At 39.8% G+C, this 57,671-nt stretch carries 58 protein-coding genes, 4 tRNA genes and 2 rRNA genes (1 of these 64 running past the window's edge); 33 read left to right on the forward strand and 31 right to left on the reverse strand.

Annotated features, from left to right (window positions below; all coding sequences use genetic code 11):
- The 8 genes from CAPGI0001_RS03955 to CAPGI0001_RS03990 all read right to left on the reverse strand — a co-directional run bounded on the left by CAPGI0001_RS03955 (position 1) and on the right by CAPGI0001_RS03990 (position 8,388).
- Positions 1–2,832 (reverse strand): 23S ribosomal RNA (locus CAPGI0001_RS03955).
- 182 nt (positions 2,833–3,014) lie between these two features.
- Positions 3,015–3,088, reverse strand: a tRNA-Ala gene (locus tag CAPGI0001_RS03960).
- A gap of 124 nt (positions 3,089–3,212) precedes the next feature.
- Positions 3,213–3,286: transfer RNA gene (locus tag CAPGI0001_RS03965), tRNA-Ile, on the reverse strand.
- 74 nt (positions 3,287–3,360) lie between these two features.
- Positions 3,361–4,874, reverse strand: a 16S ribosomal RNA gene (locus tag CAPGI0001_RS03970).
- Together the 16S and 23S rRNA genes with 2 tRNA genes alongside form the textbook arrangement of a ribosomal RNA operon.
- Before the next feature lie 406 nt (positions 4,875–5,280).
- Positions 5,281–5,898, reverse strand: a complete 618-nt coding sequence (locus CAPGI0001_RS03975; RefSeq protein ID WP_002666987.1) for a ribonuclease H1 domain-containing protein — start codon at positions 5,896–5,898, stop codon at positions 5,281–5,283.
- Positions 5,899–5,900: 2 nt separating this feature from the next.
- On the reverse strand, positions 5,901–6,563 hold the full coding sequence (locus CAPGI0001_RS03980) for a TrmH family RNA methyltransferase (RefSeq protein ID WP_002667004.1): 663 nt from the start codon (positions 6,561–6,563) through the stop codon (positions 5,901–5,903).
- A 24-nt stretch (positions 6,564–6,587) separates the two neighbouring features.
- On the reverse strand, positions 6,588–7,748 hold the full coding sequence (locus tag CAPGI0001_RS03985) for a heparan-alpha-glucosaminide N-acetyltransferase domain-containing protein (protein ID WP_040359592.1): 1,161 nt from the start codon (positions 7,746–7,748) through the stop codon (positions 6,588–6,590).
- A 1-nt stretch (position 7,749) separates the two neighbouring features.
- A complete protein-coding gene (locus tag CAPGI0001_RS03990; RefSeq protein WP_002666983.1) occupies positions 7,750–8,388 on the reverse strand; it encodes an MBL fold metallo-hydrolase in 639 nt (212 codons plus the stop codon).
- Between the two features lie 122 nt (positions 8,389–8,510).
- On the opposite strand from CAPGI0001_RS03990, the gene darH reads away from it, so the two are divergent.
- The 3 genes from darH to lpxK all read left to right on the forward strand — a co-directional run bounded on the left by darH (position 8,511) and on the right by lpxK (position 12,742).
- Complete coding sequence (gene darH, locus CAPGI0001_RS03995) at positions 8,511–9,515, forward strand: BtrH-related acyltransferase DarH (protein WP_002667056.1); 1,005 nt, start codon at positions 8,511–8,513, stop codon at positions 9,513–9,515.
- 178 nt (positions 9,516–9,693) lie between these two features.
- The gene (locus CAPGI0001_RS04000) at positions 9,694–11,718 is read left to right on the forward strand and encodes a recombinase (RefSeq protein WP_002667026.1); all 2,025 of its coding nucleotides are present in this window, start codon (positions 9,694–9,696) and stop codon (positions 11,716–11,718) included.
- A 61-nt stretch (positions 11,719–11,779) separates the two neighbouring features.
- Complete coding sequence (gene lpxK / locus CAPGI0001_RS04005; protein WP_002666957.1) at positions 11,780–12,742, forward strand: tetraacyldisaccharide 4'-kinase; 963 nt, start codon at positions 11,780–11,782, stop codon at positions 12,740–12,742.
- A 224-nt stretch (positions 12,743–12,966) separates the two neighbouring features.
- Here the strand turns inward: lpxK and CAPGI0001_RS04010 are convergent, their stop codons facing one another.
- Positions 12,967–14,211 carry an ABC transporter permease gene (locus tag CAPGI0001_RS04010; protein WP_002667000.1) on the reverse strand — a complete coding sequence of 415 codons (1,245 nt, stop codon included), beginning with the start codon at positions 14,209–14,211 and terminating at the stop codon, positions 12,967–12,969.
- 156 nt (positions 14,212–14,367) lie between these two features.
- Positions 14,368–15,612, reverse strand: a complete 1,245-nt coding sequence (locus CAPGI0001_RS04015) for an ABC transporter permease (RefSeq protein ID WP_002667045.1) — start codon at positions 15,610–15,612, stop codon at positions 14,368–14,370.
- A 233-nt stretch (positions 15,613–15,845) separates the two neighbouring features.
- Between CAPGI0001_RS04015 and CAPGI0001_RS04020 the strand changes: the two genes are divergently transcribed.
- From CAPGI0001_RS04020 to CAPGI0001_RS04130, 23 genes are all read left to right on the forward strand, one after another.
- Positions 15,846–16,829: an HlyD family secretion protein gene (locus CAPGI0001_RS04020; RefSeq protein WP_002667002.1), complete on the forward strand. Its 984-nt coding sequence runs from the start codon at positions 15,846–15,848 to the stop codon at positions 16,827–16,829.
- 30 nt (positions 16,830–16,859) lie between these two features.
- On the forward strand, positions 16,860–17,243 hold the full coding sequence (locus tag CAPGI0001_RS04025) for a VOC family protein (protein ID WP_002666980.1): 384 nt from the start codon (positions 16,860–16,862) through the stop codon (positions 17,241–17,243).
- Positions 17,244–17,277: 34 nt separating this feature from the next.
- A complete protein-coding gene (locus CAPGI0001_RS04030) occupies positions 17,278–17,739 on the forward strand; it encodes a GNAT family N-acetyltransferase (RefSeq protein WP_002666930.1) in 462 nt (153 codons plus the stop codon).
- A 17-nt stretch (positions 17,740–17,756) separates the two neighbouring features.
- Complete coding sequence (locus CAPGI0001_RS04035; protein ID WP_002667058.1) at positions 17,757–18,584, forward strand: hypothetical protein; 828 nt, start codon at positions 17,757–17,759, stop codon at positions 18,582–18,584.
- Positions 18,585–18,610: 26 nt separating this feature from the next.
- Complete coding sequence (locus CAPGI0001_RS04040) at positions 18,611–19,108, forward strand: hypothetical protein (protein ID WP_002667043.1); 498 nt, start codon at positions 18,611–18,613, stop codon at positions 19,106–19,108.
- Between the two features lie 223 nt (positions 19,109–19,331).
- Complete coding sequence (locus tag CAPGI0001_RS04045) at positions 19,332–19,982, forward strand: hypothetical protein (RefSeq protein WP_002666929.1); 651 nt, start codon at positions 19,332–19,334, stop codon at positions 19,980–19,982.
- 25 nt (positions 19,983–20,007) lie between these two features.
- Positions 20,008–20,769: a hypothetical protein gene (locus CAPGI0001_RS04050; protein ID WP_002667006.1), complete on the forward strand. Its 762-nt coding sequence runs from the start codon at positions 20,008–20,010 to the stop codon at positions 20,767–20,769.
- A gap of 30 nt (positions 20,770–20,799) precedes the next feature.
- Positions 20,800–21,867, forward strand: coding sequence for an ankyrin repeat domain-containing protein (locus tag CAPGI0001_RS04055; RefSeq protein ID WP_002666948.1), 1,068 nt, complete (start codon positions 20,800–20,802; stop codon positions 21,865–21,867).
- Positions 21,868–21,997: 130 nt separating this feature from the next.
- Positions 21,998–22,732 carry a dehydrogenase gene (locus tag CAPGI0001_RS04060; RefSeq protein ID WP_248601294.1) on the forward strand — a complete coding sequence of 245 codons (735 nt, stop codon included), beginning with the start codon at positions 21,998–22,000 and terminating at the stop codon, positions 22,730–22,732.
- A 108-nt stretch (positions 22,733–22,840) separates the two neighbouring features.
- Entirely contained in the window at positions 22,841–23,194 is a 354-nt protein-coding gene (locus CAPGI0001_RS04065; protein WP_040359609.1) for an MmcQ/YjbR family DNA-binding protein, read from the forward strand.
- Positions 23,195–23,203: 9 nt separating this feature from the next.
- Positions 23,204–23,698, forward strand: coding sequence for a hypothetical protein (locus CAPGI0001_RS04070; RefSeq protein ID WP_002667033.1), 495 nt, complete (start codon positions 23,204–23,206; stop codon positions 23,696–23,698).
- Between the two features lie 13 nt (positions 23,699–23,711).
- Entirely contained in the window at positions 23,712–24,341 is a 630-nt protein-coding gene (locus CAPGI0001_RS04075) for a hypothetical protein (RefSeq protein WP_040359612.1), read from the forward strand.
- Positions 24,338–24,757: a VOC family protein gene (locus tag CAPGI0001_RS04080; RefSeq protein WP_002666968.1), complete on the forward strand. Its 420-nt coding sequence runs from the start codon at positions 24,338–24,340 to the stop codon at positions 24,755–24,757. The genes CAPGI0001_RS04075 and CAPGI0001_RS04080 overlap by 4 nt, the downstream gene beginning before the upstream one ends.
- A gap of 6 nt (positions 24,758–24,763) precedes the next feature.
- Positions 24,764–25,213, forward strand: coding sequence for an NTF2 fold immunity protein (locus CAPGI0001_RS04085; RefSeq protein ID WP_002667048.1), 450 nt, complete (start codon positions 24,764–24,766; stop codon positions 25,211–25,213).
- A gap of 11 nt (positions 25,214–25,224) precedes the next feature.
- Positions 25,225–25,719: a toxin-antitoxin system YwqK family antitoxin gene (locus CAPGI0001_RS04090; RefSeq protein ID WP_155813435.1), complete on the forward strand. Its 495-nt coding sequence runs from the start codon at positions 25,225–25,227 to the stop codon at positions 25,717–25,719.
- A 21-nt stretch (positions 25,720–25,740) separates the two neighbouring features.
- Entirely contained in the window at positions 25,741–26,223 is a 483-nt protein-coding gene (locus tag CAPGI0001_RS04095; RefSeq protein ID WP_002667027.1) for a hypothetical protein, read from the forward strand.
- Positions 26,224–26,254: 31 nt separating this feature from the next.
- Entirely contained in the window at positions 26,255–26,626 is a 372-nt protein-coding gene (locus CAPGI0001_RS04100; protein WP_002666978.1) for an SMI1/KNR4 family protein, read from the forward strand.
- 21 nt (positions 26,627–26,647) lie between these two features.
- On the forward strand, positions 26,648–27,799 hold the full coding sequence (locus CAPGI0001_RS04105) for an ABC transporter permease (RefSeq protein WP_002666972.1): 1,152 nt from the start codon (positions 26,648–26,650) through the stop codon (positions 27,797–27,799).
- Entirely contained in the window at positions 27,786–28,979 is a 1,194-nt protein-coding gene (locus CAPGI0001_RS04110; RefSeq protein WP_002667029.1) for an ABC transporter permease, read from the forward strand. Before CAPGI0001_RS04105 ends, CAPGI0001_RS04110 begins: the two co-directional genes overlap by 14 nt.
- Positions 28,980–29,113: 134 nt before the next feature.
- A tRNA-Gly gene (locus CAPGI0001_RS04115) sits at positions 29,114–29,186 on the forward strand.
- A 24-nt stretch (positions 29,187–29,210) separates the two neighbouring features.
- A tRNA-Leu gene (locus CAPGI0001_RS04120) sits at positions 29,211–29,296 on the forward strand.
- 204 nt (positions 29,297–29,500) lie between these two features.
- On the forward strand, positions 29,501–29,743 hold the full coding sequence (locus CAPGI0001_RS04125; protein ID WP_002666971.1) for a hypothetical protein: 243 nt from the start codon (positions 29,501–29,503) through the stop codon (positions 29,741–29,743).
- Positions 29,727–30,029: a type II toxin-antitoxin system RelE/ParE family toxin gene (locus CAPGI0001_RS04130; RefSeq protein ID WP_002667050.1), complete on the forward strand. Its 303-nt coding sequence runs from the start codon at positions 29,727–29,729 to the stop codon at positions 30,027–30,029. The genes CAPGI0001_RS04125 and CAPGI0001_RS04130 overlap by 17 nt, the downstream gene beginning before the upstream one ends.
- Before the next feature lie 53 nt (positions 30,030–30,082).
- On the opposite strand, the gene CAPGI0001_RS04135 is transcribed toward CAPGI0001_RS04130, so the two are convergent.
- Both CAPGI0001_RS04135 and CAPGI0001_RS04140 read right to left on the reverse strand, forming a co-directional pair.
- Positions 30,083–30,526, reverse strand: coding sequence for a hypothetical protein (locus tag CAPGI0001_RS04135; protein WP_155813436.1), 444 nt, complete (start codon positions 30,524–30,526; stop codon positions 30,083–30,085).
- Positions 30,527–30,575: 49 nt separating this feature from the next.
- Positions 30,576–31,634 (reverse strand): hypothetical protein, encoded by a 1,059-nt coding sequence (locus tag CAPGI0001_RS04140; RefSeq protein WP_002666961.1) that lies wholly within the window; start codon positions 31,632–31,634, stop codon positions 30,576–30,578.
- A gap of 81 nt (positions 31,635–31,715) precedes the next feature.
- On the opposite strand from CAPGI0001_RS04140, the gene dinB reads away from it, so the two are divergent.
- Positions 31,716–32,819, forward strand: coding sequence for a DNA polymerase IV (gene dinB / locus CAPGI0001_RS04145; protein ID WP_002666969.1), 1,104 nt, complete (start codon positions 31,716–31,718; stop codon positions 32,817–32,819).
- A gap of 69 nt (positions 32,820–32,888) precedes the next feature.
- The gene (locus CAPGI0001_RS04150) at positions 32,889–34,442 is read left to right on the forward strand and encodes a glycine--tRNA ligase (RefSeq protein ID WP_002666942.1); all 1,554 of its coding nucleotides are present in this window, start codon (positions 32,889–32,891) and stop codon (positions 34,440–34,442) included.
- On the opposite strand, the gene CAPGI0001_RS04155 is transcribed toward CAPGI0001_RS04150, so the two are convergent.
- From CAPGI0001_RS04155 to CAPGI0001_RS04225, 16 genes are all read right to left on the reverse strand, one after another.
- Positions 34,417–36,156 (reverse strand): 1-deoxy-D-xylulose-5-phosphate synthase, encoded by a 1,740-nt coding sequence (locus tag CAPGI0001_RS04155; protein WP_002667051.1) that lies wholly within the window; start codon positions 36,154–36,156, stop codon positions 34,417–34,419. The genes CAPGI0001_RS04150 and CAPGI0001_RS04155 overlap by 26 nt on opposite strands.
- Before the next feature lie 7 nt (positions 36,157–36,163).
- Complete coding sequence (ruvX, locus tag CAPGI0001_RS04160) at positions 36,164–36,571, reverse strand: Holliday junction resolvase RuvX (RefSeq protein ID WP_002666995.1); 408 nt, start codon at positions 36,569–36,571, stop codon at positions 36,164–36,166.
- Positions 36,572–36,603: 32 nt separating this feature from the next.
- The gene (locus CAPGI0001_RS12900; protein WP_002666977.1) at positions 36,604–36,774 is read right to left on the reverse strand and encodes a hypothetical protein; all 171 of its coding nucleotides are present in this window, start codon (positions 36,772–36,774) and stop codon (positions 36,604–36,606) included.
- Between the two features lie 26 nt (positions 36,775–36,800).
- Positions 36,801–38,252: a hypothetical protein gene (locus CAPGI0001_RS04165; RefSeq protein ID WP_002667041.1), complete on the reverse strand. Its 1,452-nt coding sequence runs from the start codon at positions 38,250–38,252 to the stop codon at positions 36,801–36,803.
- Positions 38,245–39,726, reverse strand: a complete 1,482-nt coding sequence (locus CAPGI0001_RS04170; protein WP_002667023.1) for a hypothetical protein — start codon at positions 39,724–39,726, stop codon at positions 38,245–38,247. The genes CAPGI0001_RS04165 and CAPGI0001_RS04170 overlap by 8 nt, the downstream gene beginning before the upstream one ends.
- Before the next feature lie 5 nt (positions 39,727–39,731).
- The gene (locus CAPGI0001_RS04175; protein WP_002666932.1) at positions 39,732–42,902 is read right to left on the reverse strand and encodes an AAA domain-containing protein; all 3,171 of its coding nucleotides are present in this window, start codon (positions 42,900–42,902) and stop codon (positions 39,732–39,734) included.
- 334 nt (positions 42,903–43,236) lie between these two features.
- Positions 43,237–43,587: a YkvA family protein gene (locus CAPGI0001_RS04180; protein WP_002666944.1), complete on the reverse strand. Its 351-nt coding sequence runs from the start codon at positions 43,585–43,587 to the stop codon at positions 43,237–43,239.
- A 79-nt stretch (positions 43,588–43,666) separates the two neighbouring features.
- Positions 43,667–44,662 (reverse strand): helix-turn-helix transcriptional regulator, encoded by a 996-nt coding sequence (locus CAPGI0001_RS04185; RefSeq protein WP_002667054.1) that lies wholly within the window; start codon positions 44,660–44,662, stop codon positions 43,667–43,669.
- A gap of 12 nt (positions 44,663–44,674) precedes the next feature.
- Positions 44,675–45,325, reverse strand: coding sequence for a 4'-phosphopantetheinyl transferase family protein (locus tag CAPGI0001_RS04190; RefSeq protein WP_002667038.1), 651 nt, complete (start codon positions 45,323–45,325; stop codon positions 44,675–44,677).
- Complete coding sequence (gene folK / locus CAPGI0001_RS04195; RefSeq protein WP_002666954.1) at positions 45,326–46,435, reverse strand: 2-amino-4-hydroxy-6-hydroxymethyldihydropteridine diphosphokinase; 1,110 nt, start codon at positions 46,433–46,435, stop codon at positions 45,326–45,328.
- A 134-nt stretch (positions 46,436–46,569) separates the two neighbouring features.
- Complete coding sequence (locus CAPGI0001_RS04200; RefSeq protein ID WP_002666979.1) at positions 46,570–47,892, reverse strand: DUF58 domain-containing protein; 1,323 nt, start codon at positions 47,890–47,892, stop codon at positions 46,570–46,572.
- Complete coding sequence (locus tag CAPGI0001_RS04205) at positions 47,889–48,875, reverse strand: AAA family ATPase (RefSeq protein ID WP_002667019.1); 987 nt, start codon at positions 48,873–48,875, stop codon at positions 47,889–47,891. Before CAPGI0001_RS04205 ends, CAPGI0001_RS04200 begins: the two co-directional genes overlap by 4 nt.
- A 9-nt stretch (positions 48,876–48,884) precedes the next feature.
- Positions 48,885–50,093, reverse strand: coding sequence for a hypothetical protein (locus CAPGI0001_RS04210; RefSeq protein WP_002666974.1), 1,209 nt, complete (start codon positions 50,091–50,093; stop codon positions 48,885–48,887).
- On the reverse strand, positions 50,094–50,882 hold the full coding sequence (locus CAPGI0001_RS04215; protein WP_002667053.1) for a DUF4129 domain-containing protein: 789 nt from the start codon (positions 50,880–50,882) through the stop codon (positions 50,094–50,096).
- A complete protein-coding gene (locus tag CAPGI0001_RS04220) occupies positions 50,869–51,747 on the reverse strand; it encodes a hypothetical protein (protein WP_002667036.1) in 879 nt (292 codons plus the stop codon). Before CAPGI0001_RS04220 ends, CAPGI0001_RS04215 begins: the two co-directional genes overlap by 14 nt.
- Positions 51,744–52,715, reverse strand: a complete 972-nt coding sequence (locus CAPGI0001_RS04225; RefSeq protein ID WP_002667024.1) for a stage II sporulation protein M — start codon at positions 52,713–52,715, stop codon at positions 51,744–51,746. Before CAPGI0001_RS04225 ends, CAPGI0001_RS04220 begins: the two co-directional genes overlap by 4 nt.
- Positions 52,716–52,739: 24 nt before the next feature.
- Between CAPGI0001_RS04225 and CAPGI0001_RS04230 the strand changes: the two genes are divergently transcribed.
- Together CAPGI0001_RS04230 and azu are read left to right on the forward strand one after the other, a co-directional pair.
- On the forward strand, positions 52,740–53,480 hold the full coding sequence (locus CAPGI0001_RS04230) for an RDD family protein (RefSeq protein WP_002666982.1): 741 nt from the start codon (positions 52,740–52,742) through the stop codon (positions 53,478–53,480).
- Between the two features lie 180 nt (positions 53,481–53,660).
- Positions 53,661–54,176 (forward strand): azurin, encoded by a 516-nt coding sequence (gene azu / locus CAPGI0001_RS04235; protein ID WP_232781107.1) that lies wholly within the window; start codon positions 53,661–53,663, stop codon positions 54,174–54,176.
- 58 nt (positions 54,177–54,234) lie between these two features.
- Here azu and CAPGI0001_RS04240 read toward each other — a convergent pair whose 3' ends face one another.
- Positions 54,235–54,807: a fumarylacetoacetate hydrolase family protein gene (locus CAPGI0001_RS04240; RefSeq protein ID WP_002666940.1), complete on the reverse strand. Its 573-nt coding sequence runs from the start codon at positions 54,805–54,807 to the stop codon at positions 54,235–54,237.
- A 56-nt stretch (positions 54,808–54,863) separates the two neighbouring features.
- Here CAPGI0001_RS04240 and CAPGI0001_RS04245 point away from each other — a divergent pair, with 56 nt between their 5' ends.
- Positions 54,864–55,403, forward strand: a complete 540-nt coding sequence (locus CAPGI0001_RS04245; protein ID WP_002666999.1) for an RsmD family RNA methyltransferase — start codon at positions 54,864–54,866, stop codon at positions 55,401–55,403.
- A gap of 12 nt (positions 55,404–55,415) precedes the next feature.
- On the opposite strand, the gene CAPGI0001_RS04250 is transcribed toward CAPGI0001_RS04245, so the two are convergent.
- A complete protein-coding gene (locus CAPGI0001_RS04250) occupies positions 55,416–55,883 on the reverse strand; it encodes a DinB family protein (RefSeq protein ID WP_002666966.1) in 468 nt (155 codons plus the stop codon).
- Positions 55,884–55,893: 10 nt separating this feature from the next.
- Positions 55,894–56,460 (reverse strand): phosphoribosylglycinamide formyltransferase, encoded by a 567-nt coding sequence (gene purN / locus CAPGI0001_RS04255; RefSeq protein WP_002666938.1) that lies wholly within the window; start codon positions 56,458–56,460, stop codon positions 55,894–55,896.
- Positions 56,461–56,565: 105 nt separating this feature from the next.
- On the opposite strand from purN, the gene coaD reads away from it, so the two are divergent.
- Positions 56,566–57,045, forward strand: a complete 480-nt coding sequence (coaD, locus tag CAPGI0001_RS04260) for a pantetheine-phosphate adenylyltransferase (protein ID WP_002667017.1) — start codon at positions 56,566–56,568, stop codon at positions 57,043–57,045.
- Positions 57,045–57,671, forward strand: the 5' portion of a protein-coding gene (locus CAPGI0001_RS04265) for a bifunctional folylpolyglutamate synthase/dihydrofolate synthase (protein ID WP_002667046.1). It continues 588 nt past the right edge of the window; only the first 627 of its 1,215 coding nucleotides appear in the window; the start codon lies at positions 57,045–57,047; its stop codon lies off the right edge, out of view. Before coaD ends, CAPGI0001_RS04265 begins: the two co-directional genes overlap by 1 nt.

A 57,671-nucleotide genomic window follows, 5' to 3' on the forward strand; every position in this document is an offset into this window, starting at 1 on the left:
TACAATAAGTCTTCGGGTTATTAGTATTACTCGGCTTTGATGTTACCACCTTTACACCTGTAACCTATCAACGTGGTCATCTCCCACGACCCTCAAAAGAAATCTCATCTTGTGGTGGGTTTCGTACTTATATGCTTTCAGCACTTATCCCTTCCTAACATAGCTACTGAGCTGTACCCTTAGGCAGAATAACTCATACACCAGCGGTTAGTCCAACTCGGTCCTCTCGTACTAGAGTCAGCTCCACGCAAATTTCTAACGCCCACAGTAGATAGAGACCGAACTGTCTCACGACGTTCTGAACCCAGCTCGCGTGCCACTTTAATGGGCGAACAGCCCAACCCTTGGAACCTTCTCCAGCCCCAGGATGTGACGAGCCGACATCGAGGTGCCAAACCCCCCCGTCGATGTGAGCTCTTGGGGGAGATCAGCCTGTTATCCCCGGCGTACCTTTTATCCTTTGAGCGATGGCCCTTCCATACGGAACCACCGGATCACTATGCTCTACTTTCGTACCTGATCGACTTGTAGGTCTCTCAGTCAAGCTCCCTTTTGCCATTGCACTCTACGCACGGTTACCAAGCGTGCTGAGGGAACCTTTAGAAGCCTCCGTTACTCTTTTGGAGGCGACCACCCCAGTCAAACTACCCTCCACGAATTGTCCTCTCCCTACAGGAGAGTTAGGCCTCAGATAAGCAAAGGGTGGTATTTCAACAACGACTCCTGAAGCACCGGAATGCCCCATTCATAGTCTCCCACCTATCCTACGCATCACTTATCCAAGGTCAATACGAAGATGTAGTAAAGGTGCACAGGGTCTTTTCGTCCCACTGCGGGTAATCGGCATCTTCACCGATACTACAATTTCACCGAGCTCATGGCCGAGACAGTGTCCAAATCGTTACACCATTCGTGCAGGTCGGAACTTACCCGACAAGGAATTTCGCTACCTTAGGACCGTTATAGTTACGGCCGCCGTTTACTGGGGCTTCAATTCAGACCTTCGCTTACGCTAAGCCCTCCTCTTAACCTTCCAGCACCGGGCAGGTGTCAGACCCTATACCTCATCTTTCGATTTTGCAGAGTCCTGTGTTTTTGATAAACAGTCGCTTGGACCTTTTCACTGCGGCCTATCTTACGATAGGCGACCTTTCTCCCGAAGTTACAGGTCTATTTTGCCTAGTTCCTTAGCCATGAATCTCTCGAGCGCCTTAGAATTCTCTTCCCAATCACCTGTGTCGGTTTACGGTACGGGTAGTATCTCTCGCTTTTCTTGGAAACGTTGTCTACGCATTATCACCTCGACCGTAGCCTAAGTGTACTATCAAAGCCATAACAGCTCCTTCAACGCAACTCCGTCTGTGCGCAGCGTATATCTCATTCCGTCGCTTTTATTGAAATACTAGTACTGGAATATTAACCAGTTGTACATCCACTTCCCCTGAAAGGGTACGCGTTAGTCCCCGACTAACCCTCAGCTGATTAGCATAGCTGAGGAAACCTTGATCTTTCGGCGGGCAGGTTTCTCACCTGCCTTATCGTTACTTATGCCTACATTTTCTTTTCTATCAAGCTCCACTATGGCTCACGCCTTTAGCTTCAACGCCTATAGAATGCTCCCCTACCGGTATCTCTACCCCATAGCTTCGGTAATATGCTTATGCCCGTTTATTCTCCATGCCGAACCGCTCGACTAGTGAGCTGTTACGCACTCTTTAAATGTATGGCTGCTTCCAAGCCAACATCCTAGCTGTCCATGCAGTTCAACCGCGTTTTTTCAACTTAGCATATATTTGGGGACCTTAGCTGATGGTCCGGGTTCTTTCCCTCTCGGACTTGGACCTTAGCACCCAAGCCCTCACTGCTGTAAAACATTTAATAGCATTCGGAGTTTGTCAGGAATTGGTAGGCGGTGAAACCCCCGCATCCAATCAGTAGCTCTACCTCTATTAAACTTTATTACAACGCTGCACCTAAATGCATTTCGGGGAGTACGAGCTATTTCCCAGTTTGATTGGCCTTTCACCCCTACCCTCAGGTCATCCGAAGTCTTTTCAACGACAACCAGTTCGGTCCTCCACACTGTGTTACCAGTGCTTCAACCTGCCCAAGGGTAGATCACCAGGTTTCGCGTCTACTCCTACTGACTTGAGCGCCCTATTCAGACTCGCTTTCGCTTCGAATGCGCACCTTAAGTGCTTATCCTTGCCAGTAACAGTAACTCGTAGGCTCATTATGCAAAAGGCACGCCGTCACGGCTATCGCCGCTCCGACCGCTTGTAAGCGTATGGTTTCAGGGTCTCTTTCACTCCGTTATTCACGGTGCTTTTCACCTTTCCCTCACGGTACTAGTCCACTATCGGTCTCTCAGGAGTATTTAGCCTTACCAGATGGTCCTGGCAGTTTCAGACAGGGTTCCACGTGCCCCGCCCTACTCAGGATACTGCTATCACTTATTTATCTTACCTATACGGGACTATCACCCTCTATGGTCACACTTTTCCAAGGTGTTCTAATTCGATAAACAGCAAATATCGCAGTCCTACAACCCCTGCATTGCCGAAACAATACAGGTTTGGGCTCCTCCCATTTCGCTCGCCACTACTCTGGGAATCACTTTTGTTTTCTTCTCCTCCGCCTACTTAGATGTTTCAGTTCAGCGGGTTTGCTCATCTTGCGATGTAGTATACCTTCAGTATACTGGGTTGCCCCATTCGGATATTTGCGGATCAATTCGTATGTGCCAATCCCCGCAACTTTTCGCAGCTTATCACGTCCTTCTTCGCCTCTGAGAGCCTAGGCATCCCCCATACGCCCTTACATAACTTATTTGTACTCGTATGTAGTAGTTTTGAGTTCTTAGTTTTTAGTCTTGAGTTATAAAAACTCAAAATTTAAAACTCAAAATCCAAAACTTACCTATTAATTCTTGTATCTACTTGTTTTAATTTTTGATATCTTATCCAATATGTCAATGAACTTGTTCTAAAATGCTTCTTATCGCATCTCTTTTGTGGAGAATAAGGGATTCGAACCCTTGACCCCCTGCGTGCAAGGCAGGTGCTCTAGCCAGCTGAGCTAATTCCCCAAGTTATTTTTGAGTTTTGAGCCTTGAATTTTGAGTCCCTATATTGAGTCAGATTATCCTAACTCAAAACTAAAAACCCAAAACTAAAAACTTCTTCAGCTTCTAGAATTTCCTTTCAGCTTTGTAGTCCCAGGCAGACTCGAACTGCCGACCTCTACATTATCAGTGTAGCGCTCTAACCAGCTGAGCTATGAGACTGCTTATCTTTTATATTTCTTAATAACACAACACAGATCTAAACTAAGCTGACCCTCAACCAGTCGTTTCTCTAGAAAGGAGGTGTTCCAGCCACACCTTCCGGTACGGCTACCTTGTTACGACTTAGCCCCAGTCACTGGTTTTACCCTAGGCAGCTCCTTGCGGTGACCGACTTCAGGTACTCCCAGCTTCCATGGCTTGACGGGCGGTGTGTACAAGGCCCGGGAACGTATTCACCGGATCATGGCTGATATCCGATTACTAGCGATTCCAGCTTCACGGAGTCGAGTTGCAGACTCCGATCCGAACTGTGATCGTCTTTATAGATTCGCTCCTGCTCGCGCAGTGGCTGCTCTCTGTAACGACCATTGTAGCACGTGTGTAGCCCAAGATGTAAGGGCCGTGATGATTTGACGTCATCCCCACCTTCCTCACGGTTTACACCGGCAGTCTTGCTAGAGTCCCCACCTTTACGTGCTGGTAACTAACAATAGGGGTTGCGCTCGTTATAGGGCTTAACCTGACACCTCACGGCACGAGCTGACGACAACCATGCAGCACCTTGAAAACTGTCCGAAGAAGGGCGTATCTCTACACCTGTCAGTCCCCATTTAAACCTTGGTAAGGTTCCTCGCGTATCATCGAATTAAACCACATGCTCCACCGCTTGTGCGGGCCCCCGTCAATTCCTTTGAGTTTCACACTTGCGTGCGTACTCCCCAGGTGGGATACTTATCACTTTCGCTTAGCCACTCAGCTTGCGCCAAACAGCTAGTATCCATCGTTTACAGCGTGGACTACCAGGGTATCTAATCCTGTTCGCTCCCCACGCTTTCGTCTCTCAGCGTCAATTGTCTGTTAGTCCCCTGCCTTCGCAATCGGTGTTCTGTGTAATATCTAAGCATTTCACCGCTACACTACACATTCCAAGAACTTCACAGATATTCAAGACTACCAGTATCAAAGGCAATTTCTCAGTTAAGCTGAAACCTTTCACCTCTGACTTAATAGCCCGCCTACAGACCCTTTAAACCCAATGATTCCGAATAACGCTCGCACCCTCCGTATTACCGCGGCTGCTGGCACGGAGTTAGCCGATGCTTATTCATATGGTACCGTCATCAATGTACACGTACACCTTATTCTTCCCATATAAAAGCAGTTTACAACCCATAAGGCATTCTTCCTGCACGCGGCATGGCTGGTTCAGTCTTCCGACCATTGACCAATATTCCTCACTGCTGCCTCCCGTAGGAGTCTGGTCCCTGTCTCAGTACCAGTGTGGGGGATCTCCCTCTCAGGACCCCTACCTATCGTAGCCTTGGGGTGCCGTTACCACTCCAACTAGCTAATAGGACGCATGCCCATCTTTCACCACCGCAGTTTTAATTATCAAATGATGCCATCCAATAATATTATGGGGTATTAATCCAAATTTCTTCGGGCTATCCCCCTGTGAAAGGTAGGTTGCATACGCGTTACGCACCCGTGCGCCGGTTTCTGCCCCCGAAAGGGCTTCTCCCTCGACTTGCATGTGTTAGGCCTGCCGCTAGCGTTCATCCTGAGCCAGGATCAAACTCTTCATCGTTAAATCTTTAAATCTCTTTTGACTCGTATAAAGCCCGCTTAGTCTAAATCTTTCTGTGCTGTATTATCAATATTTCTTAATGAACTTCTCGCTCTTTTAGCGGGTGCAAAGGTATAACCTTTTTTCCACTCTACCAAATATTTTTAAATATTTTTTTTTTGGCTTCATTTATCACCCTCATCTTTTTTGCGGGTGCAAAGGTACAACCTTTTTTTCATTCCACCAAATATTTTTTAAAATATTTTTTTCTTCTTTTTATGAGCGTCACTCCCTTATCGAAAGCGGGTGCAAAATTACAACAAGTTTTTTAATTGACAAAATAATTTGTCATATTTTTTTTTGAATTTTTTATAAGAGGTTGATTATTAGCATTTTAATTACGCTCTAATCTTCGAAAAAATAACTTCTATCGTTGTTTGTTTCCGTAATCAGCGGGGATCTCTCCCCAGATTTTTGTCTCCCACTTGAGAATAGGAGCGGTATAGGTATGGGTATGTAGCCATTTTTCGGCACGTTCTATCAGCGAAAAAACCTTTTTATTAGCCTGAGAGGCGGGGAGCTTGGTCTTACATTTTTTTTGTTTAACCCATGAAATCGCTATTTTACTATCAGAATAAATAGTCCGCTGCTCTCCTGTTTGCTCCATGAGTGCCAAGGCATGTACTATAGCCAAGAACTCACCTATATTATTAGTAGCTTGCATAAAAGGACCTTGAGAGAAGATAATTTCCCCAGTCGAGAGGTCTACCCCACGGTAATGCATAGTCCCAGGATTACCACTACAAGCAGCATCTACAGCTATACTATTGGTATCATAATCTGCTGAAAGAGGAACAGTTGTAGTTGCTTTCTTTCCCCAATAAAGGCGATAGTCCTCTCTAAAAGCTTTCTCTGCTTGTTCCTTAGTAGGGAACGACTTATACTTAGCTGTAGGATATCCTGAAGTGTACTTTTTGCACTCTTCCCATGAGGAAAACACTCCTACCTCATACCCTTCCCATATAACATAGTACTTTTTTGCCATGCTTATTGTAAAGATTCATAACGAGATAAGACATCTGTAAGACTACGTATGGAGTTTTTTGTCCATTGTAAGCGCAGTAGCAATTCCTCCTGAGGGGAGAGCTGCCAAGGAATACAAGATGCTCGCAGCTTGGCCGTGACATATTGTAGGATAATGGCTACACTCACAGATATATTGAGACTTTCGGTAAAGCCGACCATAGGAATTGTCAAGCACTCATCAGCTTGGGAGATAACCTCTTGAGAGAGTCCATCGCGCTCAGTGCCAAAGAAAAAGGCACTCTTGGGGGTAATATCAAACTCCTGCAGAGGAGTAGCCCCCGGTGGAGGTACAGTGGCAACAATCCTATATCCCTGACCTCGGAGAGCTTCTATACAAGGCTGGGTATGAGGGTAACGTATAGTAGTCACCCATTTTTCAGCCCCCATAGCTATCTTTGAATCCAAGCGTTTTCCGTATTTTTCTTCTATAATATGTGCAGTCTGCACTCCAAAAACTTCGCAAGTACGCACTACCGCACTGGTATTGTGTACTTGGAAGAGATCTTCTATGGCTACGGTAAAGTGCTCTGTACGCTGGGAAAGGATTTGTGTAAATCGTTCCTTGCGTTCCTGAGTGATAAACTCTTCTAAATAAGCGAGCAAATGTGCTTCTTTACTAATCATAATCTCTGTTTTTCGATACTCTCTTTAGGAGAAGAAACGCTTTATTGTATTTTTTATACTATCAAAACCACGACCTATCCCCTGCCCTATCTTCGCCTTGATCCCATCAATTTTTTGGTCAATAATAGCTTCCTTATTCAGATAAGCAAAGGTAACCAGAAGAGTCCCTACCACAAACAACACTGCTCCAATGACCGCCTCATAAGGGTTGAGCTTATCGTGAAAAAAGCGGTATAGCCCCAATCCTGTGAAACTCCCATAAAGCATGATATAGTGTACTACATATATGGTAAGGGTATTCTGCCCTATTTTTTGTAATAATGTGGAAGTAATTACCTTCCTCAAGAGCATAAATAGTGCAAAGAACAACAATACATTGCCTATACGCTTGATCAGATAATCCCCTCCCGCTATGAGTTCTAAAGTATAGTAATGGGTCTCTTTCCCTATCTCTCCTGCCCAATAGGGAAAAGTAAGAAAGAAAATCCCTAAAACGATATACAATAATATTGCATTGCGGTATAGGTGTGGATGTTCTCTGTACTTGTAGAACATATATCCCATAAATCCTCCCAAGGAAGCATAGCCAAACCAAGGAAAAAGAGTAAACACCGAGCCATTGACTTTGGTAAAATAGTTGGCTAAGAAAATAGGCAAATACTCATAAGTCAGGTGGCTATAGATGGGTTCAAAGAAAAACAATACAAAGGTAATCATCAGAAGGAATACCGGCAGTAGGTAGTGGCTTTTTCTCTTGTAAGAAGCCAGATAAAAGGCTATAAGAAAGAGCAAAGAGAATCCTATACAATGAAGTACATCTACCTTGCGGACATTCATATCGGTCATATCCGAAAAAAGGTTGAAAATATTTGCCCTAAGCAAGTAAGCGATGAACACCAAGGAAATTCCCCTTCGCACTCCCTTCTGTACGCGTACATGGTTCCACCCCATTTTCTCTGGATTCTGCTCCCTGATGAGCAAGTAGGTGAAGATAAAGCCTGACACAGTGAAGAACACGGGCGCTGTCATCCCTCTGATATAGAGCCATGTAGAGAAAATTAGATTATTTTCATCACGATATTCGGGTGCCAATAAGCCATCTATAAAATGCCCTTCGAGCATCATACAGATCGCAAAAGCCCGTATAATATCTATGAAAATTAATCTTGAGGTAGTTGGTTTCATTTTACTGTAGAAAAGGATTGTGCTGTTTTTCTTCTCCTATGGAAGTAGGCAGTCCATGTCCGGAATATACTTTTGTCTGTTCAGGTAGGGTAAGTAATTGGGAATGAATGCTACTGAGTAGCTGCTCTGTATTTCCCTTATATAGGTCGGTACGCCCTATACTTCTTCTAAAAAGAGCATCCCCTGAGATGATAAACGCCTCTCTCTCCACATAAAAGGCCACACTCCCTGGAGAATGTCCTGGTACAAAGCGTAGGGTAATGGGAGTATCATCTATATATAATATGGTATCGGTATCTATCTCCACTATTTGTCCATCAAACTCAGGAAAGGTAAAGCCAAAAAGACGTGCATCCGAAGGATTTCTCTCCAAGATTTCCTTTTCATAAGGATGCAAATGCACTGGCAAGGCATAGGTATCACAAGCCCATTGCAAGCCAAAAACATGATCTATATGAGCATGCGTAAGGAGGATTTTCTCTATCGTGAGCCCCTTCTCTGCAATGAATGTTCTAAGCTGTTGCTCCTCGCTATGAGTGCTGCAACCTGGGTCTATCAGAAAGGCATTGCCCTTATCTGAGTAAAGAATATAAGTATTTTCCGAAAAAGGATTGAATGTAAATTGTTGTAATGTAAGCATTTTAATATCTCAGATTATATCCGTGAATGGGCGTGCAAAGATACTACATTTAGAAATACTTGCAAAATCTTATTCTTTAAAAAAATTTTTGTAATTTTGCCGCTGATTAGTTTTTGAATAAGATGCAATTAGAATTTGAACATACCCAATCGGCACATTGTGAGAACGGGGTAGCTTCTAATTTACTAAAATACAACGGTTTATCCCTTAGTGAACCTATGGTTTTTGGGATTGGTTCCGGTCTTTTATTTTTTTATTTCCCATGGATAAAGGTCAATCAAGCACCAGCTATAAGCTATCGTACCATGCCTGGGCATATTTTCTCAAAAGTAGCTAAGCGCTTGGGATTCAAGGTTTTTCGAAAGAAATTTTCTTCTGAGAAAGAAGCCCAACAGGTATTAGACCAGACCCTTTCCAAGGGGATTCCCGTAGGGTTACAGGTGGGAGTCTACCATCTTCCTTATTTCCCTGAACAATATCGTTTTCACTTCAATGCACACAACCTTGTAGTGTATGGCAAGCAGGGGGATTCATACCTTATCAGTGACCCTGTGATGGAGTTCACCACTGAGCTAAGTGCAACAGAGCTTGAGCGAGTGCGCTTTGCCAAGGGCGCTTTGGCTCCTAAGGGGCATATCTATTATCCTACTGATTTGCCTAAGTCATTTTCTTTGGAAAAGGCAATTTGCAAAGGAATCAAAAATACTTGTGACTGGATGCTTTCTCCTGTACCTATCATTGGGTATCGAGCGATAATACGTGTAAGTCGCGATATACTGAAGTGGCAGAAGAAATTGGGGAATAAAATCACCAACCACTACTTGGCCAACATGCTTCGTATGCAGGAGGAAATAGGCACTGGAGGAGGGGGATTCCGCTTTATCTATGGGGCTTTCCTACAAGAAGCTGCTGAGGTATTACAAGAGGATAGGCTCAAGACGCTTTCTCAAGAGATTACGGAGATAGGCGATCGCTGGCGTGATTTTGCCGTAGCGGTAGCGCGTCTGTACAAGGATCGCAATAGTACCCCCAATGCTTATGAGGCGCTTTCTAAAACCTTGTATGACATTGCTCAATCTGAGAAAAACTTCTTTAAAAAACTCAAAGCAGTAATCAGTGAGCGGTGACCCTCTTTATGGAGGCTGTCCAAAAAAACATTGTTTCCTGTGAGCAAATCACTTCTTATACTCCGCTTACAAGGAACTCTCTTACAATGATCAATGATTAATGATCAATGACTATAATTCTTTTAACATATTCCTAAATAACTCATAACTCAAAACTTATAACTCATAACTTATAAAGATGCCTAACAAATTAAAAAAATTCCATAGTGTCCAAGAAGTGTTTGACTTTCATATAAAAGAAGACTTACTTTTAGGACATACCAACCTATACCTACTATATGATATTGTTCGCTACTTTCGTCCGAAAAAAGCGAGCTACAAAATCTCTCTATTGGAGCTTATCGGCTATTTGCGGGAACATCCTACACATTGTCAGTTGTTTTCTACCTATATCAAGGAGTTACTTTCGAATCGTCGTTTTGGGCGTATGATCTCGGAGGTGGGTATCCTACAGGATTCCAGCTTTTTCTATGAGGTGAAAAAGCGCCTTTCAGAAAAGATACTGCCCTACCAACCGGAGAAGGATACCTTGCAGTATGTACTTAACCAAGTATTCTACCTTTCCTCTGACTATAAGTGGCTTGAGAAGATAGAACACCATGAGTATAGAACACTCTTTGGATTATTAGAGTTTGACAACATTTTCACCTGCGAGGGGGCTCCCTCCTATGGGCTTAACCAGCTCTGTGATGCCATTGGGCTAATTACCCAGCGCATGAGTGGACGCACTATGGAGTCGGATATTATCCGTATGGTACCCCAATATGGCTACTTGGAGAGTCCCTTTCTGAGTTTCGAGAGAGAGTTCGAGACTGTGCGCGAGGGTATCCTACGCGGAGAATCCCTTACCGAAGAGAATCTCAACTACAAACAGCTGATGGTACTCTTCCAACAGTGTGAGGATTTTGTACAACAAGCCTATAAGAATTCGTCCAAGTATGGTATCACTATGCGTGTAAACCAAGGGCTCTTGCGTATCAACCAGCAGCTGACCCGTGTAAAAACCCTTTTGAACTTATTGGTACTCCGCCCGGAGAAAGACAAGATAGACAACACTATCTGTATAGCACTCAAGCTCATAGAGTACAACTGTTATAAGAACAACCTACGTTCTTTTATTCGAGAGAGTACCCAAACAGTCACTTATGAGATTACCCAGTTCAATGCCTCTACTGGTGAGAAATATATCACCGACACACCCCGAGAATACTTCAAAATGCTCAAGGCCAGCCTTGGTGCAGGATTTATTGTAGGCTTTCTGTGTATATTCAAGGCTCTCTTACATGAGGTACATGCGAGTGCTTTTGGGCATGCTTTTCTCTATAGTATGAACTATGCCTTTGGGTTTATCCTAATCTACCTCACTGGTTCTGCCTTGGCCACCAAACAGCCTTCGATGACGGCTACCACCGTTGCCCGTATGGTAGAAGAAGGAATGAAGAAACAAGGAAAGGAAAGTGAGAAACACAACGAATTCGCTGAGTTCTTTGCTCGCCTATGGCGCTCACAGTTTATTGCCTTTGTAGGGAATGTGATTATGGCTTTTGGAGTAGCTCTGCTGCTTGTATGGGGTATCGAGGCTGCTTGGGGACAGAATATCGTTTCCCATAGTTGGGAAAAGTTCCTCTCAGATGCCTCCCCTATACACTCCAAACTGATATTCCATGCTGCTATTGCGGGGGTATTCCTTTTCATTTCGGGAATCATTGCTGGAGATGTCTCCAACAAGCAGAAATACAACCAATTCGCCTATCGTATCATGGAACACCCTCTCCTGAAGCGCACCTTAGGGGTAAAGCGTACTCGACGATTAGCTCATTGGCTCGATCATAAGCGCCCTGGAATTCTTTCCAATTTTTGGTTCGGTGTATTCATGGGAAGTACTGCTTCTATAGGGTCTTTCTTCGATCTTGATTTAGATATACGCCACATTACTTTTGTCAGTGGGAATATAGCTATGGGGCTCTATGGAGCTACCTTCCACTTAGTATGGAGTATGTGGGTATGGATCTTTGTCGGACTGGTTTTGGTTGGTTTTATCAACTTTATTGTAAGTTTCGGACTTTCCTTGTGGATTGCCTTTCGCTCCAGAAATATCCCTTCTTCGGAGGTTTTCGCCCTTATCAAGGCTGTATGGAGACATTTTAAGAAGGCACCTTTTAGCTTTGTCCTCCCCTCTCATAGAGTGAAGAACGAAAAATAAAGTAGGAGGTAAGGTAGGTTACAGTGACCTAAAACTCAAAATTAAAAACTCAAAACTAACCATGCGTTTTCTATTATTACCCTTTGCGATTCTTTATGGTTTAGGAGTACGCTTACGGCACTTTCTCTATGATAGAGGTTGGCTTTCTTCCAAGCGCTACCCCTTCCCTATTCTATGTGTAGGCAATTTGGCTGTAGGGGGTACAGGCAAGACTCCTATGGTAGAGTATCTTGTACGCCTACTGGGGCAAGAGCAAGTGGCGATTCTCAGCCGTGGGTATCGCCGTAAGACAAGAGGATTTATCCTTGCCGATGACTCAGCTACAGCGATGACTCTGGGCGATGAGCCCTATCAGTACCATCGTAAGTTCCCTCGAGCTACCGTCACTGTATGTGAGAGCCGGCAGGAAGGAATAGAGAGGTTGCTTGAGAATCCTCACTTTAAGTATATTATCTTGGACGATGCCTTCCAGCACCGCAAAGTACAAGCAGGGACAAACCTACTGCTGACCTCCTATGACAAGCTCTATACACAGGATTTTCTCCTCCCTGTAGGCTCACTTCGGGATATTCGCAGCCGTGCCCGCAAAGCACAAATCATTATTGTGACCAAGTGTCCTGAACTTACTCAGGCAGAGCAAGAAAAAATTATACAACAACTCAAGCCCCTCCCTTCACAGAAGGTATACTTTACCTCTATTGCCTATAGCGATAGGGTGTATAGTCATGAGGATAGCCAAGCATTGAAGGATTTTATTGCCACTCCTTTTACTTTGGTAACAGGTATCGCCAACCCTACTCCTCTGGTAGATTTTTTAGAGAAACAAGGAGCTTCCTTTGAGCACTTAGCCTATAGTGACCACCACCATTTTTCGAACAGAGAATTAGAACTCCTACGCCAGAAGGGGCGTATTCTCACCACTGAAAAAGATTATGTTCGCTTAGAAGGGGCGCTCTCCACGCTCTATTACCTCCCTATAGAAACACAGTTTCTTAATGATCAACGATTAATTTTCAATGATTAATGATCCTCATGCCTACTATGGTAGAGCTTGCAGCTCGCGTTAGTGAAAAGAATTGCATCATGTATTGGGAAGGGCGAAATACTTCATGTGTTAGTGGATGAATTGTTCTCGCTTTTTGGTGAGCGATTTGTGTGACATGTTGGAAGGACGATTTGCAAATCGCCCCTATAGGTGTGCGATAACACGGATATTAAGTATTCGCTCGCTACACTCTTCACCTTCTCTTATCCTCTATTTTCATAACGCATAGCGGCTACAGGTTCTATTTTGGAGGCTTTTCGGGCGGGGAAGGTACCAGCAAAGATACCTGAAAGCACCATGATAAAGACAGCTAAGGAGGCAATACCCATATCTATTTCTGTTGTTTTGAGCAAGCCTAAACCACCTGTAGCAGTAAGAAACATATTGACAAGTTTCAGCACCCCTATCCCTAAGAACATCCCCATCAGTCCTGAAGCTAACGTGATAATTAGGGCTTCCAAAAGTACCTGAATAATAATATGGCGAGGAGTCGCTCCTATGGCCATACGCAAGCCAAACTCATTAGTACGTTCCTTGACTACAATAAAAAGAATATTGGTCACACTCACAATACCACTGATAAGGAAACATAGTCCCACTATCCAAATAAAAACGCTGATACCCGTAAAAATACTATTAACACTAGATATTTCTTCCTCGAAAGCGTGTACATAGACCGCATTAGGATCATTTTCATCAAAACGCAGGGTACGTGCCAAGTAATTGGTTATTTTTTTCTTAAAATCGGGAATGGAGATTTGTGCATCATCCCTTAAGTAGAGAGCAAAAGTAGAAATATCGGGAGCATCTTGAATATTGCAAGTAAAGCTCGGAAAAGGCACAAATATGTCTGATTCAACTCTTTGACTCATCATATCATCATTTTTCATCACCCCTATCACACGGTAATACACTCCCCCCACATTGATAAGTTTGTCCAAAGGATTGTCATTAAGAAAAAGCTTAGTGGCCACCTTCTTTCCTATAATTGCTACATTACGTACTTTTTTGTCATCCATAAGGTTGAAAGGACGGCTTCCCTCTATCATTCTGAAGTTAGAGAACATCCAATAATCATGTGTAATTCCTGTTACAGAGGTATAGTAGTTCCTCTTTCCAAAAATAATATTTTTAGAAACAGATATTCTTGGTGAAAGTCCCTCTATTTCGGGAAATCTCCGCTTGATATCTTCCAAGAGGTATTTGTTGAAGAAAATTCGCCTACCTTCTTGCATATTCTTATATTTCATAGAGGTTTCTCCACCCCAAACAAATATTGATTTGGAGGCAAAGCTTTTAAGCTGATTTTGCACCCCATATTCTACTCCCTTCCCTACTCCTAAGAGCAGTACCAAGATGAAAATACCCCACATAATCCCAAAGCCAGACATAAAGCTACGGACTTTATTCTGCCGTATAGAGTGAATAATTTCTCGTAATGTTTCCACGATATTGTAGTTATTAGGATATTGTAGTTATTAGTTTGGTTTATCCTTTTCTTGCGCCAAACTCAATATTATTTGATAAGGCAAAGTCACTATTTTTTGAGAAAATATCCAAATAAAAATAAGATTTCCCCCCTTTCACCTATTCTTCACTCCTTCTTATCCTCTATTTTCATAACGCATAGCGGCTACAGGTTCTATTTTAGAGGCTTTTCGGGCAGGGAAGGTACCAGCAAAAATACCTGAAAGCACCATGATAAAGACAGCTAAGTAAGCAATACCCATATCTATTTCTGTGGTTTTGAGCAAGCCCATGCCACCAGTGGCTTCCAAGAGTATATTCAAAAGCTTAAGTACTCCTACGCCTAAGAACATGCCTAAGAGCCCTGAAGCTAAGGTAATAATCAGTGCTTCTAAAAGTACCTGAGTGATGATATGGCGTGGTGTCGCCCCTATGGCCATACGCAAGCCAAACTCATTAGTACGCTCCTTGACTACAATAAAGAGGATATTAGTGACACTTACCATCCCACTGATAAGAAAACAAAGCCCTACAATCCAGATAAAAACACTGATCCCCGTAAAGATACTATTGATACTGGAGAGTTGTTCCTCCAATGCTTGTACATAGATCGCATTAGGATCGTTTTCATCAAAACGGAGGGTACGTGCCAAGTAATTGGTTATTTTTTTCTTAAAATCTAAAACAGAGATCTGTGCATCATCACGCAAATAGAAGCCAAAGGAAGAAATATCGGGGGTATCTTGGATATTACGAGTAAAACTGGGATAGGGTACGAAGATTTCCGACTCTGCTTGCTGACTAATCATATCATCATTTTTCATCACTCCTATTACGCGGTAATACACTCCCCCCACATTGATAAGTTTGTCCAAAGGATTGTCATCAAGGAATAGCTTAGTGGCCACTTTCTTTCCTATAATCGCTACATTACGTGCTCTTTTGTCATCCATAAGGTTGAAAGGGCGGCTTCCCTCTATCATCTTATAACTGGAGAAAGACCAATAATCATGAGTAATTCCTGTTACAGAGGTATAGTAATTTTTCTTTCCAAAAATAGCATTTTTAGAAATAGTTGTTCGTGGAGAAAGTCCTTCTATCTCGGGGAACTTGCGCTTGATATCTTCCAAGAGGTATTTGTTGAAGAAAATTTGCCTACCCTCTTGCATGTTCTTATATTTCATAGAGGTTTCTCCACTCCAAATAAATATTGATTTGGCCGCAAACCTCTTTAGTAGATCTTGTACCCCATATTCTACCCCTTTACCTACCCCTAAGAGGAGTACCAAGATAAAAATTCCCCACATGATTCCAAAGCCTGACATGAAGCTACGGACTTTGTTTTGCTGTATAGAGTGAATGATTTCTCGTAATGTTTCCATGATATTGCAGTTATTAGTTGGTTTATCCTTTTCTTGTGCCAAACACAATATTATTTGGTAGGGCAAAGTTACCACTTTTTGAGAAAATATCCGAATAAAAGTAAGATTTTTTCACCTCTTTGTGTCATATAATTTTTAATCTATCTTAAAAATCTTTTGTAGAAAAAGTATCCCTATGTCCCAAATCTTCACTATTTTTGCACTTTAATTAGTATTCAAATATTATTCATCTTATGAAAAAGAAAAATATCATTGGCCTTTTAGTTACTATTGCTGTATTTGCAGTAGTTCTTGTGCTCTCTATCTACTTTTTTAGCAATAGTGAACCTGTGTATTTGCAGGGGCAAGTAGAAGCCAAGCAAATCAACGTAGCCCCCAAAGTACCTGGTAGAGTGAAAGCTATCTACAAGCAGGAAGGTGACCAAGTGCACAAAGGCGATCTCCTTTTGGAACTGGAAAGCACCGAACTCGATGCCAAGCTCTCTCAAGCTGAAGCTGCCCGCTTAGCTGCACAAGCCCAATCGGACAAAGCCCAGCGTGGTGCCCGCAGCGAACAGATACAAGGAGCTTACAATGTATGGCAACAAGCACAAGCAGCTGCCGAGCTCGCTGAAAAAACCTATCAGCGTGTAAGTAACCTATACAACGACAAGGTACTCCCTGCTCAAAAGAAAGACGAGGCTTATACTCAAATGGTTGCTCTACAAAAACAAGCCGAAGCTGCCAAATCACAATACGAAATGGCAAAAAATGGAGCTCGTGTAGAGGATAAAACCGCCGCCCAAGCCCTTGTAGCCCAAGCACAAGGCGTGATTACTGAGGTAAATGCTTACAAAGATGGCGCTAAAGTCTTCGCTCCTGCCGATGCCGAGATACAGACCATTATCCCCAACGAAGGCGAAATCGTAAATGCGGGCTACCCTGTCATGAACCTCATTGACAGTAGTGACGAATGGGTAGTGTTCAACATACGAGAGGATAAAATGGCTGACTTCAAGATAGGTACTAAGTTCAAAGGTATCGTACCTGCTCTGGGCAATCAGGAGATAGAAATGGAAGTAAAACACATAGCCGTACAAGCTGATTTTGCTACTTGGACAGCTACCAAAAGTAAAGGTGATTTCGACAAGAAAACTTTTGCTATCAAAGCTTACCCTACCCAAAAAGTAAAGGATCTAAGACCGGGAATGTCAGTATTAGTTGAAGATAACAGGTAGCAAGTAATAGATAATTAGCAGATTATCACTATGAAAATAGACCACATCGCTTTATATGTAAAAAATTTAGAAGTTTCTAAAGCCTTTTATGAGACTTTTTTCGGGGCAAAATCAAACGAGTTGTACCATAATCCTAAAACAGGTTTACACACCTACTTTCTAAGTTTTGATAGTGGCGCTCGTTTGGAAATAATGTGGAGACCCAACCTCAGTAAACGTTTGGACAAGGTCATGAATGAAGGATTTATACATTTTGCCTTCAGTGTAGGAAGCAAAGAAGCTGTCGATGCACTTACTCAGAAAATCATAGATGAAGGCTACATATGTTTTAGTGCTCCACGCACTACAGGCGATGGGTATTATGAAAGTGTGATACTTGATCCTGATGGTAATATGATAGAAATAACCATCTGATTAGATAATATTAAGAAGTAAGTTTAGCAAAAAAATGAGAATAACTGAAGGGTTATTACCTGATGATAAGCTAGCTATTATACGCTGGACAAATAGCAAAGGCGCTGATTTCTTGCAACAATGGGCAGGAGATGCTTTGCCTTATCCTCTTACCATAGAAGCACTCAATGCTTTGTCTCATTGTTTTCGTATTGAGGCAGAGGGTAGTTTTATAGGGATGATTCAGCAAATAAAAGTAGAAGGGAGCAACGTACATATTGGTAGATTTTTTATCAATCCTTCCCTTACAGGAAAAGGATTAGGTACTAAGGCAATGCAGTTATTTATTGCAATGCTTTTTGAAGATAAAAGTGTTCATTCTATTAGCCTAAATGTATTTGATGACAACCCCATAGCTAAAGGTCTTTATACAAAACTTGGATTTAAAGTAGTAGCAACTGTTGAAGGAGAAAGGAAGAAATACAAAATGATGAAAAGTAATTCGGTAATTAACTAATTGGCAAATTTAATACTATGGACATAAAACGAGATGAATCTCATTGTTATGCTGCTGTCATCACCGAAGATGGTCAGTGGCAAAAAGGCGAAGAATACTTCTTAGAAGACTATACTGAAACCCTCATTTACAACGAGCAAGGTAAACTTGTAGAGGCTTCTTATGGCGAGGAATACCACTTCCTCTTTACCTACGACTCTCACAGTAATTGCTTGAGTTCTCGCCTCTACGACCCTGAAGATGAAGAACTAACCGACTGCTGGGAGGAAAAACAATACCGCTATAATGACCTACAACAAAAGGTGGAGTGTATCACTTATGAAAATGATAAATGGAAAGAAACTACTACTTTCACTTACGATGCATACGGTAATAACATAAGTCAGCTCACTCGCACAGCCGATGCCGAATATCTCTTACAACTCCAATATGATACCCAAGGCAGGTGTATAGATCGTTGTCATACAAACATATCTACGGGAGAAAAGATTCTTCACGACTCTATTGAATTTCGTAGCGATACCGAAAAAGTCGATACCAATCTTTCAGCCAATGGCAAGCCTTTTATGTTTACCATAACTCGTTTTGATGAAAAAGGCAATGTAATTTATGTTGCCCATCAGGATATAGGCGACCCCCAACCTTATTCAATAACTGAAACCACTTTTGATGAGCATAACAACGAAATTTTCGAGCGAATTAGCAACAAAGAAGGCGAAGTCTATACTCGCAAATACACCTATCGCTATGATAATCACGGCAATTGGATAGAGAAACGCATCGAATACTCTAAACGTTATACCAACCTGATTGTAGAACGAACCATTGAATACGCTAATGAATAAGAAACACCCATTTGCTAATTATCTCTATGACCTACGACGAATTTTACAACTGTATAGAACAGCTTCCTAAAGAAGTAACCAACAGAGATTTAGAAGCCTATCTCTTGGCTTTATATAGGATTGTAACTCCACACGAAAACACACCCTTCTCCCCTACTCTTTGCCTTGAACTGCTTAAGGAGGCATTTAGTGCAAAGACTGCTACTTATGAGGAGCAGTGGACAAGCATTCGCACAATGCCTGAGGCAGAAGATGATCATCTCTCCGCTTTTGCTTATACCCAAGCTGTTATTCTCTTTCAGATAGCTGAACTTCACCGTATGAAAGACAAAGAACTCCATAACGAAATGCGTTCTTTTGGTATCGCTTCCGAAACTGGCTATGATTGGTACAATTTCAACCCTTTAGATCTCTTGGAGTGTGGCGCACGAGGCTTATGTGATTATATAGATGAAGATGAAACCATCCCTAATGATTGGCATTTCTTAGGACATCTGTTAGATTTAGGAAGGTATTATGAATAATGAGCCAATTAACAAACTAATACTATGAAAAAAGTAACCCTACAAGAATCCTTGATTACCGATTTGCGTACCCTTATCAATGAGGCGCGCAACAAAGTAGCCCTAATGGTAAACAAATTGTCACACCACTGGCGCGACAATTGAGTTAATCCCAAGCTCCTCTCACGAGCCCTTTTGCACCAGCAATTACAGAAAATAATAGCAGAACGCAATCAATTATAATATGAAAGAAAGCAACATTTTTGAACAAATCCGTACACTCTTTGGTTTAGAGGAAGATTGTGGTTTTACCGATGAGGAGATGCAACCTTTCTTCAAGGTGATAGAGAAAATGCCTACACTGCTATACAACTATTACACTACTTTGGGAAAGCATCAAGCTCTGAACCAAACACAAGATAACTTGGTAACTCCAAAGGATAACCTTACTCTTTTCAGCAACCCAAACTATTTTGTTTTTTATACAGAAAATCAAAATTGCTGTTTGTGGGCTATCGCAAAGGAAGATTTAGATACCGCCAATCCTAAGGTGTATATGAGTACCGACTTTACTCACCAACATTGGCAAGTGGAATGTGATACATTAGCTGAATTTTTGTTGGCTATAGCTCACTTGCAAGCTGTATTTGCGCTTCCTTATGTTTATGAAAGCTTTAAATATATCACTCCTGAGGAATTGGCAGCTATAAAAGAGCGTTTCCCAAAAAAACCTTTTGCCCTCCATCATTGGTTAGACGGAGCCGACTTTTATGGGGATGCCACAGATAGTATTGCTATATTAGACAAGGGTACTCAATTAATATATGCTTCTTCTTCTAAAAGCTCTTTTGAAGCAATAGATAGCTTCTTAAAAGATATAGGGGAAGATATGTGAGAAATTAACATCAAACCTCAGCAATATGAACCTATTACAACAAATAGAACAAACTTATGGCTTTCAGTACCCCAAGCTATATCACCGGCTTTATGAGGATGGTATGCTGGATATGGGCGCAAAATATCCATATCATTCTTATTGTCCTATGGAATACAAAAATGGTGATAGATTGCCTAATAAGGAGTGGTTAGAACAGGAGTATCCTAAACTAAAAGAAAACCCGCCTTTGTTTCTGTATGTGGATTGGTTTCAGGTACTCACCCCCTCTCAACTCGCAAAAGAGTTTGAGTTTTTAAATCAGCATTTAACACAATATCCTCAGAACCAAAAGTTCTTCTTTGCTCCCTTTGCAAGGGCTGTAGTGGATGATTATATGGTTTATTGTTTTTGTTATAACAAAGAAAAAGCAACACAAGAACCAAGTGTAGTATTTATTAGAGAAGATGGAGAGGTAGATATCCTTTCAAGAAATTTGCAGAACTTTATCTTTTACCAATTAATAAAACGGTTGGTAGCACATTTTCACGACATCAGTTTTATCTGTTATGGGGATTTTTATGAAAATCTGCGTCAGACACTTCGTACTCATCGCCCTTATTTAACAGAAGAACAAGCGGAGGTGTTAGAGGAAATTTATAAAAGAGAGATTAGAGAATATACTAGAAAACTTACATCTGGAGGCTGTTTTACATTTCTTACCTTGCTACACGAAGGAGAGGAAGAAACGTTACTAAATAAATATAACCCTTTGCCTAAAGAAACCATTTTATTGAGAACCCTTTAGATTTTTATTTAACAGCAAACAAATTATAATATGGAAGAAAGAAACATCTTTGCCCAGAAAAAAGCACCTTTTAAATGCCCTGAAATCGTAACCCTCTTGCGTGAGGAAAACTTTTCTGCCTTGGAAGCTGAACTTGCCAAAGACTGGGATATCAACCAAGAAGTCCGTGTACACGAACGTTATTCTCAAACACCTTTTGACTTTGCCTTGTCCAGTCGGAAAAAGAAACTATTAGAGTTTTTAGTTGATAAGGGGGCTCATATAAACAAAACAGCGCTTATTGGTGTTTGTAATAGTGGGAATAGCGACCCTGAGTTAATAAAATGGTTGATTAAACAAGGTGCTGATGTAAATGCTCGTACCCACCTCACTGCTTTGCAGGCTACTATCTATAACAAAAATGAAGAAATAGCTTTTCTGCTGATAGAAAACGGTTTCAAACTCACTCCCGACGGTACTACCTTGAGAATGGTAGCTTCGGAAGGTATGTATAAACTGGCTGACTACCTTATCGCTCACGGATTTGATGTAAATTATTGTGAGCCTGATATGGTATACCCTTACAATGCCTCGCCCTTACAAATAGCTGCCTCGCGTGGTCACCTTGCCTTGGTAAAAAGACTTATCGAACTAGGAGCCGACCTTTCCTACAAAGATAAATACGGCGAACGTGCCTATCATTACGCCCTGCGCAACAAGCAGAAAGCAGTTGCCGAGTATATCAAATCGGTAGAACCTGCCGAGTGGCACGATGAGGAAGAACGCTTGCGAGCCTTAAAAGCCTACAAACTTCCCGAAGGACTCATCGCCCTATTGCGCGCTACCGATAGGCGTATTCCATTGCCCGAATGCGAGTATACCAGCTTTGTAGAGTTTGCCCCGCTGAGTGATGTTAAAGAGGTAAAGTGGAAAAACAAAAAGTTCCTCGACCTCCTTTCGGATGCTGATAGGTATGGTGCCGAAGGCTTTTTGGTGTGGTATCCTAAGAACAAAAAACTTGCTTTTGCCGATTACGAACACGGAACTTTTACCGAACTCTGTACTTTTGACGAGTTTATGGCAAACCCTTCCGCACAAATTAATAAGATTTTTGAGTAATATATGACAAACTACCATACCTTAAATACTTTTAACAACCCTTTTCGCCATTATAGGGTGGTAGATATTGTCCCTTTTCAGGAGAAAATAGCTGTATTGCAATTTGCCTCAGCCGATGTCTCTAAAAAATATGGTGAAAAACGGAGTGTATGTAGATCGTTATATTCTTGTAGATATCTTTTCAGAAGATTTTACATCACAAAAACGACTTTCTTTCTTTTTTGAGGAAGAAGAAATTTGCTATAGTAGTGATGTATATTATTATTGGGAAGACGAACAACTTTTTATACTCATTGAATACTATAAACTCGGCAATATTTTTGTAACCAATAAAGTATTTAAAATTACTGAAAATGAAGTGATAGAACAATCTTTCTGTGTTATCCCTCAAAAGCGAATTCTCAATGATGCTAAAGTCTATTCTTTTGGAGATAAAGAAGTTTTTATGCAATCTCCCTTTATGATGAACTGCCGAGATAAACAGAACCAAAAAACACTTTGGAAATACAAACTCTCTGCTTATCTTTACACTGAAGTAGAGGAATATAAAGATATTTTATATTTTGGTACGGCAGGCAAAGGAGGCTATTTTTATGGAATTTCGCTGAATAACGGACAGACGGTATTTAGTTATAATACGGGACAAACAGTACGCTTTGTACGGAGTGGAGAACGTATTATCATAAGTGATAAAAAGCAAAAACCTATACTTATAAATGCCTTAACTGGAGAGATCATTCATTCATTAGACATTGGCAAAAACACTATTGATTATGAGCAACAAATGCTTTGGTATAAAAATCGTTTTTATGGCATTGTTCGCAATAAGAAAAAAGACCTATCGGTGGTGTGTATCGATATATAAAAAGTAAATCAACAATAAAAATACTGATATTAAAAATTTGGCACACGTGTGCTGAATTGATAATGAGGAATGAGCCCCCTCTTACCTCTTATCTCTTACCTAAACAAAATGAACTTAGAAGAACTTAGAGATTATTGCCTTTCCTTGCCACATGTAACTGAGGATATGCCCTTTGGTGAGGATTTTTTGGTATTCCGCATTTGTAATCGTATATTTGCCCTTACCAATCTGGAGCGTAACCCCGTCAGTGTGAACCTAAAGTGCAACCCTGAACGTGCAGTAGAACTCCGTGAGGAGTTTCCTAACAAGATTGTGGCAGGCTATCATATGAACAAAAAACATTGGAATACTGTATTTTTAGATGGCTTACCTCCTATCCTTATCAAGGAGATGATACAGCACTCTTACGACCAAGTACTCGCCAAAGTACCCAAGAAAGAGAAAGAAGAGTTAATTAGCTAACTCAAGATTATGTTTTCAAAGCTCAAAGATCTGTTTTGTAAAACCCATACCTTCTTTAGGTATGAATTCTTTATCCCTGCAGCTCTCTACCAACATATAGAGGCAGCAGAAGGAGAAGTCAGCCTGAAAAGTATTAGGCTTTTCTTTAGCAAAGCACCTTATTCCCTTAGCAAAGGACAGCTACAGATAACCCAAGAAGCCAACAAACTCTTTTTTGTACAAATAGCATTCTATGAAGAAGACAAAAGAGAGACTTTTAAGAAAGAAATGGAGGGTTATAAAGAAGTATTTCCGTTTTGGACAGTCTTTCCTCATAGTTTCTATGGAGCTCCTCGCTGGAATCAGGGATACCAAGAGCATTATAGAGATACTTTTTTGGAATATTGGCGCTCCTTACCCGAGGAAGAACAAGAAAAGTATATGGATACCTATCATTGTCCAGAAGATTGGCGGCTTTGGCTTGAAGAATACCGCCAAAGGAGCAAAGAAAAAGAAACCTTTTAATAAAATAAATATGTTGAACCAAAAAATCTTAACTCGTATACAAGCTCTTGGAGGCAATACCAGCCAAGTGAAAGGCTCTTCCCTTGCTGATGACCTATTGGCTATTACTTTTGATACCGTACTCTATCCAAAGCCTCAGGACACTCCTTGGGCAAAGGCCGAAGATACCGAGCCTATTTATGGCATAGGAGCTTGGGTAGATGATCATAGGGAACTTTACCAAACGGATAAAAAGGATTTCTATGACCAGATGATTGCTCAGTTCTATCGACTTACAGAAGAACCTTATGGACAACACTTTTGGACAGTCAGCCTCTTTACCCCTTTCAAAGAAGGCACCGATGACTATGAAGAATGGTATGACGATTTCTCCGATGAGGAATTCACAGACCTCTCAGAAATTACAAAAGTTACAGGCGACAAGACTCCTGATCTTATACAATTGTTCTATACCTCTGGCTATCCTGACCATATATACATAGCCCTAAGCGACCCCAATGGAGAAAACCCAACACTCTTTGGTACCGATCACGAGGTGTTTTTCAATGAAATAGATAACATGGGAACCTTAGAGGACTATCTCAATACCCTAATGACCCCTGAGGAACTTATAGAGATAGTAGAAAAAGCATTAACCAAATGAGACAGAAATTTACACTTATCACTTTAGGTGTCCGCGACTTTAAGAAAGCACTTGCTTTTTATGAGAACTTAGGTTGGCAGAAGTCGGACAAAAGTATGGAGGAGTATGCTCTTTTCCCTTTGGGAGGAATTGTATTAGGATTATATCCTTTACAAGAACTCTCCGAAGATACTACGCTACCTTATCAGTCAAGTGCATTTGCAGGAATAACAATTAGTTATAATGCCAAATCGGAAGCAGAAGTAGATGCTGTTTTATCCAAGGTCAGTGAATTAGGAGCTACTATTGTCAAGCCAGCTCAAAAAGTATTTTGGGGTGGATATAGTGGCTATTTCAAGGACTTGGACGGCTACCTCTTTGAAGTTGCTTATAATCCTTTTTGGGAGTTTGACGAAAATGACAATTTAAAATTATAATCCAAAATGACAGAAACAGAACAAACCCTACGCCAGCGCTTCACTGCTTTCTTGCAAGCGATGTACGACTGGGAAACAGAAGCCAACAGAGTGGATGAAGAAGAAGTGGAGAAAAAGAAAACCCTCTCTTGGGAAGAGTTTTGCAAAAAGCAAACCGAGCTTCGTATCCCTATTTATAAGGAATACATCACCGAACGCGAACGCAAAAACGGCGGCGCTCAGTACACCAGTCACATCTTTCCTCCTAACTACGATCCTTCTAAAGATACCATTACCGAAGTGCAAATCACGGGTAAAAAAGCCTCTATATTTACCGATAGAGTCTATGCCGGAATGAATTACAAGCGCGAGTACAAGTACAAACTTGTAGAAGGTCGCTGGCTATTAGATACTATCAAAGAACAGTATTTACCTGAAAATAGAGACCCTGAAAAATGGAAGAGTGTGATTTTATAACCCCTCACAAAATGAACATAGAAAGATTACAGGACATTGATGAGCGTCTTTTTGTAAAAAACGACCTAAACGGAGAGTGTATATACTACACCGATAAAGATTGCCAAACTCCCTTCAATGGGATTGTTTATGGAATGTGCGGACGCCCTCCTCGTTTAGACTACGAATGCGAGATAAAAAATGGAGTAAAAGATGGCATGGAACTTATTTATAATGAAGATGGCGGTATTGAACAAGCCAGTGAGTGTCGCCATAACCTGATGTATGGTGTAAGCAAAGAGTATGATGAAGAGGGCAACCTCCTCACAGCCTCCATAGTTTATAACAACAGTCATTTAAAGGTAGTGTCCGCTACTACAGAAGGTACTTATAAGATTGAGAAATATGCCCCTCAAAGTACCCAAAACCTTCCCGATGACCTCCTCTCTCTCCTTGCCCTCTCTGAGCAGGAGTTGGTGAAGTATCAGTTTGTACCTCGATACGGAATGTTTAAAAATGTAAAGTAATATAACAATAAAATAATTAGAATGTACCTATCAAGTTATAACACCAAGTTTGGCTCTCTCGCTTTCTCACAAAAAGTGGGAGACGAGTATTTTTGGGAGGCTTCATTCCAGTGGAAAAGTGATTTCTATAAAGAAACTTTACAGCTGCCTTTTTCTGTGTTTAGCAATACTGAAACCCTCACACCTGATACTATTGCTTTTATTGAACAGATCCTTACCAGTGCAGATAAGTTTATCGCCAAAGCCCTTTCTTATTTTCAAGAACAACTGCTGATATGCTCAGAAGGCTTTCATCTTTCAGAAGAAGAAAAACAATTGCTAAGCGTTCCCTTGCAGGAAGTTCCTTTGCAGAGTCCGCAGTTCCTATTCTATGACAACAAAGAGTGGATATTGCATTTCGCCGGAGGTAGTTTCAGCTTTTGCGAGCCTTATGGCGTTTCTTTTCATTTTAAAGATGAAGAACCTATCCTAATAGAAAACTTAGAAGACGCTGAAGAAATATAATTAACTTAGATTATTTAATAAATAAAAAAGTATGAACAGAATTACAGAAACAGAGCAAAAACATTCCTTTGAACTTCCTGCTTTTTACAAGGAAATCCTCAGCAGTTTTGATTTATATTGCCTTTATCAGTACAAAGGTAAAGATTTGGATATTAAAAATCGTAACCTCCTTTTTGAAAAGCTGAGCAGAGACTATCAAGCGTGGCAATTACTACAATATCTTGATGAACCTAATACTGAAAACACTTTTGTTTTTGGTAGTCTAGGTGATGACTCCAGACTATACTTCAACCTCTCCGATGGGTCAGTTTGGGACTATTGGCTTGACGATAAATCTACTCACAAAATAGCTAATAGCTTTGATGAATTACTTTCAGAAGCTACTTTGGAAGAAAAAGAATAAACCTAACTTGCTAATTATACTATGAAATATTTTAAAACCGAATGCAAGAACCTTTTCCTATCACCCAAACGACTGTTTTACGTTTTGGTGTTCCCTTTGGTTATCTTTGGGTTCTTTGCGGCTATTTTCTACAAAGGCGTACCCCGCGACCTGCCTATGGCGTATATCAATTACGACCAAAGTCAGCTGTCCGAAAACCTCTTGCGTATGCTTGATGCTACCCCAAACATCGACCTGAAAATCAAACTCACCGATGAAAAAGAAGCCCAACGACTTATCCAGCAACAGCAGATTATGGGCTTTATCGTTATCCCTGCCGACTTTCAGCAGAAACTATTCAAAGGCGAAAATCAATCGCTCATTTGCTATACCAATAGTCAGTTTATGCTGGGGGCAAGCCTTATCCAAAAGGATTTTCAAACTACTGTAGGGATGTTCTCTGCGGGGCTGGTAATGAAGAAGAAAATGCAAAAAGGGCAACAGACAGAGAAGGTACGCGCTGAGGCTCAAACCGTAAAGGTAGACGACCACGGATTGTTTAACCCTTATGCTAACTATGCCTATTACCTGCTCACAGCACTCTTGCCGATGATGCTCCAAATGATTGTGATGATGGTAACGGTGTATGTATTAGGAATAGAATTCCGTTACCGTCGGGGGAAACAATGGCTCAAAAAGGCTGGTGGCAGTCCGCTAAAAGCCTTAATAGGCAAACTTCTGCCTTATACCTTAACGCTCCTCTTTGTCGCGTGGTGGATGAACTATCTCCTCTTCGGGCTTATAGGCGCTCCCCTCCACATCCCGATGTTCAACGTAGTGCTGATTACCTTTGCTTTAGTGATTGTATATCAGATTATAGGCATTACGTTTGTTTCTCTCTTGCCTAATTTCAGGTCGGCACTCACCATAGGCAGTGGTTTCACAGCGATTGCCTTCTCATTTGCCGCTTATACTTTTCCGATGGAAGGATTGCCAAAGAGTATGCAGTATTTAGCGCAAATTTTCCCCTATGCTCATTTTATGAAATACTACGTAAATCGTGCGATCAAAGGGATACCTGTAGAGATGACGTGGCAACCGCTTTTAGCCTTATTGCTCTTCGGCTTATTGCTGATAGTTGCCTACCCTATGTTTGTAAAGAAAATAAAATCAGGAGGATATGAAACAATTTAGAAGTTATATATATCAAAGTTCAGCCGACTTCACCCGTGCAATGCTCTGGGAAGCCAAATACATATTCCGCGACAAAGCGGTGTTCTTTTCGTTTGTTATTGTAGCAGTGGTAGTCTCTTTCTTGTACACCTACCTCTATTCTGAAGAAACGCTACAAAAGCTCCCTATTGGAGTAGTTGATGAAGATAATACAGCGCAAAGTCGCCAGCTATTGCGTATGATAGATGCCAATAGCGGCGTGGCTATCTACAGTAGCTATCTCAACCTCAGCGAAGCAGAAAAGGCTTTTCAGCGTGAGCAAATACGCGGTATCGTAACCATCCCTAATGGTTTTGCACGCGACCTACAACGCGGGGAACAACCCTCTATATCAGTCTACGCCGATGCTTCCTATATGCTCTATTATAAGCAAGTGCTTACTGCTGCCAAACTCTCGGCAACCTATCTCAACGCAGGCGTAGAGATGAAACGCTCTTCGGCACAAGGTAAACTCCCTACCCAAGCACGTGAGGAAGCAATGCCTGTGAGTGCTAAAGTAGTGAGTTTGTACAACCCTTCGTCAGGCTATGCCACCTTTTTGATCCCTGTGGTTTTGGTGATTATTTTCCAAACCACTATTCTCACAGCAGTAGGTATCTTAGGAGGTACAATGCGCGAAGGTAACAAGCTACGCAAAATATACCCCAATTCGGGAAACTTTTTTGGGGCTTTACCTATTGTAATGGGTAAAGCAACCACCTACTTAGCCCTTGCAATGATGATATTGCTCATTATTTTAGGAATAGTGATGCCTCTTTTTGGTATCCCAGTACGTAGCAGTATGCTTACCACTATGGTATTTATGATACCCTTTATCCTTTCAATAGTCTTTATGGGGCTTTGTCTGCTGAACTTTCTGCGTCGCCGTGAAGATGCGATTATGCTCATTATGTACACCTCATTGCCTTCGGTAATGCTCACTGGCTTTTCGTGGCCCTCAGTAGCAATGCCACAATGGCTAAATGTCTTTTCGTACATTGTACCTACCACCTTAGGCGCAAAAGGGTTTATTTCCATCACCCAAATGGGGGCCTCACTACCTACCATTATGCCCTATTGGCTGGGAATGTGGGGACTTTGTTTAGTGTATTTGGTATTAGCAGGGTTCTCTATCAAAAAAATCATAAATAAGGATCAATGATTAATAAAAACAACAAACCCCTTGTAATCAAATAGTTGCAAGAAATATTTTATTTTTACAAAAAAATTTCATTTTTTCTTTGTCAGTTTTAAAAAAAGTAGTACCTTTGCGCTGTCTTAGAAATAGATGAAAATGCGAAAATAGCTCAGTTGGTAGAGCGCAACCTTGCCAAGGTTGAGGTCGCGGGTTCGAATCCCGTTTTTCGCTCTTTTTTTATGCCCCATCATAAAGGCTCGGATGGTGGAATCGGTAGACACGCTGGACTTAAAATCCAGTGGGCAGCAATGCCTGTGCGGGTTCAAGTCCCGCTCCGAGTACAAGTTTGCTTTTTAAGTGCTTGGTATTTAATTGGTTAGGTTTTAGAAAGTGTGATTTTTCCCAACATTTTCCCAACAATTTAAAAAAAGTACATTCTCTAAAGGATATTTTCCTTCAAGAGTAGAGTGAGAAAATTTAAAAATCATTACTTTTTTAAGTAGTGATTTTTTTTGCTTTTACGAAACCCTTAAAAATATTTGACTATGGAAACAGCTGTAACATTTGCTACCTCTGATGTAGGTAAATTAAATTCAATAAAAGATTTTATAAGGTCTTTAAATGTCTCTATCATTCAAGAAGAGGACATACCTCAGCCTATTGAAATGACGCCAAGATTAGTAGCTTTTCTTGATGAAATAGAAACACGTAACACTCCTTTTGAAGAGTGTGAAGACTTTGATGTTATGATTAATGAAGTAGCTTCTGAATATGGAATCTCCCTATAAGATAAAAGTAGAACCTAAAGCAAAAGATGATTTAAGAGAAGCTGTTGCTTATTATATAAGTGTTGCTCCTCCTAAAATTGCTAAGAACTTTCTCAAAGAATATACATCTATTAAAGACTTCATAAAAAATCATCCTTACCAACGTAAGTACAGAGGAGAGTTAAGAGGTGTTATTATGAAAAAGTATCCTTATATTGTATTTTATAAGGTAAATGATACAGAAAAACAAATTATTATTAAAGGTATTTTTAATACCTACCAAGATACCAGCAGATATCCTGAATAAAGAGCCAGAGGCTTTCTAAATTTCGTTTAGAAAGCCTCTGGTTTTTAGCAATACTACTTTTTCTTATTCAGTAGCTTCAACAAACTTTCTTCGGTGAAGGATTGAGGATTATAAGACAACTTTTCTAATTTTTCCTTTCCTGTATGATACCAATAAACAGCGTTTTTATCTTTGAAGAAATAGTTATATTCTATCACAATAGGTATTTGCCCTTGCCCTCCATCACAGGGAGAAATGACATCTACGGTAGAGCCGACAAAGCTCATGGTCTCAAAATCACAACTATTTTCTATTACCTTCTCTTCAATCAGTAGTTTGTCCTTGGTCGCAAAACACAGCTTTAAATCCTTTATTTCAGAGGTAGCGGGAAGCTGCCCTATAACAGTATAGTTGCCACTATTGTCCCTTTGGTAACGAATAATCTTATGATCCCAAACCACAAAAGGCACCAATGAATGCTGATAGGAATAAGGCGCCCAATAATTTTTGTTTTGCATTATTGCTTTAGTTAGTGGATCCATAGCAATAACACTCAATCTCTCAGGATCATAGTACATGGTACATGCGATAGTAGTCTATGCCATCATAATAATACCCTTTATCTTCTATATATTTCAGGCGGGGTATATCCTTCACTGCCGACATATCTACTGCTTTTTGCTTCCATGCTATTCTCTCATAATTGGTAAAATACTCATCAGCCCCCCTTCTTACCAAGTTCATTTGTGGCAAATATACAAAATTCTCATGTGGGTAGAAATAAACTTTTTGACCATTTATGGCAGTTATCCCCTGCCACCAATAAAACCATATTCTTCCATCGTGAAAATCCAAGAGCTCTTCCCATAGTCCATAGCTGCCAAAAGTAGCCTCTGTAAACTTGTGATTCCCTATATTCAGCATTTGAAAACTCTTAGAATGATCTTTTAGATTAAAGGCATCATCTGTTGTATAAAAAGTGTCTTCATCATAGAGAAAATTAACATCTCTCCTCTCCTTGAATTGTACGGTTTTGGGATCCAAGCCCTCTATCTTTTGTAGGTACTTATCTACACTGTTATGTAACTCCTCCTTATAGAGAAATACCCCTGTATCCCCTTTTACCAAGAACCACTTGTTCCTAAAACTGGAAATCACAGTTACCTCCTTAGGCAGTCCTTCTACAAGCTCCTTTTTGAACTTATTTTGCTTGTCATACGGATCAAATGATACTCTATACCACTGTCCTCCTATACGAAAAGTACGCTGTCCAAAATGTGCTACACCCTTAGCCGAAAAAGCCCTTATAGGCATTTTCTCTTTTTCATCCAAAGCGTAATTATTGATAAAGTAATACCAATCTTTATCAGCAATTACCATATAACGCATTTGGTCATCCATGGTTACAAAGCGTGCCTTTTCCCCTACATTGGGGAGCAATTTCTTACTATAGCTCACCAGACTGATGCCATTAGGATCTCGAACGATGGTTACCCAATAAGCCTTTCCCCCTTCATTTATTATCTCATAGGTTGTAGGTGTATGGTAATGGTAACATTCGCTTGCTTGTAAAAAACTAATATTCATAAAGAATAAGATGAGTAGTATTTTTATTCCTCTATTCATAAGATACTATTTTAAAGAGGTAACAACAAGAAATGTGCCAGGATAAAATATAACTGTAAAAAAATCACTACCTTTGTCCCTGTGGAACGCAAGATTATTCATATCGACATGGATGCTTTCTTTGCCTCGGTGGAGCAGCATGACAACCCTTCACTTAGGGGACTTCCTATTGCTGTGGGAGGAGGGGAAGCCCGTGGAGTAGTGGCTGCGGCAAGCTATGAAGCGCGTAGGTACGGGGTGCGCAGTGCTATGGCTGGGGCTATGGCCAAACAACTGTGTCCATCACTCATTTTTGTAAAGCCTCGTTTTGATCGCTATCGGGAGGTTTCTATGCAGATACGAGCTATTTTTCATGAATATACGGACCTCGTAGAACCGCTCTCCTTGGACGAGGCTTACCTTGATGTGACCACCAACAAGAAAGACCTCCCCTCGGCTACACTCATAGCCCAACAAATTCGTGCTAAGATCTTTGAACAAACGGGGCTTACCGCCTCGGCAGGTATTTCGGTGAATAAGTTTATCGCTAAGATTGCAAGCGACTACAACAAGCCTAATGGCCAAAAGACCGTTCCCCCGCAGGAGATTTTGGACTTCTTAGCTCCCTTAGATATTAAGAAATTCTATGGTATAGGAAAAGTAACCGCACAGAAAATGTACCAGAAGGGAATCTTCACAGGGGCTGACCTGCGGGCTAAGAGCCTTGAGGAGCTACAAACCTATTTTGGCAACAATGGGGAATATTTCTACCAGATAGCCCGAGGTATCCACCTGAGTGCTGTACAGCCTTTCCGTCTGAGAAAATCAATAGGAGTAGAACATACTTTTGAGACCAATATCACCAGTGAGCGTTTCTTAGAAAAACCACTCAAAGAGCTCTGTGAGGAAGTAGCCCTACGACTAAAAGAAAAGAAGCTATTGGCTAAAACCGTTACACTCAAGCTCAAGTACAGCGATTTCAAACAGCAAACTCGCAGTCGTTCTATCCCTGAGTTCATAGGAAATAGTACCGATATCTATGCAGTGGTAGAAGAACTACTTTACCAAGAAAAACTTTATGAATCCGTTCGTCTGGTAGGAGTGTCCCTAAGCCACTTCAACTACCCCTCCCCAGAAAACAAAAAACCGCAGTGGATACAACTTCAGTTTGAGTTTCCCCTATGGGAGGAATACCCCAAGCGATAATTTATTTTTCAAAAAATATAGAACTAAAGATATTTTTTACTATTTTTGCACTTGCTTAAAATCAGAACTATGGCAAATCAAGAAGACATTTTCAAGAAAGTAATTTCCCATGCCAAGGAATACGGCTATATATTCCCCTCAAGTGAAATCTATGACGGGCTCAGTGCTGTATATGACTACGCACAGAACGGGGTAGAACTCAAGAAAAACCTCCGCGAATATTGGTGGAAAGCGATGGTACAGCTCCATGAGAACATCGTAGGGATAGATGCTGCTATCTTCATGCACCCTACCACCTGGAAAGCTTCCGGACATGTGGATGCCTTCAATGACCCCCTTATAGACAACAAAGACTCCAAAAAGCGCTACCGTGCCGATACCCTGGTAGAGGACTATGTAGCTAAAATAGAGGACAAGATAGAGAAAGAGGTTGCCAAAGCCCAAAAACGCTTTGGAGAAGCCTTTGACAAGGAACAATTTCTTTCGACTAACCCTAAGGTGATCGAGTACAAGGAAAGAGCAGAAGCCATACTACACCGTTTGGGTAAATCCCTTGAGCGAGAAGACTTGGCTGATGTGAAAGCCCTTATCGAGGAATTGGAAATCGTCTGTCCTATCTCAGGCACCAAAAACTGGACAGAGGTAAAGCAGTTCAACCTCATGTTCGGCACCAAGCTTGGCGCTACCTCGGAGGGAGCTATGGACTTATACCTACGTCCGGAGACCGCACAGGGAATTTTTGTAAATTTCTCCAATGTACAGAAGACAGGGCGTATGAAAATTCCTTTCGGTATTGCTCAAACAGGAAAGGCTTTTCGCAACGAGATTGTCGCTCGACAATTTATCTTCCGTATGCGCGAATTCGAACAGATGGAAATGCAATACTTTATCAAACCAGGCACCCAACAACAATGGTATGAACACTGGAAAAAGACTCGCTTAGCATGGCACTTATCCTTAGGCTTAGGAGAAGAAAACTACCGCTTCCATGACCATGAGAAATTGGCACACTATGCCGATGCAGCTTGTGATATAGAGTTCCGCTTCCCCTTCGGCTTCAAAGAATTGGAAGGTATCCACTCCCGTACCGATTTCGACTTGGGCAACCATGAGAAGTATTCAGGAAAGAAATTACAATACTTTGATCCCGATGAAAATAGAAGCTATGTCCCTTATGTATTGGAAACATCTGTAGGACTTGACCGTTTATTCCTCGCAATCTTCTCCCACAGCTTGCAAGAAGAAGTTCTTGAAGGTGGGGAAACACGCACCGTATTGCGCTTACCTTTCGTACTTGCCCCTACCAAAGTAGCGGTATTACCTTTGGTGAAAAAAGATGGCCTACCTGAGATCGCTTTAGATATCTTCAATGATCTGAGATATGACTTTAACGTAGCTTATGACGAAAAAGATGCTGTAGGTCGCCGCTATCGCAGACAGGATGCCGTGGGTACTCCTTTCTGTATCACTGTAGATCATCAGACCAAAGAGGACAATACTGTCACCATTCGTCATCGTGATACTATGGAACAACAACGTGTGCCTATCTCAGCCCTTAGAGAACTTATCCTCAAGGAAGTAGATATGAACCAATGGCTTAGAAAGCTCCGTTTAGAAAATTAGTAAGAGACGCAAATTCTCGTTGCAGGGCAACTGTTCCCTGTTCTATAAAGACATCGGCTATAGCAACGATTTTTATCGGAAGGCTATAGCCTTTTTCTTTAGCAAAGACTACAATACTTTCACCAAAACCGCCTGCTTTGCATCCTTCCTCTACTGTAATAACCGCCTCGTATTGGCTTAGAATATGGTGTAAAAGCGCCTCATCCAACGGCTTTATCCAACGCATATCGTAGTGTGCAAAAGCCTCTGCCTGAGGATGCTGGCTTATCTCTTGGGCTACCTCGTCGGCTATAGTACCTACCGAGAGTACCGCATAGCGCGCCCCTTCTCTAAGCAGTACCCCCTTCTTCTCTACTTTCTCAAAAGGCAATTGCCAGAGAGTGAGTTGTCCGTAACCACGAGGATAACGTATCGCCAAAGCCTTGTCCTGCTCGGGAAGTTGCGCTGTATAGAGCATATTGCGCAGTTCTATCTCATTGCGTGGGGCTACAATTTCTATATTAGGAATACAGCGCAAGTAAGCAATATCGAACACTCCCTGATGAGTCGCTCCATCCTCCCCTACAAGACCTGCCCTATCGATACAGAAAATCACCTTAAGCTCCTGCAGAGCCACATCATGAATGAGCTGGTCATACCCTCTTTGCAAGAAAGTCGAGTAAATCACCAAAAAAGGCAACAAGCCCTGAGTAGCCAGTCCGGCAGCAAAGGTCACTGCATGTTCTTCGGCTATGCCTACATCGAAAGTGCGAGCGGGGAATTGCTGTTGCATATAGTGAAGAGAACTACCTGTGATCATGGCTGGAGTGATACCCACAATAGTCTTATTCTCAGCAGCCAACTCACAGAGAGTATGTCCAAAAACATCCTGAAACTTAGTTTGTTGTAGCTCCTTAGGCAGGAGCATTCCTGTAGCAGGGTCGAACTTGCCTGGGGCATGAAAGAGTGTTTGTTTCTCTTCTGCCCTTTGGTAGCCTTTGCCCTTGGTAGTACGGATATGAACAAGCTGTACCCCAAAGAAATCCCTTGCTTCCCTCAGCATAGGGATCAACTCCTCAAGGGAATGTCCGTCATAACTGCCGAGATACTCTATTTGTAGGTCGGTGAAGAAGGTTCCTAAGTCCGTACCCTGAGCTAAGCGCTCCAAGTAATAACGGAAAGCTCCTGTAGATGGGTCTATGCCTATCTGATTATCATTGAGCACTATGAGTACATTGACCTTGCTATCCCCTATCTGGCTGAGTGCTTCAAAGGCCATACCATTGACAAAGGAAGCATCCCCAATGACAGCGACATGCTTGCGCAGGAAATTCTCCTGAAGCACCGCGGCGGTAGCCATGCCCAAAACTGCTGAGAGAGAGGTGCCTGCATGCCCTGTCCCAAAGGGATCATATTCGCTCTCCTTACGCTTAGGAAAGCCCGATAGTCCGCCCCATTGGCGGTTGGTGGTAAAGCGTTCGCGCCTGCCTGTAAGGAGCTTATGTGGATAGGCTTGGTGTCCTACATCAAAGACCAATATATCCTCAGGAGTGTTGAACACATAGTGCAGGGCAATAGTCAGCTCTACCACACCCAAGCCTGCTCCCAGGTGGCCTTCCTTAGCCGCTACTTCATTGATAATAAAATGGCGCAACTCCCCCGCAAGCTGCTTAAGCTCTGCGAGAGAGAAAGTGCGAATGTCTGCCGGAGAATATATTTGTTCTAATAAAGTCATTTTTCTATTATAGGGAACTCAAATAATCCTGTAGGATAAGGGTCGCACTGATCCTATCCAAGAGTGCTTTGTCCTGTCGTTTTTTCTTCTTAGTACCACTCTGCACCAGAATATGAGAAGCTATCTTGGAGGTAAAGCGTTCGTCATAGCGGGAAACGGGTATCTTAGGGAGTTTTTCTTGGAGTTTTTCGATAAAAGGCGCAATGGCCTGTTCGCTCTCAGAAAGCTCACCCGAGACCTGCTTTGGAAGACCTACAATGATACGCTCTACCTGTTCCGCTTGGCAGTACTTCTCTAAGAAATCCAGTAGCTCAGTCGTTTCGACCGTTGCCAGTGCCGAGGCAATCAGTTTGAGTTCATCGGTTACCGCGATACCACAACGCTTGGTACCATAATCTATAGCAAGTATTCGCATTTGAGTTTTGAGTTACACATTAAAAGGATGAATTAATCCTCTCCTTCAAAAATCTGTTTCACATAATAATCAAAGAAATCTTCATCATTTCTATTAGGATATAGAAAATCCCACATGGCTTCCTCATCATAAGGAAGTTTATTATCTTCTTCGAAGTCGTCTTCCTCGAATTTTTCTTCATCTTTGTAATCGTCTCTTATCATAGTATTAATTTATTTTTGTATATTGATTAATCCTTATTTGCACATAATACAGCACTTAAACGTTCTGCCTCCTTAAGAGCTGTATTATATTCTTCCCAAAAGGAAATAGCTAAGTAATTAATTCTTTCCCTTTCATAAAGCTCTCCAACAATCGGAAGAAAAGGTAAAGTTATTGGTTCTATAAATTCTTTTTCCTCTTCAATAGCCTCTATTTTTTCAATTTCATTTTTTACTTCTTCTATTTTAGTATTTAAGTTAGCAATACCCTTCCCTATCATTGAAATTTCCTCATTTAGTATCCTATTTTTTTCTTCATCACTACCTAATTGTCGTGATTTATCTGCTAAATAATCTACTTTTGTTTTCTTTTCTTGGTCTAAATTATCTAATTTCTTTTGGTAATCTCCTATTTTTTCTTTCTTTTCACATAAAATTATCTTTCTATAGATATAATTTACCTTTATTACTTTATCAGATAATTCTATATCTTTACCTGATATGTTATTTATTAGTTTTTCTATAAAAGATCTATCTTCTTTTAATTCTTCTTTATCACTCAAAAACCCTATTCGTCTTATAAGTTCCTTTAGCCTATTTACTATTTTCTCATTCACTATTTCCCATTCCTTATATAGAGAGTGCCTATGTCCTCCTTCAGGTAGATAAAAGGGCATATTCTTCCAAAAATATACTATTGTTATAGAGCAATTGTCGTCTTTAAAAATTGGTTCATTATTCTGTAGTTCTATTTCGGGAAGCAGTTCATTAAAAGTTTGTGCTCCAAGATCTTGCTTATTTTGGGCAAAAATACGAATGGGTATATCCATCTCTTTTCCAATAGGAAGAACCACTTTTTCTGACAGTTTTTCTCTTCTTTTTTCCTCAAAAGATTCAAACAAAGTAGCAAATACAAAATCTTTATCTCCATATTGATTAGGATTATGAAAGATATCCATAGGTTTAGAATCTATAGTGGTAGATTTTCCTTTTTCTATAATTTCCTCCTTAGCTTCTTCCCAAAAAAGATAACAGAAATGTCTATATAGTGCTGAAATAATTTTCTTATCTGAACTTTCTTTCAGATAACTCTGTGGAATATTTTCTTCCGATAGTTCTCCTGTGATAAATATCCCTGAAGGTTGGTTTGAATTTGGGTTTCTAAGGATCATACTTCCTTTGGTCTTTACTCCATAGCGAATGAGTACTTTTTCATTCAGGGCATCTAATCCCTTAGTATACTCATCTACAAGTAAATAAGTATGCACATATTCTGCATTCTTCAGAATATCATTTATAATTTTAGGATCTGTAAGTTTAGGTGTTTGAATGCAAAGAATCCCCTCTGGTTGCACTTCTAAAAAATGCATCAATTCTCCTCCTACATTACCTTTTTTTTCTCCTAATAGCCATATATTTTTTATAGGTTTGTCACCATAAAACTCTTCTTTTTCTTTTATAATAGGGATAATCTTATTCATTTGCTAATTTATTTAAAAAATTAATAGTGTTTTTACTGAACATATTTTCATCAATATATGTATATATTGTAGGTTTTGTTGTTTTATAATTTTTGCTTTGTTTGTCATAATATACATAACCATTTAATGAATTTGAACCATTTAATATATACCATCTATTATCTTTAAGAATAAAGATATATCTATCATGAAGTCTATCATTATTCTGATTAACATCAATAATTTTAAATTTAGATTGACATCTTCTGTAACTGTTAGATAACCAATTATTATTATTTTTAGTAAAAGGTAATGATACTATTATTCTCTTAGAGATTTCTATTTCATCTAAGAATTTTTCTACTAAATCACAATGATCTAGAGCATAAATATCATAATATATAATAACATCTCCTTCTTTTGGGTTAAGTTTTGAAACAAATTCTCTGAATGAGAAAATTTCGCCTTGTGCAATTGGAATTGTTTTTGCAAAAGATGATTTTAAAAACTCTTTATTAGGATTTAAGTCTTCAGGAGCTTGTAGATGCCATTTTATGAGTTTATCTGTTTTTCGTTCTCTCATGAAATTATTTGCTATAGGAAGTTCTAATTTATACATTATTAAACCTTCTTTCTCCTGAACGCTCTCTGCTTTATATTCAAAATCATTGATGGATAAATATTCTTTTTGGATTCTCTTTTCTAATAACCAATCTCTCCATTGTTCTGCAATTTCTTTATTTTTAGGCATTATAGGGCATTGCTGTAAATCAATTGTATAATCTTCAAATGTTTCTCGCTTATCAAAATAAAAACTTCTTTTTTCTTCGTCTGTCCGATTGAAGTCCACTGTAAAACGTTCGTTTTCTATATTCCAATTTCTAAAATATTTTTGTATATCTTGTTTTAAATCTCTATCTACAACAACATCTCTTTTTCTAATTTGATTATTTCCAAGAATTCCCTCAAATTCATAATGAGAACTTTTCAAATTATCCCAAACCCATTTGAAGGAAAGTTTGTCTGTTGAATATTTCTCTGCATAAGGAATCTGTTCTCTCAAATTAAACTCTAAAAAATCTATATCCTTATTTATAGAAGGTAATACGAAATGTCCCTTCCTAGGAAAATTATTAGGAAATTCTTCTATCCTTCTTTCTTTTGAATTATATTCTACATTTTTTCGTTCAAAAAATAAGATTTTAGTACCCAATACAGAATCATTTTCCACATACCAAATAGTATATTTACCTTCTTCTGATTCAAATGTTTCTCCCGTTTCTCTTATCTTTTCACCTTTAGAAGTTAAAGAAAATAAATCATTATAAATCTTTTGTTCCTGCAGATATTTTTTCATTCTATTTTCTACAAGAGGATTATTGTAAACTTTCCCATTTAGATAATCCTGAATATCTTTACGAATTATCTTTTTCTCAATTTTGAGATAAACATCTGCTTTTTGTAATGTCAACTCTTTACTAAATATTATTTTCATTATTATCAATATTTGGTTGTCAATTCTGCTAATTTGTTTAGTTCTTTAGATCTTGATTCTGTACGAAAATATTTATAACTCCCAAAAATTACTAATTGAAACTTTGCACGAGTTACAGCTACATTGAGCCGATTAGGACTATCTAAGAATCCATCTCTTCTGTTTTGTACCATTGATAAAAATACTATATCTGCTTCTTGTCCTTGAAATTTATCAACTGTATGGAGTTTTATATTTACTTTATATTTACCTTGAACACAGAAATTAGACATTGATTTATACTTTTTTGTAAGTTTTCTTAACTCTTCTCTAAGAAGCGTTTCCTGTCCTCTATAGAAAGTTAAACAAGCAATCGTCCATTCAGTACTTCCATCGGGAGGATTCATATTTTTTGCAAAATCTAAAAATTCCTTAAGATGCTTTATCAGTTCCGAAACCTCTTTTTCATTCCTATTTTTATTCACTTTTCCTTCTATATCCACCCATATACTTCGCCTTTTATATTTACCATATCCCCATTGTCGCTTTTGCTCAATAGAAGATAAATCTTGTAAGGCTCCCTCTTTAGAATAGAATTGCTCTCGGGGAAATATAGAAATATCAGGATGCATGCGATGTTGATATTTAAGCTGTACTCTTCTATCTCTTAAATTTGATGGTTTAAATCCCTCTGAGATAGTTGTATCAGTTCTAATATGCTTTCCTTTTATTTTTATGCCTTGTACTAATGACTCTAATATAGAAGGGAAGGCCATACAAGCAACTCTATCTAAGGCTTCTTTTATATCTATAGATCTAGGAAGAAAATCTTCATAATTAATTTTTTTATCTGTTTTCTCAGAAGCACGTAACTGATACTCTCTATCCATACGCCAAGCTATTTCATCTGCCCAACCTTTTTCTTTAAAAGTTTGATTGATTTTTTCTACAATTTCAAAGCTATCTGTATACTCTTTATCTTTGTCTTGATATAAAAAGGGGTGATTAGAAGTATAACTTTTATGTGTAAAGGCCTGTTGAGAACTATTCCACTCTTTACTTAGTAAAATAGCATGAGTCTCAGGTAGAAGATGCTTTTTTAAAGCCTCTTCTAAAAGATTCTTTTCAATTAAGATAATATCAGAAACTGCAAGTTCTAATTTCGTTAGATCATGAAGATGTTTCTGAATAAAATTTTCTTCACTAAAATCTTCTCCATTAGACATTATTGCATAGAATAGTTTATCTTTAAATACATCTATTCTCCCTGCATATAGTTCTTCTTGAATTTTCTTTATCACCTTGCGATCAATAGGCAAAATATATTTACTATTTTTATTAACACATCTTTTAAACTGATGTAAATAAAAGATAGCTTGTTGTAATTCATTTGGAACTAATCTTTTTCCCTCCCTATCAGAAATATGAGAAATATTTGAAACTATTTCATCACGATCGGTAAAAGGAGATAGTTGCATTATATCTCCCACAAGAATCCATTTTTTAGCATATAGAGCTGGTACTAGAAATTCTTGAAAAGTAGTTTTACTACTTTCATCAATAATAAGATAGTCAAAATCAGGTATAATAGGTTCATTTGAATAATAATTATACTTGTCTCTACCTTCTTTCTTATTGATATATCCTTTCCGATTTTTAAATTTAGGGTGTTGCAAAATACCAATAGTCGTACCACACACCAAATTAGACATCTCTAATAATAATTTTTGTTCTACATCTGGATTATTAACTAAGAAATTATCTAACTGATAGTTACTAACATCTTCACTTATTCGTTGTGCATCTCCTATACGAACAGGTAATATAGCAAACTGCTCTATAAGGGACTTTCCAGAAGGTTGCTTTTCTATAAGTCTTTCTAATACATTATCAATTGCTACATGAGTAGAACCACAAAGTAAGATTCGCTTACCTCGTTGAATAAGCTGACATATCAACTCTAATATTACTGTAGTTTTCCCTGACCCCGGAGGCCCCTCTAAAATAGCAAAGTCTGGAGTATTAATTGCTTTTCGTACAAAATCACGTTGTTCAAAACAACCATCTCGATTCTCATCTGTAAGAATATTCCACTCATTAATCTGTTGATTAGTTGGAAAATCCCATCCAACTTTATCTTTATCTTCAAAAAGTTTAATAAGATTTCTATGATCTCCTATAGGCATTGTCTTCAGAGTAGAAATAGCTTCTATCTGTCTCTCAATTTGATATGTATTAACGACTATAGTTAATAGATCCGAGACAGGAAAAGAGGGTGAATTCTCTCCTTTCTTCTTTAGAAGTAATATACATTCTTCTTCACTACCTTCTATCTTTTGATATTCTATTCTATCTTTTCCATCTTTAATTATAACATCATCATCAAAGAAAAAACGAAGGGGAGAAAAAATATCTTCATTAGATGTTTCATTCATTTCTAATAACTGGATATGAAAATCCTCTACTTTACTATTGTTAATTTTTTCTAACCTAAATTTTAATCCTTCAAAAGATATATTTGTTGGAATATTTCCGTCTTCTAAAAATGAAAATATTAGATTATTTTCATCTTCTATTTTTCCTTTATAATCTTTGGTAATAATATCACTAATAGATTTCAGATCAATATATGACTTAAAATTACATTCTTTATAATCATTGTTAGGCTTCTGACCATCTTCTATGTATAGAATAGTTTTTTCGACGTTTTTATATACACTGATACCCTTCAATCTTTCTGTAGTAGTATTCCAAAATGGTTGTAAAGAGACACTATCTCCACACCAATTTGCTTTAGATATTTTTTCTTTAGTATCTAAACGAACTACTCTTCTATCAAACTCTTGTCTACTTATTTTCTGTTCTTTCCTCTCATTATTAACCCAATAATATAAAGAGGCTTCAAAATCAATGTCAAATTCATTTATTGGGTTCGTAATCTTATACAGCCCTACTTTATTTTCTACCTCAAAAAATTTTCCTTCTAATAAGAGCTTAGCTTGATTTTTGGAATTTATTTTTCTCCACTTAGCTCTAATTTCTTTATTTTCTAAACTCCTGAGTACATTTTTTAGATAATTTTCAAAATTAGAAAATACTTCATTTGCTGTATATCTTATACCATCTGAAATTTTAACATTTGTTTCAAAAGAGAGATCTTTTTTATCTTTCTGTAAATTTAAATAATAATGTTGCATACTTGCTCTTTTAAAATATTTATAATATCTAGCTATTTAGCACTATTGTTCTATCAATTGAAGTTTTTCATGTCTTAGACATATCAATCATTTAAAATATAATATAGACCATATTATTATCTTATTAGATATTTTAATCTATGTAAGGAATTTCAAATTTAACAAAACACTAGTGAAATCAACAGCTCTATAAAAGTGATCTCAATATCACATATCCCAAAAACTCAAAAATTTCACCTATCATAACATTTTTTTATAGTTAGTAACTCTATCTAAGCCCCTACAAATATAGTGTATCCAAAAAATGCTAAAATTTTATTTATCATGATTTCTACTATTTATAATTAATGTGTATTTTATATTTCTCTATTTCATCTGCTAATCGACTCATTACTATTCCTATCACAGCTATATCATCCGTATAACCTATTGGAAATAAAAAGTCAGGTAATAAATCCACAGGAGAAGCTACATAAAGAATTGCACCACCTATAGCTGCTAAAGTAGCTTTAGACAAACGATATTTACCACTTATACCATCCTTGAACATTCTTAATATCAGTTTAAAATCTGCTATTCGTGTTCCTAAATTCTTCACTTTCCCTTCTGCTTCTTTTACTTTAGAAGAAGAAACTTCTTTATTAGAGTATTCCTCCAATAAGGTGTTTAATTTTTCTGTATTCATAATTATTATCTTTTACTGATGCAAAGGTATAAACATTTTTTTATAGATCTGTGCAGCCTATCTGCACAGATCTAATTAGTTATATATTATATTGATTTACAGAATCTTGTATAATATTTTTTATTTTATCTCTTAAAGATCTTGGCTCAATAACGGTCATTCCCATTCCAAAAGATAATATAATAGATATTAATTCTGGATTTTGTTTCACCTTTAATCTTAGCTCATCCCCTTTAATTTTCTGAGAAGGATGTAAAGGCTTTGTTATTACATAAGGAATTGTTTTTTCATCCAATTTTATTAAGATATCTTCCTCTCCTCTATCTTCATAGTTTGTAACACCTATTATTTCTTCAAAATATTCCTCAAAGTTGATAGTATTTTTTACAAAAGTTCCTTTTATGGTTCTTATAGAAACTATTCTATCTAATGCCAAATTCTTTAATTTATCTGAAATATGTTCTCGCCCAAATAAAAACCACCGATTATTATATTGCTTTAAATAATAAGGTGATATCTTTATTTTATTTTCTTCTTTTTGGAAAGGTTTGTAAGTGATTTCTAAGCATTTTTCTTTTAGGATATAATGATACAATTTATGGAGATATTCTATACCTATTAAATAATTATTATCTTGAAAGTCTATAATTTTTTTCTGAGAAGTTATTTCTAAAAACAACTCCATCTTAGAAACAACTTCTTCTACCCAATTAAATCCCTCCATATCTTTCATACGTAATAGAAGAGGTAACGCTTCTCTTATAGTTTCCTTGTCTGAGTTACTAAGTTCTTTTTTAAAAATAGAGAAATCAGAATCTCTATATCGATAATATGATTTCCTTTTATCTTTTTCATCCTTAATACTTTCTATTGGAGCATTATATCCCTCTCTACTTTTCATAAACTTAATATCATCAAGAATAGTACGTTTTGAAATACTCTCTTTTTTCCCTTTTTGTGATAACTTTTCTTCACATGTGTATATCAAATCTTCAATGTAGTATCTTTCATCTATATTTGCAAAACACTCATCTAATATTTTATAGCGCAATTGGGCGTTTTTATTGGTGGCCATCTTTTTTAAGGGTTAATGATTAATGGTTAATTTTTCACTGGTCACTTTTTCACATACCACCGACCACACATATCCCTCCCAAAAGAAGCTTTGTACCTCGTACGCTTTATCCCCTTCAGGGTGAGTGATGAGGGCTTGTTGGCGCGGAGCAAGAGGCTCAAAATAGGGTACTTGCAAGTCCTCATAGAAGCGAACTGAGGGCAGGTCGGTGACCTTGTATAGGGCTTCCTTGATCGTCCATAGTTGGGTATAGGCCTGTATCTGGGTAAGCTCGTCCATATCAGAGGGAGCTTGCCAAGGAGTAAAGTGGGGGGCAAGGCGAAGGATACGGGGGGTACAGCGCTCTATGTCTATCCCTATGGGGTGTGGGCTTAGGGCAATCATCACAAAATTGTGGCTATGAGAGATAGAGATATATTGCCCCTCGAGCTGCGGCTTACCCTCCGAGGTATAGTAAAGAGCTGTGGTAGGCAATTGCGCCTCTCGCAAGAGGTGACGAATGGCTAAAAACTCCCGTTGTTTCTTCTCGCTATGGAGCGTCATGAGCCGCTCTTCCTCTCCTTGAGAGAGGGTGAGACCTACCCTAAGCTGCGCTACCGTCTCGGTAAGTTGCCATGTATAAACATAAGTATCGGTTATATGGAGTTGCTGAAAAAAAGGCATCTATTTTGTAATTAGGGCGGTGATAAACTGGTAATCGTCTTCGTTATTTACAAAATCCATATAGGATACATCTATAAAAAGGGTATTCAGTGAGGTATTGCGCTGCAAAAAAGAAAGATAACTCTGCTCAATACGTTCCAAATAGGCCTTGGAGATAGGAGTTTCAAAACTTCGCCCTCTCTTCTGTATATTTTTCAGTAGAGAATCGGTATTCTGGTGTAGATAAATATACAAATCAGGCTTTATCATTCGCTCAAAAAGCAAATAAAACAACTCTTCATAGAGATTATATTCCTTGAGAGGCAGTGTCTCCATCGCAAAGATAAGTGACTTAGAGAAAGCATAATCGGCTACCCAGAGTGTATGTTTGTTCTGAGAAAGAGTCTGCTGGAGTTGTTTGTAACGATCCTTGAGAAAACTTAGTTCCGTAGCCAAAGCATAGCGCTGTGAATCTTTGTAAAAATCCTCCAAGAAAGGGTTGGAGGCAAACTCCTCTAAAAGAAGTTGTCCCGAGAAATCTTCTGCCAAGCGGGTTGCCAAGGAAGTCTTCCCTGCCCCAATATTGCCCTCTACTGTAATATAATGGTAGGGAATATTTGCCTTGTTCACGGGTAGGGAAAAGTCCTGCGCTACCACTGTAAGAGTAGCAGTATCTGGGCAACCTTGTAATAGTTGGGTTATTGTTTGTCGCGCATTAGGGTCTACAAAATCAGGAGCGATATCAGCCAAGGGCTGTAAGACAAAGCGTCTTAGAGCAAGATGAGGGTGTGGTACACAAAGGGTATCGGTATGTAGGAGGGTATCTCCATAATAGAGTATATCAATATCCAAGGTGCGTGCCTTATATCCTTGCTCAGGGGAGGAGCTGCGAACACGTCCCAAACGAGCTTCTATAGCATGAAGCTTAGGCAAGAGCGCTTCCAAAGGAAGGGTCGTATGTAGCTGGGCACAGATATTGTAAAAAGGAGTAGAACTGAACCCCCAAGCAGGAGACTCATACAAAGGTGATATGCTCACCACCTCCCCTACCTCTCGATGAAGTAAGAAAAGAGCATGCTTAAGATATTGAGCTCGGTTGCCAAGATTACTACCTAAAGAAAGGAAAAGCACTTTTTTAATGATTAATGATTAATGGTTAGTGATTAATGATTAATGGTTTAATGATTAATAGTCAATGATTAGACTGTTTTCTGTTCTCTGTTCTCTGCTCTCTGTTCTCTGTTCACTGTTCTCTGCTCTCTACCTTAAATCATTCCCCTTGCTTTGAGTTCCAAGTATTTGTTGATACTCTGGAGGGTGAGTTCTTGGGGTCGAGTGAGTATACATTGGATACCATGGCGGGTGAGCTCTTGTACAATAAGGCGTTTTTCAAAAGAGAATTTCTCAGCGATGACCTTATCATATACCTCTTGGATATGTTCCGAGGGCTTGTGTAGCATCTGTTCCAATTCTGTATTCTGAAAAAATATCACCACTAAAAGATGCTTTTTGGCAATGGCCTTTAGGAAAGGTAACTGACGGTAGAGGCTATTAGGCGTCTCAAAATTGGTATAGAGCATAAGCAAGCTGCGTTGCTTAATAGTATTATTGATATCCGAATAGAGCCTACTAAAATCTGTTTCTTTGAAATCAGTCTCTATGCGGTAGAGTGTCTCCATGATCCGCTCCATCTGGGAGGCCTTGCGATCGGCTACTACCCTATCTTCTACCTTCTTGGAGAAAGTAAAAATACCTGCCTTATCTTGTTTTTTGATAATGATATTGGTCAGTGCCAAGGAAGTATTGATCGCATAATCCAAGAGGGAAAGCCCCTCAAAGGGCATATACATACTTCGTCCCTTATCAATCAATGTATATACATGCTGAGACTTCTCATCTTGGTACTGGTTGACCATCAGTTGCCCTCGCTTGGAGGAAGCTTTCCAGTTGATCGTACGTATATCATCTCCTTGTACATAGTCTCGTATATGCTCAAACTCCATAGTATGCCCTATCTTGCGAATCTTTTTGATCCCATAGTCAAAAAGGCGCTGGGAGAAAGCGATAAGCTCAAACTTCTTCATCTGAATAAAAGAAGGATACGTAGCCACCATAGCATTCTCACAAGAAATATAACGCTTCATGAAAAGACGCATAGGTGTATATACAAAAGCATTGAGCTTTCCAAAATTATATTCTCCACGTTCAGTAGGGCGCAGGTAGTACTGCATGCACTTCTCTTGCCCTGCTTTGAAGAAAAAAGTATACTCAAAATTGCGCTTTTGGAACTGAAAAGGAATCTCATCAATAAGCTGAATATATACCGGAAAGGAATAGAGATTCTTAATGTATACCTCTATTAGGTTCTCATCACTATTGGAAAGGCGCTCAGGGAGTTGCCGCTGGGCAGTGACCCCCTTTCGTGTGGTGAATACCAACAGAAAATCAATCAGACACAGCGAGGCAAAGCCAAAGAGAGCCAATTGTACCAAGGGGAAGAGCATCCTAAAGAAAAACGAAAGGACAAAAAGCCCCACCAGGCACAGCAGCCCTATGAAAAAGCCCGTATGTAAGTATATTCTTCTCATCGAGGTATGGCAACACTTTCTATGATTTGTTGTATAATCTGCTCAGAATGGACTCCTTCCATTTCCTTCTCTGGAGCGAGTATCACCCTATGTCCCAGTACTGGGTAAGCCGCCTGCTTGATATCCTCAGGGGTTACGAAATCACGACCTGCAAGAGCAGCAAAGCCTTTGGAGGCATTGAGCATTGCCAAGGAAGCACGTGGAGATGCTCCCAAATAAAGGAAACTATTTTCACGGGTATTCTGGGTAATCTTAGCAATATACTCTATCAGCTGAGGTTCTATAAGTATATTTTTGACCAAGGCTTGGTAGTGTACCAGACTTTCCGCTGAGAGCACTTTCTCTACTACGGCTGTTTTGTCTTTAGCTTTAGCCTCATGTTCACGGGTAATAATCTGTATTTCATCCTCCAGAGTAGGATAATCTATGACTATCTTGAAGAGGAAACGGTCTAGCTGTGCTTCAGGGAGACGGTAGGTACCTTCCTGTTCCACAGGGTTTTGAGTTGCTATGACCAAGAAAGGTGGTTGCATAGAAAAGCGCAAACCATCAATGGTGATTTGTCTCTCTTCCATAACCTCAAAAAGAGCTGCTTGGGTCTTGGCTGGAGCACGGTTGATCTCGTCGATAAGGATTAGGTTCGAGAAGATAGGTCCCTTCTTGAACTCAAATTCTGATTTCTTAAGGTCAAAGACGGAAGTCCCCAGCACATCCGAAGGCATAAGGTCTGGGGTAAACTGTATACGGCTAAAACCAATATCCAACGCCTTGGAAAGGAGCTTTACTGTAATGGTTTTGGCAATCCCTGGCACCCCTTCCAGAAGGACATGCCCGTTGCTCAGTAGGGCTACCAGCAGGTAGTCTATCATTCTCTCTTGTCCCACGATTACCTTTTTCAGCTGGGAACGTACCTGGTTTAATTGACTTTGCAGCTGCCCAAGGTCTAAGCGGGAAGCAAATTCTAATTTATTATTCTCGTCCATAGTATATTTTTAGGGTTTCCAAAATTCGTCTATCCATTTGTCCATTTGGGTAAGGGTTTCCTCTTGGGCTTGTTGGGTTTGTCTAAAGTGTACAATTGTTTGTACGATATTCTCTACCAAAGTTTTATCTTTACCCGATTTGTTATACAGCTTTTGGGCAAAATCTTCGTTGATCTGTTGTGTATCCATATAATAGCGTTGTCTTACCTGATCCAAGAAGTAAGTGATTTTCTTCTGTACCATATCCGTAGCATTGCCCTCTTGGTAGTAGAGCGAGCTGACACTCTGAGCAAACTCTACGGTGGTGTTCTTAGGTTTTTCTATCACAGGAATAATACGCTGCTGTCGCTTGCCCTTGAAAAGCAAATAGAGTAAAAATCCTAAGAGTAATAACCACCAAGCGATCCTTAGTTGAGGTTGGCTCATGATAAAGAGTAAAGCATCAGAAGAACTTACTCTATCTTGTGTAGGAGTGGCAAACCATACCGTAGGCCTGTCCTTAGGTAGGTAAGAGAGTATCGTAGCTGCATAGTCACGCACTTGTGGATCCTTCTTGAGATAATAATTGGTAAAAGCAATCGGGGGTCCAGCATGAATATAGAGCTTCCCTTTGCCATGTGATACCTCTACAAAGTTGATTTTCTTCCTTAGCTCCTTTTTGGTTTTTCCTTCTTCATAGAAATACATATAGCCCAAGGCCTTATCCCTATTCTTGTCAAGATTCGTAAAATAATTGACTTCAAGGAAAGTTTGTTTGAGTTCAATAGGCACTTTCTTATCAAAAGAAGGACTATTAAGCTGCATCTGTAAGTCCTCTGCTCTATATTTGTCTTCTGTTTTTATCTCCAATGAGTCGGTAAGAGAGGCAAAATCATTCAAGAAAAGCACCTGACTACCTCTCTCTACCTCAGCAAGCAATTTTCTTAGAGACACCTTATCTATAGATCCTACCGTAAAGATATAGTTATAAGGTTCTTCTTTCTCTTCTTTTACGGACAAATACTCATAAGGTGTATAGTATGATTCCTGTATTACCTTTTTAGTGAAAAAATGCTTGAGTTCCTTTCCAAAGATATAGAGCCCATAGGGCTGCTTACTCTCTGGGTCAAAAGTCCATTGCCAATCCCGCTTTCTATTGGAGGGGGAAAAGACTGTCAGGGACATGATAAGGACAACGACACCCAAAAAAATCAAGTAATTACGTATCGACTTTCCCATTTACTTTGCTTTTTGAGTGTTTATATAATTCTGATAATCAGCCTTTGCCTCTTGGTACTGTGCATCACTAATAAGAAATTCCCCATACCATATGTAGTTATAGAGCTTGGATAGATAGACAAATCGCTCCTTCTGTACAGGATCTTTGATTTCTCTCTCATAGTCCGAATTGGTTTTTTTCGGATCCCATTCTATCTGTTTCTTATCGGAAAGTACCTTAAGCAACCATAAGTAGTATAGGCGAATGCTTTGTCGTGTATCATTCTGTTTTTCAGCATTCTGTATCAATACAGAGAAATCTGTCTGATGCAAGTGCTTCTCTACTTCTTCCATAGAAATATTGGAGAGCTTCTCAGAGCTTCTATCCGTCAGCCAGCGACCTTTGTTTTTGAGAATCCAGCGACCAAAGAAGAAGAGAGAGACTAAAAAGAGAATCGCCCCTAGCATACGGAGGATTTCTCTCATACCCATACCATTTGCTCCTTTTCCATAAATAAACTCCAATATCCTGGTTATCAACTTGATAAAAGCTTTCCACATCCCTGAAAGAAAAGCCTCATTCCTGCCCGAGGTCTCAGAATAATCAAAAGCAGAGGAATCATAGCTATGAGGTACTCCATGAAAAGAGCGCAAGGATTCAGGTCGCTCACGGCTGATAGGAATCTGATAAGTAAGGCTGTCCTTTCCCCTGAGTGCAAGCGAATCGGCTTGTGCATAGAGCGGTACTCCTATACTAAAAAAGTATAAGAGTCCCCCATAAGCTATTATTTTCCATTTATTCTTCCACATTCTTACCAATAAGATCTATATCATCGGTATGTTGATCTTCTTTTTCTCCTAAGTGAATAAGTATTTGCTGGAACAGAGACAGATTAAGAGATACAAAAATAACTGTAACGACAATAAGCAGTAGTACAAAGACCAATATAGCCGTTCCTAACCCTGGTTCAAAACCTGATACAGCCAGTGTCAGAAAGTAGACAATTATAGGAATAATTGCCCCCGCTGACATAATAATACCACAAATAAAATTCATGACAAAAGTAGCTCCAAACTTATCCCAAAAACGCTCCCTAAGCTGGTTTACCACCTTGCCCAAGGCTTGGAAATAATCTTCCCTATCCTTGATATAGACCAACATGGTTTGTTGCATAAAGAGGAATAATAGAGTGCTGAGAAAGTAATTTACCAATTGTAATAAGAGTGGAGCATCTTCTAAAATTGATACCAATCCAAAGAATACCAATAGATAAGGGATCCATATTACAAAAATAGAAATAAACCCAAAAAGAAAAGCTCTAGGCATCATTTTTTTGATACTCTCCAACAGCTCTTGCGAGGCAATATCTGTCCGATTAGGATTTTTCTCCAAGAGCTCTGTATAGGCAATAGGAAAACAAAACACAAAAAGAAACAAGAAAAATACTATAACCAGCATCAGTAGCACCAACAGTAGGGAAGTGCCAATCCCTCCAAACAAAGATGGCAAAAAGAATACCATTACAGTAAAAAGAATACCTACGGAAACTATTGCTGCTCCATTGATTACCAGATAATTAGAAAAATAATTACCCGCATACTTTCTAAAAAAAGTAAAGGTGTCACTAATGAGGTCACCAAATTTTCTCTTTTTGTAAAAAACAAAATCGTTCATGGTTTTAAATATTTATTTTTTGTATGTTTTACTATAGGATAGACTAGGAAATAAAAGGAAATCACAGAAAGACTTCCCAATATAATCAACATATTGAGCCACAGGGGCATCTGGTTATAATAACGAGTAATAAAGCCCTCAATAAATCCGGCAGCAATAAAGAAAGGCACCGTACCCAAGAGCAAAGATACCCCCTCGCGAAAAGCGACCTTGAAGGAGAGCAAGCGAGAATAGGTCTTAGGAAAGAGTATCCCCCCTGTAAGGATAAAACCTGAGGCAATCGCTATCACAATACTGAATATCTCCATAGCCCCATGTAGCCATATGGCTCTGACACTTAGAAATAACAGCCCTTTTTCATAAAAAAAATACTGGAAGGAACCGAGCATTACTCCATTGTTCAAAGCAATGAAAAAAGTCATTACTCCTGCAGTAATTCCATAGATAAAACAAAGAAAAGCCACCCTTATATTATTAAGAGTAATTCCTATAAAACCTCCCCAATTACTTCCATCACCATACACTCCCATAGGATTTCCCTTTTCGATATTCTCCAAGGTTTGATTCACATAGTAGTCCCCTAAGATTGCCCTAATGTATCGGGGCATATATTGTGCTGAGAGTACACCTATCAATACAAAGAAAAAGAAAAGGATAAAACTAAAATAAATCAGCTTGCGATACTTATAGGCAAGCATAGGAACATAGTCGGTGAAAAAAAATTTTAATCTATTTTTGTCAATACGCTTGGTTTTGTAAATTTTTTGGTATATTTGCGTGACCAAAAAATTGAGGTAGATGGTAGTGTTACTCCTTGGGTAGTAGGTCTGTGCAAAGGACAAGTCGCCCAATAGCTGGATGTAATTATCCGCCATTTGGTCGGGGGAAATAGTCTGCCCTTTGTTAAGGATGGCCTCCACTTCCAACCATTTGTCTTTGTTTTGTTCGATAAAGGCTACTTCTCTCATACAGGGTGCTAAATTAATGAAAATATGTCAAAGATACAAATAAAAACCACACAAAATATTTTGCTGGCTTTCCAGCCAGCTTCTATTGGGGAGCGTATGGCAGCCTTTGCTATTGACTTTGTTCTTATAATGGGATATGGTTTTTTGGCCAACAAAGCCTTTATGGAAATTTCTCCTCTTTCGTCTTTTTCTTTGGAGGAAGGGATAGCTATCTATTCCCTACTGATGTTACCAGCTGCCTTCTACCCCTTAGTGGCTGAATCCCTCATGCAAGGACAGACTATAGGCAAGCGAATAATGAAAATCCGAGTGCTGAAGATTGATGGATATCAGGCCTCTTTTGCTGATTTTTTTATTCGCTGGGCCTTTGGCTTGTTCGAGTTGGATCTTTTTATAGGCTCTATAGGGATCATTAGCATCATTTCGACCCAACATTCTCAACGCTTGGGCGATATAGCTGCAGGGACAGCCGTGATCACCGAGCGCAACAAGCTCAATATCTCTCACACTATCTTGGAGGAACTCTCCCTTGCTTATCAACCTCTTTTCAGTCAGACCGAGGTACTGCTCTTCTCTGACCGCGATGTGCAGACCATCAAGAACTACTTTACGCAAGCTCTCAAGAGCAAAAATGGAGAGGCTATCATACAGCGCTTAGCCGACAAAATTACCGAGGTTTCCAAGCGAGAACATACCATCTATCCTCAGAAAACAGCCTTTATCCAGCAATTCCTCAAGGATTATAACTTCTATACAAGAGGGTAAGAGAATGAAGAGTGGAAAGTGAAGAGTAAAGTCGCGTGAGCGAGTATGTGACCAGCGAGTGCCCACAGCTGGGTATGTGGTGAAGAGTGAAAAGCTAATTTAAAAATATTCTAAATAATTTGCTGTATCAAATTTTTATTTGTATTTTTGCGGCGTATTCATATATTAAAATAATTCGATATGAAAAAAATGTTTTTAATGGCCTCTGTTGCCTTAATGGTGGCTTCTTGTGGGGATAACAAAAAGCCTGAAGAGTCTGCACAGACTACAGAACAAGGAGCGGTAAGTCAAGATACTCCTGCGGCAAGCCAAGATACAGAAGCCGTGAATGTTGCCTTAGAAGGTACTGACCAGATGACTTTCAATATCAAGGAAATCAAAGCCAAGGCTGGACAAACCATCAATGTCACCCTTAAGCATGTAGGAAATATGCCTAAGGATAAAATGGGACACAACTTTGTTCTCCTCAAAAAAGGAGTAGATGTAGCTGCCTTTGGAATGGAAGCTATGAAAGCAGGATTGGACAAAGATTATATCCCTAATGATGGTGCTGATGTGATTGCTCATACCAAGCTCCTCGGAGGTGGAGAAACAGACACTATTTCTTTCAAAGCTCCTGAGCCAGGTACTTATGAGTATATTTGTTCTTATCCTGGACACTTTTCTCTTATGAGAGGTGTTCTCATCGTAGAATAAATTTCTTCGAACTATCATTGTAAAGCGTTAGAGGTTACTCCCTTGGGAGTAACCTCTATTATTTTACCTCTACCCAGAAGAGCTTCTCCTCTTGCAGGAGGGCTATCCAAGTAGTCTCTCCTTCGAGAGGGTAGAAGATACTCTCAAGGGGAATAGCAAGCAGATCCCCCGTGCGAAGAGTTACCCTCTGAGAGACCATACTTAGCCCTAAAGGCACCTTTGGCAGGATATCTTGCAAAGCGATTGACTGAAAAGGGATATTATTCTTAGAAAATATAATGGTCATTTCTTTTTCTAAAGAGCTCTTTTCTATGAAATTACCCACTATCATTGCCCCATCAAAACTGGTTGCTTCCTCCCAAGGAAGACCTTCTGCTTGGAGCTCCTGCCACCGATCATAAGCCGTAAGAGAAAGCCCAACAGAAACCTGCTCGTAATACTTAGAGGCAAATCTCTCAGAGATGCATTTGCCCTGCTTACTAATCTTTGCCAAAAGAACTAACTGCCCTCTAAGATCTGTTGTAAAATCAGGGATATAGAGTGGCAATTCCCGATTATGCACGGCTGTATCTGGCTTTATGTAAAAGACAGGTTCCCCTGAAGAGGGAAAGTGTATATGTACTATTTTCACTAAAAAACTTTTTTTATCGTTATAAAATCCGTATTTTTGCCCTTTATTTCAAAGATATGCGCATCATCTCAGGCAGCCATCGCGGCAAGCAACTCATTGCTCCTAAGAACCTTCCGGTACGTCCTACAACAGACTTTGCGAAGGAGTCTCTTTTTAACATTCTAAACAATTACTTCTACTTAGATAGTATCAAAGTGCTTGACCTTTTTGCTGGGACGGGCAATATCAGCTATGAGTTTGGCAGTCGTGGTTGTCCTGATATCACAGCTGTAGACAGCCATGCTGGCTGCGTACAGTATATCCATAAGACAGCCGCAGCACTCTCCTACCCTATTGAGGTAATCAAAAGTGATGCTTTTACCTTCTTGGAGCGAAACCTAAGTTCTTACGATGTCATCTTTGCTGACCCTCCCTATGACCTTCCCGAGCAAGACTTAGAGCGATTGGTATCTTTGGTATTCGAGCGCAATCTCCTTGCCCCAGACGGGCTACTCATTATAGAACACTCAGCTAAAATATCTATGGAAGAGAATCCATACTTTGACCATGATAGGCGCTATGGAGGAACTGCCTTTAGCCTTTTTAATAATGTTTAATGGTATTGATCATTATATTAAGTATTTGATTGCAATGACCAATCCTAAGTGCATGCCCTCATGGGTATTGTTGAAGTAGATAGCATCTTCCACACAGCGGAGGGGATAGTTCAGTCCTGTGAGGTAATCTGTATAGGTGGTAAAAATCCCTTTTTGGTAGTCCTCTTCCATCTGCTCTTGGGTTGAGATTAAGAGCTTCTTGAGGGTATCCACCTCTTCTTGGGTAGGGATATGACCATCGGGTACTGTTCCCTTGCGATAGGCTGCAATGAAATCCTCCGATACATACATAGGTAGCCCACTGTTATAATAACAATACAACTGCTGTGTAACGATGGCATGAGAGATATTCCAAAGTAGGTTATTGCGGAATCCCTCGGGAATCACGGCCAATTGCTCCAAGGAAAAACCTTCTAAATATTGCAGATAGCGCTCCCTGATACACTTATGTAGTGCAAAAACGGTTTTGTCTAATTTCATATTTTATCTATTAGTTTTGTAATAATTGCTTGATAATCAGAGGGAAAGTTCGATACTCCACCTCATGAATCTTCTGAGCGAGGGACTCGGGGGTATCCTCAGGGGAAATGGGAACACACTCTTGAAAAATAATAGCTCCCTCATCGTAGTGCTCATTGACGTAATGAATCGTAATTCCACTCTCCTTCTCTTGGGCAGCAATCACAGCCTCGTGTACATACATACCATACATGCCTTTCCCTCCATACTTAGGCAACAGAGAAGGATGTATATTGACTATTTTGTTAGGAAAACGCGCAATGATATTCTCTGGGCACTTCCACAAGAAACCTGCCAAGACGATCAAATCCGGCTGTTCGCGCTCAAGAAGCTCCAATATATAGGTAGATTCATAGAAATCCTTTCTATCAAAAATCATACAAGGGATTCCCAAGCGTTCTGCACGACCTATCACCCCTGCCTTGGGGTTATTGGTAAGAATAAAAGAGACTTCAGCCAAGGCATTTTCCTTAAAATAAGTTACAATCCTCTCCGCATTAGAGCCATTACCAGAGGCCAATAGAATGAGTTTTTTCATCACACAGAAATTTCTGCAAAGTACGCATTTTTTTTCGGAATAACCAAGAAAAATAAGTTCTTTTTCTTACCTTTGCTCCCTGAAAACAACGGATAATAACACACTATGAAGAAGGCTCTTTTTCCAGGCTCTTTTGACCCTATAACCTTGGGGCACTATGACATTATCTGCCGAGCTACAGCCCTTTTCGATGAGATTGTAGTTGCAGTAGGTGAGAATGCAGACAAGCGCTATATGTTCACCACAGAGGAGCGCATGGCTTTTATAGAAAAGGCTTTTGCAGGAAATGAAAAAGTAAAAGTAGTGAGCTACCAAGGTCTTACGGTAGATTTTTGTAAGAAGCTGGATATTCCATTTATTCTCAGAGGATTACGCAACCCAGCTGATTTCGAATTTGAGCGTGCCATCGCCCATACCAACCGAGATTTGGCTGGAGTAGAGACCCTTTTTCTGCTTACAGCGGTACAGACCTCGCACATCTCTTCCTCCATTGTGCGGGATGTGATACGCAACCGAGGTGACTATACCCTTCTTGTCCCTGAGAGTGTGCGCATTGAGAACATAGAAAAATACTATATACACTGATGACTTACTTAGAAACAATAGACTGGCTCTGGGCACATCTGCCTATGTATCAAGAAAAAGGACGCGCTGCCTTCCGAGGCAAATTGGACAATATACTTCTTCTGTGTGACCACTTGGGCAACCCACAAGAGCACTTTCCCTGCCTACATATAGCGGGTACCAACGGCAAAGGTTCATCCTCTCATGCCCTTGCCTCTGTACTACAGGAAGCTGGCTACAAAGTAGGACTATATACCTCGCCTCACTTGAAGGATTTTCGCGAACGTATCAAAATCAATGGAGTAGATATCCCTGAGGAAGCTGTGGTTCACTTTGTAGAAGAAAATAAGGAATATATGGAGGGTGAAGACCTTTCCTTCTTTGAGGTTACTGTGGGCATGGCCTTTGATTACTTTGCCCGTGAGAGAGTGGATATAGCGGTAATAGAAGTAGGATTAGGCGGCAGATTGGATTCGACCAATATCATCACCCCTATAGTCTCCCTCATCACCAATATAGGCAAAGATCATACTGAGATTTTGGGCAATACTTTAGAGGAAATTGCCCGAGAAAAGGCAGGAATCATCAAGCGACAGATACCGGTGGTTATCAGTGAGTTTCACCCACTTACCGCTCCTGTATTCAAG

Origin of the sequence: Capnocytophaga gingivalis ATCC 33624, from assembly GCF_000174755.1 — a bacterium.
Classification (GTDB): domain Bacteria; phylum Bacteroidota; class Bacteroidia; order Flavobacteriales; family Flavobacteriaceae; genus Capnocytophaga; species Capnocytophaga gingivalis.

Excerpts from the sequence above, each read along its gene's own strand:
- CAPGI0001_RS04180 (WP_002666944.1), bottom strand. The coding sequence starts at position 43,587 with ATGAATACAGAAAAATTAAACACCTTATTGGAGGAATACTCTAATAAA.
- CAPGI0001_RS04070 (WP_002667033.1), top strand. The coding sequence starts at position 23,204 with ATGTTTTCAAAGCTCAAAGATCTGTTTTGTAAAACCCATACCTTCTTT.
- CAPGI0001_RS04135 (WP_155813436.1), bottom strand. The coding sequence starts at position 30,526 with ATGCAAAACAAAAATTATTGGGCGCCTTATTCCTATCAGCATTCATTG.
- CAPGI0001_RS04205 (WP_002667019.1), bottom strand. The coding sequence starts at position 48,875 with ATGGACGAGAATAATAAATTAGAATTTGCTTCCCGCTTAGACCTTGGG.
- CAPGI0001_RS04140 (WP_002666961.1), bottom strand. The coding sequence starts at position 31,634 with ATGAATAGAGGAATAAAAATACTACTCATCTTATTCTTTATGAATATT.
- CAPGI0001_RS04085 (WP_002667048.1), top strand. The coding sequence starts at position 24,764 with ATGACAGAAACAGAACAAACCCTACGCCAGCGCTTCACTGCTTTCTTG.
- CAPGI0001_RS03985 (WP_040359592.1), bottom strand. The coding sequence starts at position 7,748 with ATGAAACCAACTACCTCAAGATTAATTTTCATAGATATTATACGGGCT.
- azu (WP_232781107.1), top strand. The coding sequence starts at position 53,661 with ATGAAAAAAATGTTTTTAATGGCCTCTGTTGCCTTAATGGTGGCTTCT.
- CAPGI0001_RS04025 (WP_002666980.1), top strand. The coding sequence starts at position 16,860 with ATGAAAATAGACCACATCGCTTTATATGTAAAAAATTTAGAAGTTTCT.
- CAPGI0001_RS04155 (WP_002667051.1), bottom strand. The coding sequence starts at position 36,156 with ATGACTTTATTAGAACAAATATATTCTCCGGCAGACATTCGCACTTTC.
- CAPGI0001_RS04225 (WP_002667024.1), bottom strand. The coding sequence starts at position 52,715 with ATGAGAGAAGTAGCCTTTATCGAACAAAACAAAGACAAATGGTTGGAA.
- CAPGI0001_RS04165 (WP_002667041.1), bottom strand. The coding sequence starts at position 38,252 with ATGAATAAGATTATCCCTATTATAAAAGAAAAAGAAGAGTTTTATGGT.
- CAPGI0001_RS04040 (WP_002667043.1), top strand. The coding sequence starts at position 18,611 with ATGACCTACGACGAATTTTACAACTGTATAGAACAGCTTCCTAAAGAA.
- CAPGI0001_RS04060 (WP_248601294.1), top strand. The coding sequence starts at position 21,998 with ATGGTGAAAAACGGAGTGTATGTAGATCGTTATATTCTTGTAGATATC.
- CAPGI0001_RS04210 (WP_002666974.1), bottom strand. The coding sequence starts at position 50,093 with ATGGGAAAGTCGATACGTAATTACTTGATTTTTTTGGGTGTCGTTGTC.
- CAPGI0001_RS04125 (WP_002666971.1), top strand. The coding sequence starts at position 29,501 with ATGGAAACAGCTGTAACATTTGCTACCTCTGATGTAGGTAAATTAAAT.
- CAPGI0001_RS03980 (WP_002667004.1), bottom strand. The coding sequence starts at position 6,563 with ATGATTAGTAAAGAAGCACATTTGCTCGCTTATTTAGAAGAGTTTATC.
- CAPGI0001_RS04230 (WP_002666982.1), top strand. The coding sequence starts at position 52,740 with ATGTCAAAGATACAAATAAAAACCACACAAAATATTTTGCTGGCTTTC.
- coaD (WP_002667017.1), top strand. The coding sequence starts at position 56,566 with ATGAAGAAGGCTCTTTTTCCAGGCTCTTTTGACCCTATAACCTTGGGG.
- CAPGI0001_RS04015 (WP_002667045.1), bottom strand. The coding sequence starts at position 15,612 with ATGGAAACATTACGAGAAATCATTCACTCTATACAGCAAAACAAAGTC.
- CAPGI0001_RS04045 (WP_002666929.1), top strand. The coding sequence starts at position 19,332 with ATGAAAGAAAGCAACATTTTTGAACAAATCCGTACACTCTTTGGTTTA.
- CAPGI0001_RS04220 (WP_002667036.1), bottom strand. The coding sequence starts at position 51,747 with ATGAACGATTTTGTTTTTTACAAAAAGAGAAAATTTGGTGACCTCATT.
- lpxK (WP_002666957.1), top strand. The coding sequence starts at position 11,780 with ATGCGTTTTCTATTATTACCCTTTGCGATTCTTTATGGTTTAGGAGTA.
- ruvX (WP_002666995.1), bottom strand. The coding sequence starts at position 36,571 with ATGCGAATACTTGCTATAGATTATGGTACCAAGCGTTGTGGTATCGCG.
- CAPGI0001_RS04190 (WP_002667038.1), bottom strand. The coding sequence starts at position 45,325 with ATGCCTTTTTTTCAGCAACTCCATATAACCGATACTTATGTTTATACA.
- CAPGI0001_RS03975 (WP_002666987.1), bottom strand. The coding sequence starts at position 5,898 with ATGGCAAAAAAGTACTATGTTATATGGGAAGGGTATGAGGTAGGAGTG.
- CAPGI0001_RS04090 (WP_155813435.1), top strand. The coding sequence starts at position 25,225 with ATGAACATAGAAAGATTACAGGACATTGATGAGCGTCTTTTTGTAAAA.
- CAPGI0001_RS04080 (WP_002666968.1), top strand. The coding sequence starts at position 24,338 with ATGAGACAGAAATTTACACTTATCACTTTAGGTGTCCGCGACTTTAAG.
- CAPGI0001_RS04200 (WP_002666979.1), bottom strand. The coding sequence starts at position 47,892 with ATGAGAAGAATATACTTACATACGGGCTTTTTCATAGGGCTGCTGTGC.
- CAPGI0001_RS04250 (WP_002666966.1), bottom strand. The coding sequence starts at position 55,883 with ATGAAATTAGACAAAACCGTTTTTGCACTACATAAGTGTATCAGGGAG.
- CAPGI0001_RS04065 (WP_040359609.1), top strand. The coding sequence starts at position 22,841 with ATGAACTTAGAAGAACTTAGAGATTATTGCCTTTCCTTGCCACATGTA.
- CAPGI0001_RS04100 (WP_002666978.1), top strand. The coding sequence starts at position 26,255 with ATGAACAGAATTACAGAAACAGAGCAAAAACATTCCTTTGAACTTCCT.
- CAPGI0001_RS04215 (WP_002667053.1), bottom strand. The coding sequence starts at position 50,882 with ATGTGGAAGAATAAATGGAAAATAATAGCTTATGGGGGACTCTTATAC.
- CAPGI0001_RS04170 (WP_002667023.1), bottom strand. The coding sequence starts at position 39,726 with ATGAAAATAATATTTAGTAAAGAGTTGACATTACAAAAAGCAGATGTT.
- CAPGI0001_RS04095 (WP_002667027.1), top strand. The coding sequence starts at position 25,741 with ATGTACCTATCAAGTTATAACACCAAGTTTGGCTCTCTCGCTTTCTCA.
- purN (WP_002666938.1), bottom strand. The coding sequence starts at position 56,460 with ATGAAAAAACTCATTCTATTGGCCTCTGGTAATGGCTCTAATGCGGAG.
- CAPGI0001_RS04055 (WP_002666948.1), top strand. The coding sequence starts at position 20,800 with ATGGAAGAAAGAAACATCTTTGCCCAGAAAAAAGCACCTTTTAAATGC.
- CAPGI0001_RS04130 (WP_002667050.1), top strand. The coding sequence starts at position 29,727 with ATGGAATCTCCCTATAAGATAAAAGTAGAACCTAAAGCAAAAGATGAT.
- CAPGI0001_RS04050 (WP_002667006.1), top strand. The coding sequence starts at position 20,008 with ATGAACCTATTACAACAAATAGAACAAACTTATGGCTTTCAGTACCCC.
- CAPGI0001_RS04185 (WP_002667054.1), bottom strand. The coding sequence starts at position 44,662 with ATGGCCACCAATAAAAACGCCCAATTGCGCTATAAAATATTAGATGAG.
- CAPGI0001_RS04175 (WP_002666932.1), bottom strand. The coding sequence starts at position 42,902 with ATGCAACATTATTATTTAAATTTACAGAAAGATAAAAAAGATCTCTCT.
- CAPGI0001_RS04245 (WP_002666999.1), top strand. The coding sequence starts at position 54,864 with ATGCGCATCATCTCAGGCAGCCATCGCGGCAAGCAACTCATTGCTCCT.
- CAPGI0001_RS04110 (WP_002667029.1), top strand. The coding sequence starts at position 27,786 with ATGAAACAATTTAGAAGTTATATATATCAAAGTTCAGCCGACTTCACC.
- darH (WP_002667056.1), top strand. The coding sequence starts at position 8,511 with ATGCAATTAGAATTTGAACATACCCAATCGGCACATTGTGAGAACGGG.
- CAPGI0001_RS03990 (WP_002666983.1), bottom strand. The coding sequence starts at position 8,388 with ATGCTTACATTACAACAATTTACATTCAATCCTTTTTCGGAAAATACT.
- CAPGI0001_RS04105 (WP_002666972.1), top strand. The coding sequence starts at position 26,648 with ATGAAATATTTTAAAACCGAATGCAAGAACCTTTTCCTATCACCCAAA.
- CAPGI0001_RS04000 (WP_002667026.1), top strand. The coding sequence starts at position 9,694 with ATGCCTAACAAATTAAAAAAATTCCATAGTGTCCAAGAAGTGTTTGAC.
- CAPGI0001_RS04020 (WP_002667002.1), top strand. The coding sequence starts at position 15,846 with ATGAAAAAGAAAAATATCATTGGCCTTTTAGTTACTATTGCTGTATTT.
- CAPGI0001_RS12900 (WP_002666977.1), bottom strand. The coding sequence starts at position 36,774 with ATGATAAGAGACGATTACAAAGATGAAGAAAAATTCGAGGAAGACGAC.
- CAPGI0001_RS04150 (WP_002666942.1), top strand. The coding sequence starts at position 32,889 with ATGGCAAATCAAGAAGACATTTTCAAGAAAGTAATTTCCCATGCCAAG.
- CAPGI0001_RS04035 (WP_002667058.1), top strand. The coding sequence starts at position 17,757 with ATGGACATAAAACGAGATGAATCTCATTGTTATGCTGCTGTCATCACC.
- CAPGI0001_RS04030 (WP_002666930.1), top strand. The coding sequence starts at position 17,278 with ATGAGAATAACTGAAGGGTTATTACCTGATGATAAGCTAGCTATTATA.